56 protein-coding genes and 1 riboswitch (2 of these 57 running past the window's edge) are annotated in these 56004 nt (G+C 68.0%); of the genes, 19 read left to right on the top strand and 37 right to left on the bottom strand.

Annotated features, from left to right (window positions below):
- Positions 1–205, top strand: the end of a protein-coding gene (locus ABH915_RS20385; protein ID WP_231386305.1) for an Lrp/AsnC family transcriptional regulator. 830 nt of this gene lie to the left of the window's left edge; the window shows 205 of its 1035 coding nt (coding positions 831–1035); its start codon lies beyond the left edge, outside the window; its stop codon occupies positions 203–205.
- A gap of 72 nt (positions 206–277) precedes the next feature.
- On the top strand, positions 278–1723 hold the full coding sequence (locus ABH915_RS20380; RefSeq protein ID WP_370124748.1) for an MFS transporter: 1446 nt from the start codon (positions 278–280) through the stop codon (positions 1721–1723).
- Between the two features lie 95 nt (positions 1724–1818).
- On the opposite strand, the gene ABH915_RS20375 is transcribed toward ABH915_RS20380, so the two are convergent.
- From ABH915_RS20375 to ABH915_RS20365, 3 genes are all read right to left on the bottom strand, one after another.
- Positions 1819–3339 carry an amino acid permease gene (locus ABH915_RS20375; RefSeq protein WP_370124746.1) on the bottom strand — a complete coding sequence of 507 codons (1521 nt, stop codon included), beginning with the start codon at positions 3337–3339 and terminating at the stop codon, positions 1819–1821.
- A 470-nt stretch (positions 3340–3809) separates the two neighbouring features.
- Complete coding sequence (locus ABH915_RS20370; RefSeq protein ID WP_370124744.1) at positions 3810–4502, bottom strand: cyclopropane-fatty-acyl-phospholipid synthase family protein; 693 nt, start codon at positions 4500–4502, stop codon at positions 3810–3812.
- Positions 4499–5482, bottom strand: a complete 984-nt coding sequence (locus ABH915_RS20365) for a class I SAM-dependent methyltransferase (protein ID WP_370124742.1) — start codon at positions 5480–5482, stop codon at positions 4499–4501. Before ABH915_RS20365 ends, ABH915_RS20370 begins: the two co-directional genes overlap by 4 nt.
- 257 nt (positions 5483–5739) lie before the next feature.
- On the opposite strand from ABH915_RS20365, the gene ABH915_RS20360 reads away from it, so the two are divergent.
- Together ABH915_RS20360 and ABH915_RS20355 are read left to right on the top strand one after the other, a co-directional pair.
- Positions 5740–6045: a hypothetical protein gene (locus ABH915_RS20360; protein WP_370124740.1), complete on the top strand. Its 306-nt coding sequence runs from the start codon at positions 5740–5742 to the stop codon at positions 6043–6045.
- Positions 6046–6389: 344 nt separating this feature from the next.
- Positions 6390–8294 carry a DEAD/DEAH box helicase gene (locus ABH915_RS20355; RefSeq protein ID WP_370124738.1) on the top strand — a complete coding sequence of 635 codons (1905 nt, stop codon included), beginning with the start codon at positions 6390–6392 and terminating at the stop codon, positions 8292–8294.
- Positions 8295–8416: 122 nt separating this feature from the next.
- On the opposite strand, the gene ABH915_RS20350 is transcribed toward ABH915_RS20355, so the two are convergent.
- The 6 genes from ABH915_RS20350 to ABH915_RS20325 form a co-directional block, all read right to left on the bottom strand.
- Complete coding sequence (locus tag ABH915_RS20350) at positions 8417–9067, bottom strand: MBL fold metallo-hydrolase (protein ID WP_370124736.1); 651 nt, start codon at positions 9065–9067, stop codon at positions 8417–8419.
- 21 nt (positions 9068–9088) lie between these two features.
- Positions 9089–10099 carry an aldo/keto reductase gene (locus tag ABH915_RS20345; RefSeq protein ID WP_370124734.1) on the bottom strand — a complete coding sequence of 337 codons (1011 nt, stop codon included), beginning with the start codon at positions 10097–10099 and terminating at the stop codon, positions 9089–9091.
- Between the two features lie 96 nt (positions 10100–10195).
- Positions 10196–10600, bottom strand: coding sequence for a multidrug efflux SMR transporter (locus ABH915_RS20340; RefSeq protein ID WP_370125051.1), 405 nt, complete (start codon positions 10598–10600; stop codon positions 10196–10198).
- A 2-nt stretch (positions 10601–10602) separates the two neighbouring features.
- Complete coding sequence (locus ABH915_RS20335; RefSeq protein ID WP_370124732.1) at positions 10603–10926, bottom strand: multidrug efflux SMR transporter; 324 nt, start codon at positions 10924–10926, stop codon at positions 10603–10605.
- A gap of 9 nt (positions 10927–10935) precedes the next feature.
- Positions 10936–11002, bottom strand: a riboswitch (guanidine-III (ykkC-III) riboswitch).
- A gap of 23 nt (positions 11003–11025) precedes the next feature.
- Positions 11026–11784: a cache domain-containing protein gene (locus tag ABH915_RS20330; RefSeq protein WP_370124730.1), complete on the bottom strand. Its 759-nt coding sequence runs from the start codon at positions 11782–11784 to the stop codon at positions 11026–11028.
- Positions 11785–11880: 96 nt separating this feature from the next.
- Positions 11881–12621, bottom strand: coding sequence for a FadR/GntR family transcriptional regulator (locus tag ABH915_RS20325; RefSeq protein WP_370124728.1), 741 nt, complete (start codon positions 12619–12621; stop codon positions 11881–11883).
- A 233-nt stretch (positions 12622–12854) separates the two neighbouring features.
- Between ABH915_RS20325 and ABH915_RS20320 the strand changes: the two genes are divergently transcribed.
- From ABH915_RS20320 to ABH915_RS20305, 4 genes are all read left to right on the top strand, one after another.
- On the top strand, positions 12855–13928 hold the full coding sequence (locus ABH915_RS20320; RefSeq protein WP_370124726.1) for an ABC transporter ATP-binding protein: 1074 nt from the start codon (positions 12855–12857) through the stop codon (positions 13926–13928).
- 89 nt (positions 13929–14017) lie between these two features.
- Complete coding sequence (locus ABH915_RS20315) at positions 14018–15202, top strand: ABC transporter substrate-binding protein (RefSeq protein ID WP_370124724.1); 1185 nt, start codon at positions 14018–14020, stop codon at positions 15200–15202.
- A 68-nt stretch (positions 15203–15270) separates the two neighbouring features.
- Entirely contained in the window at positions 15271–16200 is a 930-nt protein-coding gene (locus ABH915_RS20310; RefSeq protein WP_370124722.1) for an ABC transporter permease, read from the top strand.
- A gap of 13 nt (positions 16201–16213) precedes the next feature.
- Positions 16214–17041 (top strand): ABC transporter permease, encoded by an 828-nt coding sequence (locus tag ABH915_RS20305; protein ID WP_026538144.1) that lies wholly within the window; start codon positions 16214–16216, stop codon positions 17039–17041.
- On the opposite strand, the gene ABH915_RS20300 is transcribed toward ABH915_RS20305, so the two are convergent.
- The gene (locus tag ABH915_RS20300) at positions 17038–17703 is read right to left on the bottom strand and encodes a HutD family protein (RefSeq protein WP_370124720.1); all 666 of its coding nucleotides are present in this window, start codon (positions 17701–17703) and stop codon (positions 17038–17040) included. The two genes, ABH915_RS20305 and ABH915_RS20300, sit on opposite strands and share 4 nt — an antisense overlap.
- Before the next feature lie 178 nt (positions 17704–17881).
- Here ABH915_RS20300 and ABH915_RS20295 point away from each other — a divergent pair, with 178 nt between their 5' ends.
- Positions 17882–18484: a phosphoribosylanthranilate isomerase gene (locus ABH915_RS20295; RefSeq protein ID WP_370124718.1), complete on the top strand. Its 603-nt coding sequence runs from the start codon at positions 17882–17884 to the stop codon at positions 18482–18484.
- 31 nt (positions 18485–18515) lie between these two features.
- On the opposite strand, the gene ABH915_RS20290 is transcribed toward ABH915_RS20295, so the two are convergent.
- The 8 genes from ABH915_RS20290 to ABH915_RS20255 form a co-directional block, all read right to left on the bottom strand.
- Complete coding sequence (locus ABH915_RS20290; RefSeq protein WP_231494312.1) at positions 18516–19220, bottom strand: LamG domain-containing protein; 705 nt, start codon at positions 19218–19220, stop codon at positions 18516–18518.
- A 98-nt stretch (positions 19221–19318) separates the two neighbouring features.
- Positions 19319–19498, bottom strand: coding sequence for a hypothetical protein (locus tag ABH915_RS20285; protein WP_026538140.1), 180 nt, complete (start codon positions 19496–19498; stop codon positions 19319–19321).
- Entirely contained in the window at positions 19495–19872 is a 378-nt protein-coding gene (locus ABH915_RS20280; RefSeq protein WP_018774129.1) for a hypothetical protein, read from the bottom strand. The genes ABH915_RS20285 and ABH915_RS20280 overlap by 4 nt, the downstream gene beginning before the upstream one ends.
- On the bottom strand, positions 19862–21745 hold the full coding sequence (locus ABH915_RS20275; RefSeq protein WP_026538139.1) for a hypothetical protein: 1884 nt from the start codon (positions 21743–21745) through the stop codon (positions 19862–19864). Before ABH915_RS20275 ends, ABH915_RS20280 begins: the two co-directional genes overlap by 11 nt.
- Positions 21746–21753: 8 nt before the next feature.
- Positions 21754–23847 (bottom strand): glycosyltransferase, encoded by a 2094-nt coding sequence (locus ABH915_RS20270; RefSeq protein ID WP_370124715.1) that lies wholly within the window; start codon positions 23845–23847, stop codon positions 21754–21756.
- Positions 23848–23858: 11 nt separating this feature from the next.
- Positions 23859–24959: a hypothetical protein gene (locus tag ABH915_RS20265; RefSeq protein WP_370124713.1), complete on the bottom strand. Its 1101-nt coding sequence runs from the start codon at positions 24957–24959 to the stop codon at positions 23859–23861.
- A 93-nt stretch (positions 24960–25052) separates the two neighbouring features.
- Positions 25053–26051: a glycosyltransferase family 2 protein gene (locus tag ABH915_RS20260; protein WP_370124711.1), complete on the bottom strand. Its 999-nt coding sequence runs from the start codon at positions 26049–26051 to the stop codon at positions 25053–25055.
- 1 nt (position 26052) lies between these two features.
- Positions 26053–26904 carry a glycosyltransferase family 2 protein gene (locus ABH915_RS20255; RefSeq protein WP_155846839.1) on the bottom strand — a complete coding sequence of 284 codons (852 nt, stop codon included), beginning with the start codon at positions 26902–26904 and terminating at the stop codon, positions 26053–26055.
- Between the two features lie 632 nt (positions 26905–27536).
- Here ABH915_RS20255 and ABH915_RS20250 point away from each other — a divergent pair.
- Positions 27537–28229: a glycoside hydrolase family 16 protein gene (locus ABH915_RS20250; RefSeq protein WP_370124709.1), complete on the top strand. Its 693-nt coding sequence runs from the start codon at positions 27537–27539 to the stop codon at positions 28227–28229.
- 23 nt (positions 28230–28252) lie between these two features.
- On the opposite strand, the gene ABH915_RS20245 is transcribed toward ABH915_RS20250, so the two are convergent.
- Positions 28253–29161 (bottom strand): metallophosphoesterase, encoded by a 909-nt coding sequence (locus ABH915_RS20245; RefSeq protein ID WP_370124707.1) that lies wholly within the window; start codon positions 29159–29161, stop codon positions 28253–28255.
- On the bottom strand, positions 29139–29324 hold the full coding sequence (locus tag ABH915_RS20240; RefSeq protein ID WP_370124705.1) for a hypothetical protein: 186 nt from the start codon (positions 29322–29324) through the stop codon (positions 29139–29141). Before ABH915_RS20240 ends, ABH915_RS20245 begins: the two co-directional genes overlap by 23 nt.
- A 360-nt stretch (positions 29325–29684) precedes the next feature.
- On the opposite strand from ABH915_RS20240, the gene ABH915_RS20235 reads away from it, so the two are divergent.
- From ABH915_RS20235 to ABH915_RS20225, 3 genes are all read left to right on the top strand, one after another.
- Positions 29685–30236: a YceI family protein gene (locus tag ABH915_RS20235; RefSeq protein ID WP_018774137.1), complete on the top strand. Its 552-nt coding sequence runs from the start codon at positions 29685–29687 to the stop codon at positions 30234–30236.
- Between the two features lie 143 nt (positions 30237–30379).
- Positions 30380–30793 (top strand): YccF domain-containing protein, encoded by a 414-nt coding sequence (locus ABH915_RS20230; protein WP_026538133.1) that lies wholly within the window; start codon positions 30380–30382, stop codon positions 30791–30793.
- Between the two features lie 75 nt (positions 30794–30868).
- The gene (locus ABH915_RS20225; RefSeq protein ID WP_370124702.1) at positions 30869–31342 is read left to right on the top strand and encodes an SRPBCC domain-containing protein; all 474 of its coding nucleotides are present in this window, start codon (positions 30869–30871) and stop codon (positions 31340–31342) included.
- 34 nt (positions 31343–31376) lie between these two features.
- Here the strand turns inward: ABH915_RS20225 and ABH915_RS20220 are convergent, their stop codons facing one another.
- From ABH915_RS20220 to ABH915_RS20185, 8 genes are all read right to left on the bottom strand, one after another.
- Positions 31377–32246, bottom strand: a complete 870-nt coding sequence (locus ABH915_RS20220; RefSeq protein ID WP_370124700.1) for a DUF4031 domain-containing protein — start codon at positions 32244–32246, stop codon at positions 31377–31379.
- 112 nt (positions 32247–32358) lie between these two features.
- The gene (locus ABH915_RS20215; protein ID WP_370124698.1) at positions 32359–33696 is read right to left on the bottom strand and encodes an FAD-binding oxidoreductase; all 1338 of its coding nucleotides are present in this window, start codon (positions 33694–33696) and stop codon (positions 32359–32361) included.
- 189 nt (positions 33697–33885) lie between these two features.
- Positions 33886–34377 carry a carboxymuconolactone decarboxylase family protein gene (locus ABH915_RS20210; RefSeq protein WP_370124696.1) on the bottom strand — a complete coding sequence of 164 codons (492 nt, stop codon included), beginning with the start codon at positions 34375–34377 and terminating at the stop codon, positions 33886–33888.
- Positions 34378–35236: 859 nt separating this feature from the next.
- Positions 35237–36244 carry a glycerate kinase gene (locus ABH915_RS20205; protein ID WP_370124694.1) on the bottom strand — a complete coding sequence of 336 codons (1008 nt, stop codon included), beginning with the start codon at positions 36242–36244 and terminating at the stop codon, positions 35237–35239.
- 4 nt (positions 36245–36248) lie between these two features.
- On the bottom strand, positions 36249–37181 hold the full coding sequence (locus ABH915_RS20200; protein ID WP_018774144.1) for a 3-keto-5-aminohexanoate cleavage protein: 933 nt from the start codon (positions 37179–37181) through the stop codon (positions 36249–36251).
- 86 nt (positions 37182–37267) lie between these two features.
- Positions 37268–38032: an SDR family oxidoreductase gene (locus ABH915_RS20195; RefSeq protein WP_018774145.1), complete on the bottom strand. Its 765-nt coding sequence runs from the start codon at positions 38030–38032 to the stop codon at positions 37268–37270.
- A gap of 86 nt (positions 38033–38118) precedes the next feature.
- Complete coding sequence (locus tag ABH915_RS20190; protein WP_026538127.1) at positions 38119–39438, bottom strand: MFS transporter; 1320 nt, start codon at positions 39436–39438, stop codon at positions 38119–38121.
- A gap of 170 nt (positions 39439–39608) precedes the next feature.
- Positions 39609–40667, bottom strand: coding sequence for a LacI family DNA-binding transcriptional regulator (locus tag ABH915_RS20185; RefSeq protein ID WP_370124691.1), 1059 nt, complete (start codon positions 40665–40667; stop codon positions 39609–39611).
- Between the two features lie 476 nt (positions 40668–41143).
- On the opposite strand from ABH915_RS20185, the gene clpB reads away from it, so the two are divergent.
- Complete coding sequence (gene clpB, locus ABH915_RS20180) at positions 41144–43801, top strand: ATP-dependent chaperone ClpB (protein ID WP_370124689.1); 2658 nt, start codon at positions 41144–41146, stop codon at positions 43799–43801.
- 124 nt (positions 43802–43925) lie between these two features.
- Here clpB and ABH915_RS20175 read toward each other — a convergent pair whose 3' ends face one another.
- Entirely contained in the window at positions 43926–44696 is a 771-nt protein-coding gene (locus ABH915_RS20175; protein WP_370124687.1) for a septum formation family protein, read from the bottom strand.
- A gap of 293 nt (positions 44697–44989) precedes the next feature.
- Between ABH915_RS20175 and ABH915_RS20170 the strand changes: the two genes are divergently transcribed.
- Together ABH915_RS20170 and ABH915_RS20165 are read left to right on the top strand one after the other, a co-directional pair.
- A complete protein-coding gene (locus ABH915_RS20170; RefSeq protein ID WP_018774150.1) occupies positions 44990–45223 on the top strand; it encodes a DUF3073 domain-containing protein in 234 nt (77 codons plus the stop codon).
- Positions 45224–45485: 262 nt separating this feature from the next.
- Positions 45486–46268 (top strand): VOC family protein, encoded by a 783-nt coding sequence (locus ABH915_RS20165; RefSeq protein WP_370124685.1) that lies wholly within the window; start codon positions 45486–45488, stop codon positions 46266–46268.
- A 93-nt stretch (positions 46269–46361) separates the two neighbouring features.
- On the opposite strand, the gene purM is transcribed toward ABH915_RS20165, so the two are convergent.
- From purM to ABH915_RS20150, 3 genes are all read right to left on the bottom strand, one after another.
- Positions 46362–47531 carry a phosphoribosylformylglycinamidine cyclo-ligase gene (gene purM / locus ABH915_RS20160; RefSeq protein WP_026538122.1) on the bottom strand — a complete coding sequence of 390 codons (1170 nt, stop codon included), beginning with the start codon at positions 47529–47531 and terminating at the stop codon, positions 46362–46364.
- Positions 47528–49246, bottom strand: a complete 1719-nt coding sequence (gene purF, locus ABH915_RS20155) for an amidophosphoribosyltransferase (protein WP_370124683.1) — start codon at positions 49244–49246, stop codon at positions 47528–47530. The genes purM and purF overlap by 4 nt, the downstream gene beginning before the upstream one ends.
- A 63-nt stretch (positions 49247–49309) precedes the next feature.
- Positions 49310–49705, bottom strand: coding sequence for a hypothetical protein (locus ABH915_RS20150; RefSeq protein ID WP_370124681.1), 396 nt, complete (start codon positions 49703–49705; stop codon positions 49310–49312).
- Between the two features lie 90 nt (positions 49706–49795).
- Between ABH915_RS20150 and ABH915_RS20145 the strand changes: the two genes are divergently transcribed.
- Both ABH915_RS20145 and ABH915_RS20140 read left to right on the top strand, forming a co-directional pair.
- A complete protein-coding gene (locus ABH915_RS20145) occupies positions 49796–50644 on the top strand; it encodes a class I SAM-dependent methyltransferase (protein ID WP_370124679.1) in 849 nt (282 codons plus the stop codon).
- Positions 50645–50695: 51 nt separating this feature from the next.
- Positions 50696–51301 (top strand): hypothetical protein, encoded by a 606-nt coding sequence (locus ABH915_RS20140; RefSeq protein WP_370124677.1) that lies wholly within the window; start codon positions 50696–50698, stop codon positions 51299–51301.
- 226 nt (positions 51302–51527) lie between these two features.
- Here the strand turns inward: ABH915_RS20140 and bcp are convergent, their stop codons facing one another.
- Positions 51528–52007, bottom strand: a complete 480-nt coding sequence (gene bcp, locus ABH915_RS20135; RefSeq protein WP_026538117.1) for a thioredoxin-dependent thiol peroxidase — start codon at positions 52005–52007, stop codon at positions 51528–51530.
- A gap of 182 nt (positions 52008–52189) precedes the next feature.
- Between bcp and ABH915_RS20130 the strand changes: the two genes are divergently transcribed.
- On the top strand, positions 52190–53209 hold the full coding sequence (locus tag ABH915_RS20130) for a serine hydrolase (protein WP_370124674.1): 1020 nt from the start codon (positions 52190–52192) through the stop codon (positions 53207–53209).
- Positions 53210–53326: 117 nt separating this feature from the next.
- Here the strand turns inward: ABH915_RS20130 and allB are convergent, their stop codons facing one another.
- The 4 genes from allB to ABH915_RS20110 all read right to left on the bottom strand — a co-directional run.
- A complete protein-coding gene (gene allB, locus ABH915_RS20125) occupies positions 53327–54667 on the bottom strand; it encodes an allantoinase AllB (protein ID WP_370124672.1) in 1341 nt (446 codons plus the stop codon).
- Positions 54660–55448, bottom strand: coding sequence for a hydroxypyruvate isomerase family protein (locus ABH915_RS20120; RefSeq protein WP_370124670.1), 789 nt, complete (start codon positions 55446–55448; stop codon positions 54660–54662). Before ABH915_RS20120 ends, allB begins: the two co-directional genes overlap by 8 nt.
- Before the next feature lie 108 nt (positions 55449–55556).
- The gene (locus ABH915_RS20115) at positions 55557–55718 is read right to left on the bottom strand and encodes a glycine zipper domain-containing protein (RefSeq protein ID WP_155846840.1); all 162 of its coding nucleotides are present in this window, start codon (positions 55716–55718) and stop codon (positions 55557–55559) included.
- A gap of 52 nt (positions 55719–55770) precedes the next feature.
- Positions 55771–56004, bottom strand: the 3' portion of a protein-coding gene (locus tag ABH915_RS20110; RefSeq protein ID WP_018774162.1) for a bifunctional allantoicase/(S)-ureidoglycine aminohydrolase. Its footprint extends 579 nt past the window's final position; only the last 234 of its 813 coding nucleotides appear in the window; the start codon falls outside the window, past its right edge; it ends in the stop codon at positions 55771–55773.

Raw genomic sequence — 56004 nt, 5'->3', positions numbered from 1 at the left:
TTTCGTGATCATCATGTGGCTGCAGTCCCTGGCGGACGTCATGAACATCGAGGTGGCGCTGCAGCAAAAGGTGCCCGGGATCGAGCTCGTGGAAAGCGTCGTCATGCTGAGCACGGTCAAGCGTGTGGGCTGGCTGCTGAACCCGGACTCCAGGGCCAGTGGCGCCGTCGTGGTTCCTGCCCAGGGGTTCGACGAGGCGGACTGACTGCGGCCGGCCGGCAGGTGACAAGCCAGCCGGCAGGCGGGGTGCGGCGCGCCCGGTTGTAAGCTGTGGCACGTGCCACAGACCGACCCGCCTCCTCCTCAGGAATCCCGTCCGAAGTCCGTCCCGGAATCGGCCGGCATCTTCCACCGCAGCTACCTGCTGGTGACACTCGGCGCCTGCGCGCTGGTGTTCCTGGCGGCCTTCGAGTCCCTGGCGGTGACCACCATCATGCCGCTCGTCAGCCGGGAACTGGACGGTGCGGGACTCTACGCCTTGGCCTTCGCCGGGCCGCTCGCCACCGGGGTGATCGGCATGGTGGCCGCGGGCAGCTGGTCGGACCGCAAGGGGCCGGTGGCGCCGCTCCTGGCCGCGGTGGGCATGTTCGTGCTCGGCCTGCTCATCGCCGGTACTGCCGGAACCATGCCGGTCCTCGTCTCCGGCCGGCTGGTGCAGGGACTCGGCGGGGGCGGGCTTACCGTGGCTCTGTATGTGGTCATTGCCCGGGTCTATCCGCCGGTCCTGCATCCGAAAATCTTCGCCGCCTTCTCCGCGGCCTGGGTCATCCCCTCCCTCGTGGGGCCGTTCGCGGCCGGCGCCGTGGCCCAACTGGCGGGCTGGCAGTGGGTCTTTCTCGGCGTGGTCGGACTCGTGGTCCCGGCCTTGCTCCTGACGGCCCCGGCCCTGCGCGGCCTGAACGGCAGCCCGGGCGGCGCCGGAGATTCCCCGGAGCCGGCGTCCGGCGGCCGTCCGCCGGGCGGCCTTGCCAAGTTGGCGCTGGCGGCGCTGGCGGCGCTCGCCGTGCTGGGCCTGAACCTGTCCGCAGCGGTACCGGTCGCCGGCGGGGTGCTGGCGGCGGCCGCCGTCGCCGTCGCACTCCTGGCCGTCCGTCCCCTCATGCCGCGCGGAACGCTGACCGCCCGGCTCGGCCTGCCGAGCGTGATCCTCACCCGCGGGCTCGCGTCCGCGGCATTCTTCGGCGCCGAGGTCTACCTGCCGTACCTGCTGGTGGAACGCTACGCCTTCGCCCCGACGTTTGCGGGCCTCACGCTCACCGGCGGTGCCATCGCCTGGGCGGCGGCGTCGGCCATCCAGGGCCGGCTGGGGACACGGCTGGAGCACCGGAAAGCGGTGCGGATCGGCTCGGCCCTGGTCCTTGGCGCGGTCCTCATGGCCCTCGTGACCACGGTGCTGGCCTGGCCGGCCGCCGTCGCGATCGCGGGATGGATCTTCGCCGGGGGCGGCATGGGCCTGATGTATCCGCGGCTAAGCGTCATGACCCTGGCACTCTCCACCAAGGACACCGAGGGCTTCAACAGTTCGGCGATGTCCATTTCGGATTCCCTGGGCGGCGCGCTGGCCCTCGCCGGCACCGGAATCGTGTTCGCCGCATTTGCGACGGCGGCGCCGTCGGCGTCGTTTGCGGGAGTGTTCGCGCTGACGGCGGTGATCGGGACCGCCGCCGTGGCCGTCGCGCCGCGCGTCGCCGTCGTCCCGGCCGCCGTCAGCAAACGCGCGTAACGGCAGAGCACCTGACGGCAGAGCACCTGACGGCAGAGCACAGGAGCCCCGGCGGGATGATCCGGCCGGGGCTCCTGTGCATCACAATTTACGGATCAGACGGCGGCGCGGGCTTCCTCCTGTGAGCGGACGGCCTTCCATTCCACAATCCGGGCCTGCTGCAGCGGGGACTTGCGGTTGAAGTGCCAGGCCGCGCCGAGCAGCAGGAACCACACCGGCGCCACGAAGAGTGCCAGGCGGGTGTCGTCGGCCTGCCCCAGCGCCACCAGCATGAACACGAAGAACGCGAGCACCACGTACGGCATGAAGGCGGAGCCGGGCATCTTGAAGGACGAGGCCGCGTGCAGGGCCGGCCGGCGGCGGCGGAAGACGATGTAGCTGACCAGGATCATGGACCACACAAACATGGTCAGCACGGACGCCACGGACGTGACCACCGTGAACGCGCCGATCACGGAGTCGCCGGAATAGAGCAGGACCAGGCCGGCCAGCAGGAAGATGCAGGAGAACAGCAGCGCGTTCTGCGGTACTTTGCGGATGCTGAGCTTTCCAAACGCCTTGGGGGCGTTCCCGTCCTGGGCGAGGCCGTAGACCATCCGGGAGGTTGAGTAGATTCCGGAGTTGGCGCTGGAGGCGGCGGACGTCAGGACCACAAGGTTGATGACCACAGCGGCGATGCCCAGCCCGGCGAGGGTGAACATGCCGATGAACGGGCTGCTGGCGGGGTCGATGGTCCGCCAAGGATTGACGGCCATGATGACCACCAGGGCGCCCACATAGAAGAGGAGGACACGGACCGGGATGGAGTTGATGGCGCGCGGCAGGTTCTTCTCCGGGTCCTTGGTTTCGGCGGCGGCGGTGCCTACCAGTTCGATCCCGGCGAAGGCGAAGATGGCGATCTGGAAGCCGAGGACGAAGCCGAACATGCCGTGCGGGAACATGCCGCCGTCATTCCACATGTTGGCGAGGTTGGCTTCAGCGCCGTTCGGGGACGTGAAGTGGGTGGCGATCATGACCGCGCCGGTGACGATCAGGGCCACGATGGCCACTACCTTGATGATGGCGAACCAGAACTCCGCTTCACCGAACGCCTTCACGGTGGGCAGGTTCAGGAGGATCAGGACCACCGGCGTGAGCAGCGCCGGAATCCACAGGGGCGTGCCGGGAGCGAGCTTGTCAACGTAACCGGAAATGGCGACGATGTCAGCCACCCCGGTGACCACCCAGAAGAACCAGTAGGACCAGCCGGTGAAGAAGCTGGCCCACGGGCCCAGGAGGTCCCCGGCGAAGTCGCTGAAGGATTTGTAGCTCAGGTTTGAGAGCAGGATCTCGCCCATGGCACGCATCACGAAGAACAGCATGAAGCCGATGATCATGTAGACGAAGATGACGGACGGGCCGGCGAGCGAGATGGTCTTTCCGGACCCCATGAACAGGCCGGTGCCAATGGCGCCGCCGATGGCGAGCAGCTGGATGTGGCGGTTGCCGAGGGCCCGGGCGAGGTGCGGCTCGCGGTTCCCGGCGCCGGAACCACCGTTGGCGGGGGCGGCGGTTCCAGATTGGGCAATGTCAGATTCTGCAGTGGCCGGAGCGGCCGTGGTGGTGCGTTCAGACATGAGGCTTCTTCCTTGTCACGGGCGGCCGCAAAGGGCGGGGGTTCCGCGATGCGGGCCGCACAGTTCCGTCAGGATGTGACGGAGGTAACAGTTTTGGCGGGTAGATCAAGATTAGGGCCGGTATTTCGCGGCCCCTGTTGTCGCGTCGGTCCGCGTGTGTGGACCGTCTGGTCGGTCACGGGCCGTGTTCGCCGGCGGCACCGGTGCCCCCCGCGCGGTGCCGGAGCGGCCCCGGAACCCGCATTCTTCGCGGACTCCGGGGGAGAACGCGACGCCGGCGCGGCTGCCCGGCGCGGCCGCCGTGATGGCCTTTCCGCGGATCTCCCACCCGAGGGCAGGTTCGACAACTGTCGATCATCTTAGCTTCAGTTGTCGTCCGCTGTCTTTTGTCACATTTTTGCCCGGCGGGGTTGCCCGGCGGGGGCGACGCACTCGCCCGAATCGTTCAGGTTGGGCCCAATCCGGGCCGCCTACTGGGCGGCCAGGCGCGTGGCCCGCAGCACGGCATCCGTGAGGGGCGCTGCCTCGCCGTCGGGTCCGACGGCGCTGCGACGCCGGCTGTCCAGGACCTCGGCGCGCCACAGCGGCTCCTTGATCCGGAGTTCCCGGGCAAGGTCCTCGGCCGTGAAGAACTTCTCCGGCGTATGGTGCGCGCCCCACGGAGGCAGCCCGTCGGGGTGATGGCCGACGATCAGCAGCGTCCCGCCGGTCCGGACCGCGGCCGCGGCGAGCTGCAACGCCTGCTGCCACGGCATCTGGGTGGAATGCAGGAACTGGGCCGTGACGAGGTCGAACAGCCGGTCCGGGACCCAGGTGGCAAGATCCTGCTGCACCCACTTGATGGCGGCGTCCTGGCCCCGTTCCCGGGCGTGGGCGGCCGCACGTTCCAATGCGACGGCGGAAACGTCCAGGCCCGTCACGCTCCAACCGCGGGCCGCGAGCCAAATCGCGTCCGCGCCCTCGCCGCACCCCAGGTCCAGGGCCTCGCCGGCAGGAAGGTCCGCCACCTCGGCGACGAGTTGCGGATTCGGCTCCCCGCTCCACATCCTGGACCGGCTGCTGTACTTTTCATCCCACATCCGGGCGGCGGTACCGGGCGCCGCCTCCTCGACGGCCGCATGTTCGGCGGCGTCATGATCGTGGCTGTGGCTGCGTTGTGTCATGGTTTCCCCTCATCACGGCGGTTCGCCGGGTTTCGCTGTCCGTTTTCAGGCACGACGGCGGTGGCGAAACCGCCCGGCGCCGACCGCCGTCGGGTCTCCCTGCCGAAATTCCTGTGCTCCTCAAGGGCCAGCCCGAAGCATCCAACAAAGTCCGCGGCGCTCTTCCTGGCCGGGGGAGTGTTATCGATGCCAAAGGTCAGGGGCTCGCCGACGAATCTCGCTGCAGCCCGGGCATATCGCATGTAGGGCGACCGCGAGGCGATGGTTTCCCTGGAGAAGTAGTCAAAGGCCACGATGCTGCCCGGCGCGGTGCCGGCGATCCTGCGCAGTGTCGCCTCGACCGAGGCGCGGTCCAGGTACATGGTCACCGCTTCCCAGAGGAACAGTGCGGGCCGGCTCGGGTCGAAACCGGCCGCCACCAGCTTCTCCATCCAGTCCTCGGTCTCGAAATCCGCGGGCACGTACGTGGCCAGGCGGGTGGAGAGGCCTGCCTTCTCGAGCATCGCGAGTTTGAAAGCCTGGGTCCGGGGCAGGTCAAGTTCAAAGCAGCGCACGTGGTCCCCGGGCACAAGCCGGAACGCCCGGGTGTCGAATCCCGCCCCGAGGATCACGAGCTGGTCGACGCCCCCGCGATGCCGTTGAACGGCCGCGTCATAGAGGCTGGTCCGTGCTGTCGGCTGGTGGCGCATCGGCGCCCGCCCCGGGTATGGATAGCGGTAGACCCTGGGCACGTACCCCGTGAGCAGGTGGGCAGCGAGCGTGGGGGCGGTCTCCATCTGGATGCCAGTCGCGGACACGTTCGGCAGAACGGCCATGAGCCGGGCCGCGGGGACGTCCGGCCGTGTTCCCAGGCGGTGTTGCATCCACCGCGTGTAGAGGGACGCGAGCAGCGTGGCCGACGTGCCGGTGCGCCGGCTGTAGGCGAGCATTCCGGGGACGGACATGAAGTAGCCGGCCGCGCTCAAGGGAAACAACGCCACTTGGATGACCCGAAACAAGCCAGCGGAGACTATTCCCGGCATTGCGTCCGACTCCCCTCATGGCCCCGCCGTCGTATGGCCCTTCCCGCCCACCATGGTCCTCCCGGACGCAACGAGGGTCAATACACCGCCTGGGCTTCCCCTCAAACGCCGCGCAGGCGGACGGACACGTGGAAATCACGCTCCGGAAACGAATCCGAAATGTGTGTCGTGAATGCTGGGCACAAGACATTGAACGCTGGGGAAGGGCAATGACCATGGACGTTGACGAAGCACGGCAGATCCGCAGCTCGGCCGAGTTGAACGTGGGCGACGAGATCGAGGCGTGGCACAACGGGAAGCTCTTCCACCGGGGCCCGGTGACCCAGACCGTCACAGGCGTGGACCTGTTCTGGATACTGGATGCCCGGACGGGAACCCGCCGCCTCATCGACGCCGAGGCGCTCGTGATCCTGCGGCCGGCCGGCCCGGGGCCGGCCAGCACGCCGTCGCCAGCGCCCGTCCGCGCCGCCTCCCAGCCGTCCCACATGCCCCTGTTCCAAGCCCCCAGTCTGGTGGGCTAGGGGCCGGGCCGGCCGTCACGGATACGGGACCCGGGCCCGCTGGGTGGTAGAGTACTAGAACTTGATGTGCAGTGATGCCCACTTTTGATTCGGTTGACCGGCTTCGGTCCGCCAGCCGGATCCCTGCCGGATTCCTTCGGGAATCCGCACGCAGGCAGTGGGATTTTTTCATGTGAGAGGCACATCCTGCGTCGATGAACGCGTTCCATTTGGTCCCGGCGGCCGCTTGCTGAAGTTTGGCAACAGCCCGGTTGATCACCTGACTTTTCTTCGGCGAACCCTTGAGCCAACCGGCATCGGGGGCCGATATCCGCACGGATACCGCCTGAAAGACTTTGAAACACATGACTACATTTGCTGCCCTCGGCACGCCCAAAGCACTTGCCGACACCCTGACCGCACAGGGGATCGTGGAGCCTTTCCCGATCCAGGTCAAGACCCTCCCCGACACGCTGTCCGGACGCGACGTCCTGGGCCGCGGCCGCACCGGCTCCGGCAAGACCATCGCATTCGCCATCCCGCTGGTGGCACGACTCGCCGAGCGGGAAGCCAAGCACTTCCGCAAGCCCGGCCGCCCGATGGGCCTGGTCCTGGCTCCCACCCGCGAGCTGGCCACGCAGATCAACGCGACCATCGAACCGATGGCCAAGGCCATGGGCCTGACCACCACCGTGATCTACGGCGGCATCTCCCAGGCCCGCCAGGAAAAGGCCCTCCGCGCCGGCGTCGACATCGTCATCGCCTGCCCCGGCCGCCTGGAGGACCTGATCCGCCAGCGCATCCTGACCCTCGAAGCAGTCGAGATCACCGTCCTGGACGAGGCCGACCACATGGCCGACCTTGGCTTCCTCCCGGTGGTCAAGAAGCTCATGGACATGACCCCCACCCAGGGCCAGCGCCTGCTGTTCTCCGCCACCTTGGACAACGGCGTGGACAAGATCGTCCAGCGCTACCTGTCCAACCCGCTGACCCACTCCGTGGACGACCCGCAGGCCGCGGTGACCACCATGGAACACCACGTGCTGGTGGTCAACGACCAGACCGTCAAGAAGCAGCTGATCGTCGAGCTCGCCTCCGGCGCCGGCCGCCGCGTGCTCTTCATGCGCACCAAGCACCACGCCCGCAAGCTGGCCAAGACCCTGACCGACGCCGGCATCCCCGCCGTCGATCTGCACGGCAACCTCTCGCAGAACGCCCGTGACCGCAACCTGGCCGAGTTCTCCTCCGGCGATGTCCGCGTCCTGGTGGCCACCGACGTCGCGGCCCGCGGCGTCCACGTCGACGACGTCGAACTGGTCATCCACGTGGATCCGCCCACGGAGCACAAGGCGTACCTGCACCGCTCAGGCCGTACGGCCCGCGCCGGTTCCGACGGCACCGTGGTCACGCTGACCCTGCCCGAGCAGCAGTCCGACGTCAAGAAGCTGATGAAGGCGGCCGGCGTCGAGGTCAACTTCGAGCGCGTCACCGCCAACTCCCCGCTGGTTGCTGAACTGGTCGGCGAAATGGCCGACAAGATCGATCCGCGTACCCGGGCCGCCCTGCTGGCAGCCAAGGCCGCGCAGCACGGTGGCGGCAACTCCACCGGTGCCAACGCCGAGCGCAAGCGCGCCCGCCGCACCACCCAGGCTGCACCCACCGCGGGTGGCCGTGGTGGCCGTGGCGGACGTGGACGGGTCTCTGCTGAGGCGCCGCGGACCGACCTGCCGCGCGCCGAGCGCCGCGCCGTCGCCTACGAAGGCAAGGCTGCGGCCCGCAACGCCGCCGACCGTGTCGCCGAGCAGAACCAGGACCGCGCCGATGCCGAGCGCGCCGAGCGCCGGAATGCGCGTGGCCGCGGCCGCACCACCGCCTATGCGCACCACAACGATGTTCCGGCCGCCGGCGGCCGTGCCGCGGCCGGCCGCGGATCGGACGGACGCGCCGCAGACGGACGCAGCGATGCCCGGGGCGCTTCGGCTCCCCGCAGCGGAGCACCCCGCACGGGTGGCGCTCCCCGCACCGGCGCTTCGGCCGGCGGCCAGCGCAGCGGACGTCCGGCAACCGGCCAGCGTGCAGCTGCCGGCGCCAAGTCTGCCGGCAGCAAATCCGGAGGCAGCGCTGCTGTCTGGTCCTCCAACACCGGCGGCACTTCGGGTGGATCCTACGCCGGCGGCGGCAACGGCCGTTCCGGTGAAGGACGTCCGGCCCGCGGCGCCGGCCCGCGCCGCGCGTCGGCTCCGGCCTCGAACGAACGCCGCAGCCGCTAGGGTTCCGGTTATCAGCTACGCAAAATAGCTGACGCTACGCAAACGGACGGCCGCTACGGGAATCCCCGTAGCGGCCGTCCGAAAGCGTTGCGGTTGTCCAAAAACGCCGCGAAAAACTGAACCTACCAGCCGCGGGCGCGCCACTCGTCCAGGTGCGGGCGTTCCGCACCGAGGGTCGTGGGCTGGCCGTGGCCCGGGTGCACCACCGTGTCATCCGGATACACGTCGAACAGCCGCTCGCTGACATCGGTGATCAGCTGGGCAAACCGCGCCGGATCCTTCTGCGTGTTGCCTACCCCGCCGGGGAACAGCGAATCGCCGGAAAAGATGTGGGCCGGCCCCTCGGGGTCCTGGTACACAAGGGCGATCGAACCCGGTGTGTGGCCGCGCAGGTGCACAGCCGTCACGTCGAAGCCGTCGAAGTTGCCGACGTCCCCGTGATCCAGCAGTACATCCACCGGCACCGGCAGCTCCGGGGCATCCTCTGTCCCGGCCGCCGTCTTCACACCGGTGGCTTCCACCAGGCCCGGCAGCGCCCGGACATGGTCCCAGTGCTGGTGGGTGGTGGCAACCAGCGCCAGCTTCGGCGTCGCGGAAGTATCCGCGGCAGCGTCCGCGAGCAGCCCCTGGATGGCGGCCAGATCATCGGCCGCATCGATCAGGAGCTGCGCGCCGGAGGCCTTGGCCGTGAGCAGGTAAACATTGTTGTCCATCTCGCCGACCGAAATCCGGCGGATGGTGATGTCACGTAAAGAGTGAATGAGCGAGTCCATGGGCTTCAGTCTACGGAGCCGCTATTCACGGCCCTGGGACACCCAGTTGGGGTCTGCGGAGCGGGAGCCGACGACGGCGTCCGCGGCGGCGTCGAGCTTCTTCAGTTGCGCGGCGGTGAAGTCGAGGGCCAGGGCGCCCAGGTTTTCGTCGATCCGGTCCGCCTTGCGCGTGCCGGGAATGGGGACCACGGGCAGCCCCAGCTTGCGGCCCTGCTCGAGCAGCCAGGCCAGCGCCACCTGGGCGGGAGTTGCAGCCTGCCCGGCGACGCTCAGTTCCGCAGCGACCGCCTGCACGGCCGCCACCACACCCTGGTTGGCGCTGGCAGCGTCCGCGGCAAAACGCGGGATGTTGCGGCGGAAGTCGTTGCTGCCCAGCGTCGAGGCGTCCACGGTGCCGGTGAGGAATCCCCGGCCCAGCGGCGAATACGGCACAAAGCCCACCCCGAGTTCGGCGGCGGCGGGCACCACGTTGCGTTCCACATCGCGGCTCCAGATGGACCATTCGCTCTGGACCGCGGCGATCGGGTGGATGCGGCTGGCTTCGCGCAGCTCCTCGGCCGTCACCTCTGACAGGCCCAGATGCCGCACCTTGCCGGCCTGTACCAGCCCCGCCATGGCCTCCACGGTTTCCACAATCGGAACGCGGAGGTCACGGCGGTGCAGGTAGTACAGGTCAATGGTGTCGGTGCCCAGCCGTTGCAGGCTGCGGTCCACCGCCTGCCGCACGTAGGCTGCGTCGCCGCGGATGTCCGTGTAGCCGGCCGACGGTGTGCCCACGAGGCCGAACTTGGTGGCCAGCTGGACTTCGCCGCGGCGTTCCCTGAGCAGCCGCGCAATCAGCTCCTCGTTGCTGCCCCCGCCGTAGATGTCCGCCGTGTCGATGAAGCTGACGCCGGCGTCCACCGCGTGATGCAGGGTCCGCAGGGCTTCGGCCGGGTCCACCTCGCCGTAGACAGGGGTCAGGGCCATGCCGCCGAACCCCAGGGGGCTGACCGTGAGGCCGTCGCCGAGCTGGACTGTTGCTGCCGTCATCTGGGTCTCCATTCACACACTAAGTGGTTCCGTAGGACTTCCGTCCCTGCCAAGAACCCCGGATGGCGCGCAGCTATTCCGCCCCCCTGTACCGCCCTAAACGTGGGGAGTTTCCGCGGGGGAGGCCGGCTGGACGGCGTGCGTTGCCGGTTGCTCTGAGTCCGCCGTTGGCGGGAGGAGCTTCAGGCCTGCCGCGCAGCCGACGATTCCGGCGATGAACAGCAGCTTGAGCGGACTGGCCGGTTCGACGCCGGTGGCCATCGCCCAGCCGACCGTCAGTGCGGCGCCGATCCCCACCCAGACGGCGTAGGCGGTGCCGAGCGGAATGCGTTTCACGGCCAGGCCGAGCCCCACCATGCTGAGGGTGGCCGTCACAGCGAACACGAGGGTCGGCAGCGGGCGGGAGAACCCGTCGGACAGGCCCAGTGCCGTGGCCCAAACCGCCTCGAGCACAGCGGACGCGAGCAGGATGAGCCATGACATTGCCGCTGATTTCATCATGGTCACGCCACCAGCTTCAGGCCGACGACGCTCGCGGCAATCCCGCCAAGAAGCAGGATCCGTGCCGCGGTCGGGCGCTCAACTTTGGCGGCAATCGCGTAGCCGGACGTCAGGACGACGCCGACCCCCACCCACACGGCGTACGCCGTTCCGGTAGGGATGGACTGCATGGCGACGGCCAGGCCGCCGGTACTGGCGAGAACGGAAACGAGGAAGAGGAGGGCCGGGACCAGCCGGCGGCGGCCCCTGGCCTGGGCGGTCCGGTGCAGGGCCGCGGCCCAGACGGCCTCCAGCGCCCCGGAAAGAACGAGTATTAGCCACGACATGACAGCTCCTGTGGCCAGTCTTGTCGCGTGCCGGGTACTGAACCGTCGTCCGGAGGCCCGGAAGAGGGGGCCCTGGCCTCCAATTCTAGCAAATCCGCGTCAGCGCCCGACGGCGTCGCTCCAGAGAATGAACGTGCGCCCCACGGGGTAATGCGCGCACGGCTCGTTCGGTGCCGTAAGGTCGCCGGCGTCGATATCGGCCGCCGCCGACACCACGGCCCGGCCGTCGGCATTGGCCAGGGTGGCCCGGCCGCCGATCCGCCGCAGGGCCGCCATGGCTCCGCGTTCCAGACGCTGAACTGTGACGTCGATGCCCACGATTCCCGCGACCGGGCCGTCCGGGCGGGTGAACACCGGGTGGGTGAAGGTCAGGACGTACTCGTCGGTGCAGAGGAAATCCACGTAGGGCCCGGTGACGTGGGCCCGGCCCGTTTCCACGGGGATCCGGAACCACTCGGCCTTGACGTAGCGGCTGATGGAGTTGGGACTGAAGTTGGCCAGCGCGTCGACGTGTTCCAGGTCCGGACCCTGCCACCAGGCGATATAGCTGCGCTCGGGGCCGAGCAGCCCGGCGTTGGCGATGAACCCTGCGCCGGCCGCGTAGCCGCCGGGCAGCTGCACCAGTTCCTCGACCACCGGACGGATGAGTTTGTCCACGGCAGTGCCCATGACTTTGCCGGACAGGGCGGCCAGCGCGGCCCCGGCGTCAGCGGCCCACGCCGTCAGGCGGTGCTCGATGGCAGCGATGGTGGCGTCGAGTTCGGCGGCGGCCAGCTCGGCAGCCTTCTCGACTGGGCCGGGTTCGGCCGGCGCTGCCACGGACGCTGCGGGGCCAGTGGTGGAGGCGGTATCGGACATCGTTGCTGCCTTAGCTCGAAGGTGCCGGACATTTGCGGTCCAAGGTGGGCGGTCAGGATCGTGGTTCTGTGATGTGGGGGGCGGTCGCGGGTGCGGTCAATAGCTTTTGGCCTGCTCGGTCAGCAGCCAGTCGGTGGTTGCGGAGATGAGGGCCTTGACCCCCGTTTCGGCGGCCCCTGGATCGTGGGCCTCGATGGCGGCTGCCACGTCCCCGAGGATCACGGCGGTGCGCCCGCGGTAGCCGGGGTCGGCGCAGGGCAGCAGCGTGAGGGTGCCGAGATCTGCCTGCAGCCGGATGAGCTCCCGGGCGAGCCGGGCGGAGCGGGCAATGGCCGCGACTTCCAGCAGGAACTCTGAGAGGGCAAGGCGCCAGCTGAGGGAGTCGTCGTCCGCTGCGGGGATGAACGAACGCAACGTGGCGACGTCTGCGGCGTCGGAACGGCGTGCCGCCACCCCCGCGCAGGCCGCGGCGATCGCCTGGTAATGCAGCGCGAGGTCCCTGATCTGCAGCCGGCTCAGCTCATGCAGTTGCGCCAGGGCCCGTTCCCGGGAGGGCAGCACGTCGTCGGCGATGAAGCTTCCGCCGCTGCGGCCGCGCGCGGTCCGGATAATTCCCGAGGCGCGCAGCTGGGAAAGGGCCTCCCGCGCGGTTACCGCGGACACTCCGAGGGCTGCGGCCAGCTCGGTTTCGTTCGGCAGCCGCTGGCCGCTGGTCAGCAGTCCCGTCTCCACCGCCTGTTCGATCCGGGCGCACACTTCATCCACAAGCCCGCGTGATTTGATCGGCGTGAACACGGCCGCGAGGCTCCGGGAGGCGCCCTTGGGCGTCAACAGCATCAGGGCCTCCCTTCCCTCCGGCGGTACCCGCCCCGGCCGCGCATCCCTGCAGCTTCCGCGGCGCCGCCCCGCGTCGCCCAGGGCTGATGACATCCTAATCCGGGCTTTGCCGGAGGGTCTATACACAAAACCTATGGAGTAATAGCATTTGGGCCAGCAGTCGAGTGTGGACTGGATCACATTCCGCTGCGTGGCTCCTGTGGACGATCCGGCAACGGAGTAAGGCGCACCCCATGACCGAAACACTGGCCGCCGGCACCTCGACCGGAAGCGAAGCGGTTCCGGCGATCCGCCTGCGCAAGCTCACCAAGGTCTTCGGGGACACCGTCGCGGTAAATGGCGTGGACCTGGACATCCGCCACGGGGAATTCTTCTCCATGCTTGGCCCGTCCGGCTCCGGCAAGACCACGGTCCTGCGCCTCATCGCCGGCTTCGAGCTGCCGACGTCCGGAAGTATCGAACTCGAGGGCAAGGACGTCACGGCCATGGCGCCGTTCCAGCGGGACGTCAACACCGTGTTTCAGGACTACGCGCTGTTCCCGCACATGTCCCTCGTGGACAACGTCGCCTACGGGCTGCGGGTGCGCGGCATGCCCGGGAAACAGCGGCGGGAGCGGGCCCGGGAGGCCTTGGACCGGGTCCAGCTCGGGAAGTTCCTCGGCCGCAAACCCGCCCAGCTCTCCGGCGGCCAGCGGCAGCGGGTTGCCCTGGCCCGGGCGCTCGTGGTCGAGCCCAAGGTCCTCCTGCTGGACGAACCGCTCGGCGCCCTCGACCTCAAACTCCGGCAGCAGATGCAGGTCGAGCTCAAGGAGCTGCAGCGCTCGCTGGGTATCACCTTCATCTTCGTCACCCACGACCAGGAGGAGGCACTGACCATGAGCGACAGGATCGGCGTGTTCAACAACGGCGGCATCGAACAGATCGGTACCGCGCACGAAATCTACGAGCGCCCCGGGGGAGTCTTCGTGGCCAACTTCGTCGGCACCTCCAATATTTTCGACGCCGGCCAGGCCCAGGCGATCTATGGCCGGCCGGATCCCCTGTGCATCCGTCCCGAGCGGCTGCGCGTCGCCTGGACCGGCGAGCCGGAGCGCCGTTCCGGCACCACCTCGCGGCCCGGGACGGTGACGTCGTTCGTCTACGTCGGGCACGCCACCCAGGTGCGGGTGCAGCTCGACGGCGGACCCGCCGTCGTCGCGCTCGTTCCGGAAAAGCTGCCCGGCAGCGACGCCGATCTGGTGAACGGGCCCGTCACTGTCAGCTGGGACGACGACGCCGTCGTTTGGCTTCCGGCACCCGGCACCTGACGCCGGGCCAGGCCGGGCGGGGTTCCCCTCCGTGCCTTGGCGCAGCGTCCCCAGTCCAGAGTTTTTCTCCACAGCGAAAGGTACGGATCATGGCACCAAGAACAAAGGCCTCCCTCGTGGTCGGGGTGGTTGCGGCCGCAGCCCTCGCGCTGTCGGCCTGCGGAACCAGCGGCGGATCGGGTTCACAGTCGGCGCAGCCGGTCAAGACCGAGATCGGCACCGGTGAAGGCCAGGTGTCCATCCTCGGATGGCCCGGCTACGTCGAGGACGGCAGCAACGACCCGGCCGTCGACTGGGTGCACCCGTTCGAACAAGAGACCCAGTGCAAGGTCAGCTTCAAGCCGTTCGGCACCTCGGACGAGGCCGTGACACTCATGCGCACCGGACAGTACGACGTCGTCTCGGCCTCCGGGGACGCGTCGCTGCGCCTGATCGCCGGCCAGGACGTGCAACCGGTCAACATGAGCCTGCTGAAGAACTACCCGGACATCTACCCGTTCCTGAAGGACAAAGCCTGGAACACCGTCAACGGCGTCAACTACGGAATGCCCCACGGCTGGGGCGCCAACCTGCTGATGTACTCCACCGACAAGGTCACCCCGGCGCCCGCCTCCTGGAGCGCGGTGTTTGACGACGCCGCCAAGCACACCGGCAAGGTCACGGCCTACGATTCGCCCATCTACATCGCCGATGCCGCCATGTACCTCATGGCCCATAAGCCGGACCTGGGCATCAAGAACCCCTATGCCCTCGACAAGGACCAGCTGGCCGCGGCCGTCGACCTGCTCAAGCAGCAGCGCGCGCACATCGGCGAGTACTGGAGCGACGTCGTCAAGGAAGTCCAGGCCTTTACGTCCGGGAGCACCGTGGTCGGCACCACCTGGCAGGTGGGGGCCAACATCGCGACGACCGATGGCGCCAAGGTCGCGACCCTCGTCCCTGAAGAGGGTGCCACCGGCTGGTCGGACACCTGGATGATCGGCTCCAAGACCAAGAACACGAACTGCGCCTACAAGTGGCTCGATTACATCGCCAGCCCCAAGGCGAACGCCCAGGTGGCGGAGTACTTTGGTGAATCCCCGGCCAACGCGAAGTCCTGCGAGCTGACCAAGGATCCCAAGCACTGCGAGACGTACCACTCAGGCGATGCGGCCTACGCCGACCAGATCTGGTTCTGGACCACGCCGGTGGCCGAGTGCCTCGACGGCCGCAAGGACGTCAAGTGCACCGACTATTCGGAATGGACCAAGGCCTGGACGGAGATCAAGGGCTGATTCCGGCTCCGCCGCACCAAGCCCGCAAGAACAAGCCGGCCCCGGCGGCCGGCAGAGATTAAGGCGAGATGGCACTTCATACGCAACAGCTGCCGCCCGGCCCGCCCCGTGATGCCGGGGCTGTGCCCCGGGCGAAAACCAACGCCTTCTCGGCGTTGCTGCACCGCTCACCCCGGCTGAGGCTGGCAGCGCTGCTCACCGCCCCGGCGGGCTGGCTGGTGCTTGTCTACATCGCCGCCCTGGCGGCACTGCTGATCACCGCATTCTGGACCGTGGATACCTTCACCGGGGAGGTATCCACGGTCTGGACCACGGAAAACATTGTCACGGTCCTGACCGATCCGGTGTATCAGCGGATCACTTTGCGGACATTGTGGATCGCCGTGGCGGTCACCGTAATTGACATGATCCTGGCCCTGCCCATCGCGTTCTTCATCGCCAAGGTCGCTCCCGCCCGCTGGGAGAAGCTGCTCGTGGTGGCCGTGCTGATGCCGCTGTGGGCAAGCTACCTGGTCAAGGCCTACGCCTGGCGGAATGTCCTGTCCGAGGGTGGCCTGCTGGAGTGGCTGGGGGCGCCGATCGGCCTGTCCTCGCCGGGCTACGGCGAGACCGCCGTCATCCTGACCCTGTCCTACATCTGGCTGCCGTACATGATCCTGCCGATCTATGCGGGCTTTGACCGGGTGCCCGACTCCCTGCTGGAGGCCTCCGGGGACCTGGGTGCGAAGCCGCTGACCACCATGCGCCTTGTCATGCTACCGCTGCTGGTCCCCTCCATCATCGCGGGCACGATCTTCACGTTCTCCCTGTCCCTTGGCGACTACATCACTGCGCAGATCGTCGGCGGGACCACCCAGATGCTGGGCACCGTGATTTACGCCAACGTCGGAGCGGCCAACAACCTGCCGTTCGCCGCCGCGGTATCGCTGGTGCCGATCGCCATCATCATGTTCTACCTCTTCGTCGTCCGCCGCACCGGCGCCCTGAACAACCTGTAGTGCGGGGAGCATCATGAGACTTTCCCGCAGCGCCAAGGTGGTCCTGGGCATCATCACGGCGCTGGTGCTGCTCTTCATCTACACGCCACTGCTGCTGGTGGTGGTGAACTCGTTCAACGCGGACCGGACTTTCGGCTGGCCGCCGAAGGGCTTCACGCTGGACTGGTGGGTCAAGGCCTTTGACTCGCCCGGTGTTCGGGAGGCCGTCGTGTCCTCCCTGTGGGTGGCAGTCGTATCGACCATCATCTCGCTGGTGCTGGGGACGCTCCTGGCGATCTCATTGCAGCGCTATGACTTCTTCGGCCGCGACGTGATCAACCTCCTGGTCATCTTGCCCATCGCGTTGCCCGGGGTTGTCACGGGCATCGCGCTGAACAATATGTTCACCACCATCCTGGGCGTCCCGCTGAGCCTGTGGACGGTGGTGATCGCCCACGCGACCTTCTGCATGGTGACAGTGTTCAATAACGCCATTGCACGGCTCCGCCGCACCAGTGCAGGCCTCGAGGAAGCCTCTGCCGACCTCGGCGCCGGTGTCTTCACCACTTTCGGCCTGGTGACGTTCCCGCAGCTGCGCTCGGCCCTGCTGGCCGGCGGCCTGCTGGCCTTCGCGCTGAGCTTCGACGAGATCATCGTCACCACGTTCACGATCGGGGCCGGGGAGACCACGCTGCCGATCTGGATCCTGCAGAACCTCTTCCGTCCGAACCAGGCACCCGTAGTCAATGTCGTTGCGGTCGTGCTGATCGTGGTCTCGATCGTACCTATCTGGCTCGCGCAGCGACTGTCCGGGGACTCGGTGCGTGTCAGCGGCGCCCGCGTGAAGGCGGACGGGCGCTAAACGGTGCCGGGTTCCGCAGGGTCGATCGAGATGACAGCCAGGAATCCGCGGCCCACGATTTCCGGCGTCCCGGTATCAGAGCCGACGACGGCGTCGTAACGGTTCAGCTCGACGCGCTCCGGCTCCGGGGCGACGGCGGCCGGCGGCTCGGTGGGAGGGCCGCCGGCAGTCCCGGGGCTGACGGTCCCCTGCCCCTGCAGGAGGATGCCGAATTGGCCTGCGAACACCGGATGGGCGCGCTTCTTGGACAGCTCGATGATGGAGGTGTAGCCCTTGAAGGCGCCGTTGCGGGTGATGACGTTCAGGTCCCGGATGTCGCCGGTGGGCAGTGCCCCCGCCGAGTCCGCGTCGCCGGAGAACCGGAACGGCCGGTACTTCTCCAGCGGGTGCTCGGCCCCGTCCACGCTCAGGAGCAGCAAGTCGCCGTCAATCACGGTCAGTACGCGGTCCATCCCGGCGTAGGCGGAGAAGGGGCCGGCTTTGGAGACTTCGGCTATGCTGACGCGCCAGTCCCAGGCGTTGTCATGCCCTGTATCTCGCGGGGCGGTCTGCAGGGCGGTTTCCACGGACCGGGTCCGTGGGTGGCGCGCCACTTCGCGGGTCACCCCGCCGCCGTTGCGCCAGGGGTGGGCTTTGAGCTCGGCGTAGCGGATGATCTCCATGGCCTCAGCCTATCGGCCCGTCCCGGAACGCCGGGCTTCCCGGGCCCCTGCGGGGATGCGCACGCTCGTGTCGGCGCCGACGGGGATGCGCACGTTCTTGCCGGCGCCGACGCAAAGTCGGCGGCGGAGGCCCGGCCTTGCTAACGTCGGAGGCAGGAAGCACGCAGAAGGAGCCCGAATGTTTGTCAAAGTGTGCGGCCTGAGCACCCCGGATGCGGTCAGCATCGCGGCCGGCGCCGGCGCGGACGCCGTCGGCTTCGTCCTGACCCGCAGCCCCCGGGAGGTCACGCCGGAACAGGTCAGGAACCTCCTTGGCCACGTCCCGAGCGGGTTGCCCGCGGTGGGGGTGTTCCGGCACGAACCGGCCGCCGACGCCGTCGCCGTCGCCCGTGCGGCGGGCCTGGTCTGGGTCCAGCTGCACGGCGACCGCTCACCCGCCGACGTCCGGACAGTGCACGACGCCGGGATGAAGCTGATCAGGGCCGTCACCATGGCCTCCACCGCGGAAGCCTTCGATGACTGGGGCGAGGAGTTGCTCCTGATTGACGCCGCTGTGCCAGGTTCCGGCGAGGCCTGGGACTACGGTTCGGTACGGGCCAAATCTCTTGCCGGGCGCAAGTGGCTGCTCGCCGGCGGTCTGGACCCGGCCAACGTTGCCCGGGCAGCGGCGGAGGCCGGGGCGTGGGGCGTCGATGTGTCCTCCGGCGTCGAGTCGGCGCGCGGCATCAAGGACTTGGTCAAGATCGGGAATTTCGTGCGGGCGGCCAAGGCGCCTGAATGAGGCTGGGCCGCCCGCGGACCATCAGAGGTCGCTACGAGCGTTTGATGACGACGTCATCGATGTATTCGTCGCCCTTTTGCCGGTTGTGCTCGGCCCCGAGCTGAACTTTGCTCAGGCTGGTCCCGAGCATTTTGACGCTCGTGCTGCTGTATCGCTGCACGCCGTCGAACCATACCTGGATTGTGGACGTGTTGCCGTTGGCGGTCACCCGCATGGACACGTGGTGCCAGTCGCCCAGCGTGATGCTGCCGGAGATCAGCTTCGTATAGACAAAGGTGCCGCTCGGTGACGTGACCCGGAGCCACAGCTGCCCGTTGCTGTTGTAGCGGTAGATGTCCGCGACGCGGGTGGAGCCGGAGAAGAACCGGAAGTACGGCACATCGTTGCCGGACACGCCGGCCACGGTGATCTTGAACCAGCCGTCAGCGTAGGAGGTCTTGGTTCCCGAGGGGAACGCCGGTGAGGACAGGTTGGCGAGCGAACCGGAATCCGTGGTCACATGCAGCTTGGCTGACCGGAGACCGGTGTGTTTCAGCGAGGTGGTAATCGTTGCGGTGCCGGTACCGGACACTTTGGGGATGAGGCCGCAAAAGCCGCCCGCTTCAAAACTGGTGGCGAGCACAACGGTGCCGGGATAGGAGTTGGTCGGTGCGGGGCTGCAGGTTGCGGCGGTTGCGGCCTGGGCCGGACCGAAGACAAGGGAACCGGCTACGAGCATTCCGAGCGTGCCAACCATGCTGAGTGTTCTAAGTTTTCTCATTGAAGATACTTTCCGTGATTGGTTCGACTTATTGATGCCCGCCCGGTGCTGCGGCACCGGGCGGGCGATTTCTGTCATGCCAGCTGCGCCAGATGCACCAATTGCATGACCACCGCGACACCGACTATGGCCAGCAGGGCTGCGGTGGTGATCACCACGGCGCGCGGGAGTGCCTTGTCCGGCTGCAACACGCGGAGCACATCGCAGCTCACGAGGGCCGTCATGGTGGCCAGTCCCGTCAGGAAGATGATCATTTTGCGTGCACCAGGACCCGCTTTGGCCTCTTGAGCTCAAGGCCCAGGAAGACGAGGGTCAGGGCCGACAGCAGGCATACGGCCGCCGGCGGTGACCAGAGACGTGCATAGATCATCGCCGTCGCCACGAGCGTGGACATCGCGAGGCTGAAGGCGATTGCGATGGCGATGCTGAGGGGAAGCGCTCCAGTGGCCTGGGCTGAGCGCGGGGGGTCGAAGCGGAGGAGCAGCACCAGCGCTGTTCCGGGTCCGGCCAGCATCAGCAGCCCTATCACCGCCAGGCGCAGGCCCTCAGGGCCGACAAACGAGAGCGGTATGGCTGCTACGGCGACGGCTGCCGTCGCATAGCTCACGTAGCTGCGTTCAGTTGCCATTACTAACTCCTTCGATGTGAAAAATCACGCCGCCTGCGTTTTCAAAAACCTTCGTCCAGCCAGGACTCGTGGCGCATGTGGCGGTAAAACGTTGAAGGTCGCCGGTGGGAGTCGAACCGCGAAGTTCGGCTGCCTCCTGCTGGCTTTCGGTAACGATGAGGTACGCGCCCGCTTTGTGGGCGATCTGGTTGGCCGCGTCACAGCTGAGCGGCGCGGCGTTGGGAATGGGCTCGGCAGCAACGAGCGCCCGGTAGTCGTAGTCCGCGTAGTGCTGGTATCTCCACGGGGTGTTGCGAACTGCCTCAATGAGGACGGCACCGGTGGGCGCAGTCGCATACAGGCGGTTCACTAAGGCGATTTCGTCGTCGTTGAAGCTTTCCATGCCGTCATTTCCGTAGCGGGAGACGACAGTGGCTGTAGCCAGTACCGCGCCCATCAGCAGCAGCGCAAGGGCTCGGCGCAGGCTCAGTCCGGCGGCACTGTCTGACATCAGTGGCAGCACCGCCAGGCAGACGGCGAACGGAAGGCTGAAGAGATACAGGCGCAGGAGCAGTTCACCGCCATAGGGCTGGAGGGGAACGAGGACCAGCGGCGCCAGCGCCGCAGCAGCGGCCGCGAGCCAGGGTGCCTTCCGCCGGTAGCCGACTATGGCGCCGGCAACGGCGAGCACCCAGACCAGGGCGACCTCGGCCATGCGGGTGTAGACCACGAACATGTGGGCGTCGCTTCCCGAGACCCTGGTGCTCAGTGCGCCGAGGCTGTTCGCGCCGATGTCACCGAGCGAGCCGAGCAGCTGGCCGAAGTGCCCCTCCAGGAAGGTGGAAGCCGCAAAGAGCAGCCAGCCGACGGGCAGGACCACGGCCAGGACCGGCAGGAAGCGCAGCCGGAGACGTCCGGTCAGCAGGAGCGCGGCCAGGATGGGGATCACGGCGAAGGGGCTGAGCTGATGTGAAGTCGTCATGGCAAGCAGGATCAGCGCGCAGACCACCACGAGAATCGCGGTGTCGGCCCGCTGCGGTTCCGCGGCGCCATACCGCGGGACCGAGCTGTCGAGTTTGCTGACGTTGCGGGCAAGCCACCGGGAGAACCTGGTGCGCTCCGTGGGCCAGGCCCAACCGCCGAAGACGCTGAGCAGGCACGCAACCAGTGTGAGCAGGAGGAAGAACGAATACGCCTGCGGTGACAGGTAGTCCTGTCCAATCCAGCTGGCCAGGTAGAAGATCCAGACAGCCGCCCACGCCTGGCGCGGATTTGCCGTCAACCGCCGGGCGAGGGCAAGCAGTGGTGCGAGCAGGAGGATGTTGATCCCCACCGGCGCCCAGGTTGCGATGCCGAAAAGGTCCTTGGCGCCCGTCGCCCCGGAGAGCGTTCCCAGCACGTTGAAGAATCCTGGCCAATTGAAGTAGGCGTCCAGGGTCGGATCCAGCTGGCCCGATTGGCTGATGGTGTCGGCAATGCCCAGATGCCGGAAGCTGGCCTCGAGCCGGGGCAGGCCATGGATGATGGAGTCAGCGCCATGGAGGAGAACCACTGTGACCAGGAGCTGCCAGGTCAGAAGAGCCGGAACCAGGCGGCGGAGGCTGAGCGAGGCGACAAATCCGGCGAGGCTGAGCGCGAGGGCAACGAAATAGGCAGGCGGGAGGGCGTCAATCAGCCCGGTCCCGCCGATCTGAAAGGGATTGACCTGGTTCATGCTCCACACGCCGAGGGCGAGCGCGGCCGCGGCGGCGGCTGCCAGGGCACCGATGTGCCACGCCGGCGTGAGCCCGAGGTTGCGGTGGGTGGGCGGCTTGGCACCGCCTAGGTGCGCATGCGCCTCATGCCGGTGGGCGGTGCGCACCGGGAGGCTCGTTGTCGATTCGTGTGTCATCATTTCTCGATTCAGGTCGGCTGGTGGCGCGCCGCTGAAGGAATCTCGCCTGCGGTGGCGGCGGGCTTCATCCGGGTCAGGGTGATCAGACGCCAGGTGGCAATCAGCGAGGCAGCCGCTTGTGCAACGGCCCAGAGGACTGAGACGCCGGTGAGGCCATATTGCTGGGCCACGGCCGCGGCGGGTGCCACGACCAGGATGGCGGCCAGGGTGGCGACAATCGTGGATTCGAAAAGCCGCCCTTGGGCCCGGCACAGCCCGTAGTAGACCTGGGTCACGCAACTTAGGAGGAGCGCCGGGACGAGTATAGGAATGAGGATCCACGCGGACGCGTACTGCGGCCCGAGGAAGCCCAGAAGCAGGGGGCCGGCCAGCATCAGTATCAGCCCGGCCACGAGAGTCAGCATGAAGCTGGCCCGGAGCGCGGACCCCACCAGGCCCGGCCGCGCCCGCGTTCCCGCGAGGGCTGTCTGCAGGGTAAACCCGGCCGACTGCGGCACGAAGAACACCGCCGAGGCCATCATCCACACCACGTACCACGCGGCAGTCGACGCCGGGCCCAGAGTAGCTGCCACGATGAGCGGGAGCAGGTAGCCGGGTGCGCGGTCGGCGAGCGTGAGGGCATGATTGGGAAGCCCCGGCTTCAGGAGATTCAGGGCCGGACGAGGCCGGAAGCCATGCTTCCAGTCGGGGGACATGTGAGCCCGGGCCAGCTGGCGCAGCCCTACGAGGACGCTGGCCAGCGCGCCGGCGGCAACGGCGCCCACAATCACCGCCAGATCACGGAGTCCGACGGCCAACGCGGCGGCCAGAAAGAGGAGCTGGACGAGGGACTGCGCGAGGCTCCTGACCAGCGTACGGTCGGCCCGTTCCTGGGCTACGCCCACGTGGTCGAGCTGGTAGGCGCTGGCGGCGAGTAATGCCGTGGCCAGGAAAAGAACCGTGACCAGGGGTTCCACCCAGGCCTCGCCCACACCTGTGCCGAGCCAGTACGTGACGGCAACCAATAGGACCGCACCCAGCAGGGAGAACGTTGCGACGGTAAGCAGACCGGTGGCGATGAGGCGCCGGCCGCCGTCCGATTCCGCGGGCAGGAGCGTCAGCGTGGCGGGCCCGACGCCGAACATCCCCAGCTGCACGGTCAGGAGCGCGGCGGCGACCACCGCAGACCCAAGACCTATTTCCTCCGGCGGAAGCACGAGGGCCGCGAGTGCCCAGAACAGGAAGCCCGTCACCATGGGGGCGATCCTCGCGGCGGCCAGCCAGGCCGCGTTCCCGCCGACCGAGATCGGTTTGTGGGCCGGCCGCAGGAGCTCGCCGGCCATGGCGCGGTAGTTGTAGAGCAGGAAACCCATCCAGTACGGCAGGAAGCGGGGTGCACGGACCAGGGACATGCCGACGCCGCGCACGGTGGCCAGCAGCGGCAGCATCACCAGCCAGCCGGCGCGGCGCGTGTGCTTGCGGACGGTCCGGGCCGTCCCGGCCCCATCCTGAAGCCATTGGTCGCGGGCGTAGTCGAACGTGTCGTCGAACCGGTGCCTGACCACCACGGAGTCTGAGACACCGAGCCGGTACCCTGCCTGCTCCAGCCGGATCCTAAGCTCCACGTCTTCCCCGGAGCGGAAGTCGTCGTCGAACCCGACGTCGAGCAGCACGTCGCGGCGCATCAGCGTGGCGCTGACGCCAAACCACTTGCGCACCCGGCTGTGGTTGTGGTGCCAGGCCAGCGCAGCCCCCCAGTAGCCGGGGCCGTCGGCTTCGCTGGCCAGCCCGAATTGCAGGCCGTCGTAACCGCCGGTCTCGAATTCGGCCAGCAGCCGGGGCAGGCTCTTCGGCGGAAGGACGACGTCGGCGTCGATCAGGGCGACAACGTCACCGGTGGCGCTCCGGGCGCCGAGCATCCGTGCGGCAGGCAGGCCGCGCCCTTCATCGGAGATGACAGTCGCGCCGCAGTCGCGGGCGATTTCGGCAGTGTCATCCGTCGAGCAGCCATCGACCACGATCATTTCGTACGGGTGTTGGCTGCGGATCGATTCCAGGCACTCGCCCAGCCACGCTGCGGCATTGCGCGCCGGAACAACAACCGACACCTTCAGATCGCTCACGTGGCCTCGCCTCACTCATCCAGTTTTGAACGAACCAGATTCGCGATGAAGTCAGAGGCCTGGTCCGCTGACCAAGCGGCGGGCAGCCGGAGCAGCCAGCACGGAACGTCCTCCAGGGCCCGGCGCACCACGGCCGCCTTCTGGCCAAAGTGTTCCTCCAGGGGGACGAGGCTGGTGGCGCCGAGGGCCTCGACGAGGCGCCGCGAGACCATGGGCAGTTCCGAATGGAAGTTGCCGACGACCCGGGACGTCATCCATTCGGCGCTGCGTGCTTCCAGCCGCGCGTCCGCGCCGTCGAAGCGCTCGAGGAAGATGGCCAGCTGTGCCGGCGCCGCGGACGAGATCCGCTGCGCCCCGAAAACGTGCTCCGGCTGCACCATGCGGTGTTCGGGGGACCAGCGCCGGGTGAACGCGGCTGTTTTCGGATAGCGGACAATGACCGGATGGACCGCCGTGGCCAGATGGGCGACCGGCGTCGTCAGCCATCCGGGGGCCAGGGGCTTGCGCGTTCCCCGGAACATGTCCGGGTAGATGGCACGGTGGTGGGGCTTGATGAACATCGGTTTGGCGTAGCCCATGAGCATTCCGCCGGCGCCCATAAAGGCCCAGTCGTCGGCCATGAACCGCACATCGGGCATGGCCACCAGCTTCGCCACCGTGCTGGTCTTTCCAACGCCACCCCAGGCCGGCAGGAGAACCCCGGAGCCGCGGAAGTCCACCACGGCGGCATGGATCATGGCCGTCTCCTCCTGGACACACAATCGGTCCAGCAGCGGAATCACGGTGGTCAGGAGCTCGCCGGCGCCTTCGATCCGGTACCCGTCCTTCGTTTCGATGATCTGCACGCGGTCCGCCGGAATATAGAGGGACTCCCCGGTGAACCGGTAGGCATCCTCCGCGTGCGACTGGCTGGAAATCGGCGATATCTTGGCGCCGATGGTGATCTGCCGCGGCGCGGTGGAGGTCCCCAGGAACGGGGCAAGCATGTCCCTCAGTTGCGGTTCCCCGGGCGTTCCCGCCTCAACGTCGATGCCCACGATCCCGTGGACATCGAAGGAGGCTCCGGCAGAGGCGCCAATGGGCTGTTTCACGTCGCGCTCAGGTTGGCTCATGATCCAAGCTTTCTGGGGTCGGGTTTCTGCGGTCGGGTGGTTCCGGGTGCAGGGCCTGCACCGGGCGGTGTACGGGGAAGGGCCTTGCGCGGTTCACTTGACTTCCCGCCATGGCTCTTCCGGCGACACCGCGGCCGCTTTGGCCGGCGACGGCGCCGCAGGCAGGCGGCGGCCGCGCACGTAGCCGGTCGCGGTGGCCGCGAGCACGGCGATGATGGCCGCTGCCCGGCCGAGCCCGGCGCGGTCCCCGCCGCCGAGCCAACCGCGGATTCCGGCAAACACCGCACGTGGCAGGACCTGCCGGACATAGCGCCGTTCGGGGCCAAGCGCCCGTTTGTGGCCGACCACCCTGCTGACCTGCGCCTTGGAAATCCCTTCGCCCCAGGAACGGGCAAGCATGTAGCGCAGGGTGCCGCGCTCGGCCGGGACGTGGTGGTGCACCAGGGCCGCGGGCTCATAGACCACACGGGATCCGGGAGCTCCGATCACCGCGCGGATGCACAGTTCGGTCTCTTCGCAGCCCAGCGGGACGGCGTCCTGGCGGCCCAAGGCTGTGTTGAAACCGCCGACCCGTTCCAGGACATTGGCGCGGAAGGACATGTTCGCGCCAATGACATTGCGGACCTCGGCAGCGACTTTGGGCATTCCCCGGTAGGTGCAGCCGACAATCCAGTCGAGCTCGTTGGCGAAGTGGCCCGGCCGTCCGGCTTCCCAGAGCGGTTCCACCCGGCCGCCGACCGCCAGAACGTCGGGGTCGTCGTACATCGCCGCAAGCCGTTCGAGCCAGTCCGGTTCGGCTTCGGCATCGTCATCGAGGAAGGCCACGATCTCTGCCTTGGCGATGCCCGCTCCGGTGTTGCGGGCGCCGGAGAGACCCTTGGGCCCGGTGTTCTCGACAATTACGGCATCCGGGACAGTAAAGATCAGACGCTTGTACAAGTCCACGTTGTAGTCGACGACGACGATCGTCTGCATGGGTGGGAAGGTCTGGGTGCGGACCGAGTCCAGGGCGCCGATCAGCCGGTCCCACCGGTCCTCCGAGTAGGAGCAAATGACCACGGATACTGCCGGAAGGCTGGAGTTCTCGGACATCCTATTCGCCCGCCCGTACGCCCAGGACGCTGCTGGGATCGGTGGGGACGTGTGGGAAGACCTCGTTGGGGTATTTGTACTTGACCCGACGCAGGGCTTCGGGGCGGGCGCCGGCAGTCGGGGCCTCCCAGCTCACGCGCTCGCGGGCCAAGGTGCGGAGGACCCGCCAGCCGTCCCGGAACGTGTGCAGGTTTGACTGCCCGGAGATGCGGGACAGTTCATGGCTGGGAACCTCGGCAATGCGCAGGCCGGCCCTTGAGGCCCGCACAATCAGTTCAGTTTCGATCTCGAACCCGTCCGACTCCAGCTCCAGAATGTCAACGCATTCGCGGCGCAGGGCGATGTAGCCGTAGCAAAGGTCCGAGTAGTCGCTGTGGAGGACCGCGTTGGCGAGCCGGGTGAGCATCTTGTTTCCGCCGCTGCGCAGCCATGTGAGATCGTCTGAGCCGCCGCCCGTCACATAGCGGGAGCCTTTGACGAAGTCGTATTCGTGCTGGAGCGGAGTCACCAGCCAGCCGATCTCCTGGGGGTCCATACTGCCGTCGCCGTCGAGCATGACGATGATGTCGCCGGAGGCCGCGGCGAATCCGGCGCGCACGGCGTTTCCTTTGCCAGGGCGGGGCTCTGCCACCACAACGACGTCCAGGCGCAAGGCCCGGGCCACCTCTACTGTGCCGTCCAGGGAACGGCCGTCAACAATTACCACCTCATCCACATAAGAGGGCATCCGCCGCAGCACCCACGGCAGGTTCAATGCCTCGTTCAAAGTGGGGATCACCACGCTGACCGAGGGATTTGCCGGCGGCGGCGTCGTTTGGGGGCGCACGTTCGGTTTGAGATTCGGGATGGACACTGGCCTCACCACTCAATGACGTATTTCTGCTCGTCGCAACTGCAGCGCTTCCCGACTCCTCCGACCGGAAAATAGACCCAATGCTCACGCTGTTCTGTCGTCGACAACTTAGTGATATACCCCAGGCCTTAAGTTTGGTTTCATCACCTTGCATTAACCTTGGATTAACTTGAAAATTCAACTAAAAATGATGCAAAACTGTTGATGGACCGTTGCCTCCATGCGACACTGGCCGAATGCGGACACCCGTTAAATGGGGGCGCGTGCCGGCAGGACGCCGGCGTCTCCCGACCTTCCGGTTCCTGGCGGTTCCCGCCATGGTCTTGGGCCCGGTCCTGGCCCTGGCCGCGTGCGGCTCGGATGCCGCTCCACGGGGCGAGCGGCCGCTGTTCACTTCCGTTTCGGCATCGCCGGCGGCTCCGCCGGCCGACGCCGGAACGGGGGCCCCGCCCGGGTTCCAGTCGGTGGCGCCGACTGAGTCGCCTGCGGGTGGCGCCGCCTCTGCCGCCCCTGCCGCCCCTGCGCCGGAGAGCGCGCCGGCGTCCCGGCCCGCCCGGACATCGGCACCGCCTCCGGACCGGACCACCGCCACCGCGATGTCGGGGGATCTGCCCGGATGGAGGAACGTCTTCGTGGAGGATTTCTCCGGCGGCGACGTCCCCCTGGGTTCCTTTCCCGGGCCGCTCTACCGGGACCGGTGGAGTGCCGGATATAAGGACGGAACACCGGATACGGACGGACAGGTCAGCGACGGAAAATCGGGCTACTACCCCTCGAAAGTCCTGAGCGTTAGGAACGGCGTTCTGGACTGGTTCATGCATTCGGAAAACGGTGTCTTCATGGGTGCCGCGCCCACCCCCAAATTCCCGAATGCCAGCAAGAATCCGCCGAGGGCCAACAGCATGCTGTACGGCCGCTACTCAGTCCGGTACAGGGGTGATGCCATGCCTGGCTTCAAGACGGCGTGGCTCCTGTGGCCGGATAGTGGCATCTGGCCGCGGGACGGGGAGATAGATTTCCCCGAAGGCGATCTCGGAGCAATCCTGACGGCAGCTGCCCATTTCATGTCCTTGAATCCAAAGAGCTTTGAACAGTTCTTTTCCAATAAAGTTTCCACAGACTGGCATGTGGCCACGACGGAGTGGACCCCCGGACGCGTTGAGTTCTTCATTGACGGACGATCCATCGGCGCGAGCACAACGGACGTGCCCTCGACGCCCATGCATTTCATCCTGCAGACCGAATCCTGCCTGCCTCTGTGTCCGGCTCCGGAAACCCAGGGCCACGTCTACCTGGACTGGGTCAGTATCTGGGTGCCGGCCTGAGCCCTCGTCGCGCGTCTGGCGGCTTACCGGCGGAGGGTAAAGGAATCCGAGAAGCTGTAGCCGTCGGCGGGAATGAACCGGGCGGCCAGTTCATCCGCCGTCGCCGTGACATCCAGGGTCCCAAAAGCCGGGTCCTGGTTCTTTCCGGATGTACTGGCGAAGTAACGCATCTCCGGATCCTCGGATCTGACATTGTAGAGTCCGACGCCGCCAACGCCGACGGTGGCGAACACCGTCCCCGAGCCCTGGGCCATGGTCCCATCGGTATCGGCCAGGCACCCGGAGGTGAAGGTCGCGGGAACGAGTTCCGCGCAGCCTCCCCCCGTGGCCAGTTGATGCGTCCGCTGATAGACGTGGTCGTGGCCGGACAGGACCAGGTCCACCTGCTTTTCGATCAGCATGTTCGTGAAGTCCTGCCCCGCCTGGCAGTCGTAGTTGCCGACGCTCAGGCACGGGGTATGCATGCCCACCACCGTCCAGGGGATGTTCTGCGATGTGGCCTCGTCAATGGCGTCCGCGGTCCAGCGCCAGCGTTCGCTGCCCCTTGAGTAGTCCAGCGGCTCTCCGCCCCGGAAGTCGATGCCGGGGGAAACCATGATGAAGCGGACCACCGGATTCTGCTCAGGGACATCCAGGCGCCATTGGACGCCGTATTCGCCCTGAAGGCCGGGCATCTTGTTGGGCAGGCACTGGACGTATTTCTCGATGTCGCCATCCCGGCCATCACTCTCGTGGTTCCCGGTCACCAACTGGTACGGGAAGTTCTCGCCGAGACGGGCGGTGACCATGTCGCAGAACTCCTGTTCGAGTCCGGCCTTGTACGCGAAGTCGCCCAGGGCGAGGTTCAGGTGGGGCTTGAGGCCGGCAACGGCGTCGAGCACTTTTTTGGCGCCCGAGCCGAGGCCGATGTCACCCTGGGCGGTGAAGTGCACGGGCTCGCCTGCCGACGGTGCGGCAGACGACGACGGCGGCGCGGTGGACGGCGGTGGGGACGACGGTGCGGGGGACGACGGCGTGCCGGAGCTCGGGCGCGGTGAGGGTTCCGGCGGCCCGGGCTGGCAGGCGGAAAGCAGCAGACCCAGGCTCAGCAAGCAAGCGCCGATACCCGCCTTGCCACGTTTCCCCAGGGACCCGGCCACGATTCCTCACATCATTGGGTTGATCAGGACTGTGCGAATAGTTCCGTGAAATTCGGTGATTGCCCGGCATTTATAGGCCAGAGTAACCCGGCCGTGGAGCGAAGGCCAGAGAACGCGTCGGCCCCGGATGGCTGGATCCGCCGTCGGAATCCCGACGCCGCCAGCCGGCGTGGCCGCTGGCGTGCCGCGTCCCGCGTGTCCCGCGTCAGGGCCGGTGGGACCTAGCCCGGGACGTGCTTCCTCGTTAGCATGCAAAGTGGGGAATACCCCGACCGCCCCGGCGGGACAGGCCCGCCACTGCTCGAAGGAGACCGTTGTGACTCTGCCCGAAGGTTTGACCCCCGGAGTGTGGACACTGGACATGTCCCACAGCGAGATCGGCTTCAGCGTCCGGCACGCGGGCATCAGCAAGGTCCGCGGCCGGTTCAACGAGGCCTCCGCCGAGGCGAGGGTGCGCGAGTCGCTGGCGGACGCAAGCCTGCACGCCACGGTTAAGACCGCCAGCTTCGATTCGGGCGACGCCAACCGCGATGGCCACGTCCGCGGCCCGGACTTCTTCGACGTTGAGCAGTTCCCCGACATGACTTTTCGGGCCACCGGGATCCGGGGCGACGGGGAGGACTATGTGCTCACCGGCGAGCTCACAATCCGTGGCATCACCAAGCCCGTGGAGCTCGAAGTCGAATACACCGGTGTGGCGGTGGACCCCTTCGGCGCCACGCGGGCCGGATTCAGTGCCGAAGCGGACATCAGCCGGAAAGAGTTCGGCCTGACGTGGAACGCCGCCCTCGAAGCGGGCGGCCTGCTGGTCAGCGACAAGGTCAAGATCAACGTTGAGGCCGCCATGGTCAAGCAGGCCGATACCTAAGCGCCGAAACGGGGTGCCCAATCCGGGGCCGGGCACGCCTCACCCGTCTCGGGGGAACCTCTCCGGGGCCGGGCGCGCAAGTCAGGGATTTTTCCGGGTAAGCCACTGATCCGAATGTCACTCCTACGGGCGAGAATGAATCCATGAAGACACTCCTGAACATCATCTGGCTGCTCTTCGGCGGCCTGTGGCTGGCCCTTGGATATTTCCTGGCCGGCGTCGTCTGCTGCCTGCTGGTCGTCACCATCCCGTGGGGCCTGGCCTCGTTCCGCATCGCGTCCTATGCCTTGTGGCCCTTCGGCCGCATGGTGGTGGACAAGCCCGGCGGAAACGGCATATTTACCCTGGTGGGAAACGTCATCTGGCTGCTTGTGGCGGGCCTCTGGATCGCGATCGCGCACGTCGTCACGGCCTTCGCCATGGCCATCACGATTATCGGCATCCCGCTGGCGATCGCCAACCTCAAGCTCATCCCCATTTCGCTGATGCCGCTCGGCAAACAGATCATCCCGAGCAACACCCCGTATGTGACCGCCTACAGCCCCGGCCGGCGCTAGGCGCCGGCAGCGCCAGCGCGGCCAGCAGGCGGGGGCACTTCGCCTGTCAATTCAAGCAATCCGAGGGAGAGGACCATGAGCCAACCGGCATCCGGCGACACGGACCTCATGCTGGTCATTGTCCGCGAGTTCAGGGCCCCCATCCAGGGCGTGTGGTCGGCGTTGACGGACCCGGACCAGGCTCCGCAGTGGTGGGGTCCGCGCGGTTTCCATGTCCCGCGTGAGAGCGTCGACACGGACCTCGAAGTCGGCGGCCTGTACCGCGCCTGCATGATCCAGGACAGTACCGGGCAGCAATTCTGGTGGAGCGGGGTGCATACCGATGTTGAACCGCCGCACCTGTTGATGTTCACCCATGCCTGGGACAGGCCGGACGGCACCCGCGGCTACGAGACCGAGGTGACGATCCGGTTGGAGGAGATCGACGGCGGCACGCAGATGACCTTCACCCAGGGGCCGTTCGACTCCGCGGCCAGCCGCGACCGCCATGGCGAAGGGTGGCGTGAGTCGTTCGACCGGCTGGCGAATCACCTCAGCGTGGCCGCCTGAGCCCCCGGCTGCAGGGAGGCGGCCGGGAAACCGCTCACGCGAGTTCTCCCCGCAGGTTCCGGCGGGCGGCGTCCAGCCACAGTGTCCGGCCGCGGCCCGTGTGGAAGAGCGGATCAAGCTGCAGCAGCTGGCGGACGACGGCGGCGCGGCCGGCGGCGAAGTCGGCGTCGCCGATGTGGGCGAAATCTTCCCTGACGGCGGCGAGGTAGCGGGCGTAGGCCTCGGGTGCCCCGCCGAGGACGGAGAGGTCGGCGTCGCTGAGCAGGGCGCCGTCGTCGTCTCCGGGCTCCGGACAGTGGTCCGCGGTCAGCAGCACCAGGCGCACCACTTCGTCCACCTCGGCGGCTGGGAGGCCGGCATGCCGGAGCCGGTCCTCGGCCAGCCGCGCCGACTCTTCCTCGTCCTGGCCTGCCACGCCGCGGTAGACGGCGTCGTGGAACCAGGCGGCCAGCAGCACGGTGCGGGGCGGATCGGCCGGATCGCACAGCAGGTCCAGGGCCTCCAGCACCGCCAGCAGATGGGTGCGGCCGTGGTATTTCCGGTGTTCTTCGCCCCAGCGGTCCAGCAGGTCCAGGAAGAGGGCGTCGTGGCCCGGCAACGCCTCATTCCAGCGATTCAGGAGCGGGACCCGGAGGGCCTTGCCGCGGCGGCGGGCCGGGATCCGCAACCCGCTGGCGATCAATTTTCGGACGAGGACCCTGCCCTCCACAGGGATGGCGCCGGCCGCCACCAGGGCCTCGTACCGGGCCTCGGCGACGTCGTAGTGGTCGCCGTCGAACGCTCGCCCGGGGATTCCGGCGGCCGCGGCGAAGGCGTGCAGTTCCGCGAGCGACGTGTCCGAGACGAGGTGGGAAAAGCGGGTTCCGTGGGCAGGCCAGAGTGGCGGATCGACGTAGATGGCCATGGTGGCAGTCTAGCCCCGACCGCGGGCGCGCGGCCCAGACTGCCGGCGCTGGCGACGGCGCGGGCGGCGGGCGCCGGGCGCGCGCCGCCGTCGGGAGTCCGCCGCCGCCGGGTCATACCGCGACGGCGGGGCGGATGTTCTGGTTGCCGTGGAAAACGTTGCCGGGATCGAACTCGCGTTTCACTTGTGCCAGCCGGTTGTAGTTTTCGTCGCCGTAGGCCGCGCGGATCCGGGCTTGGCCTTCGTCGCCGATGAAGTTCAGCCAGACGCCTCCGGTCGCGTAGGGGGATATGTCCTGGCGGAAGCGTTTGACCCACGCCTTCGCGTCCTGCCCGCCCTGCGGCGTGTCGCCCAGGCCGAACGGGTGGCTCACCCAGCTGGCGGTCCTGTTCAGCAGCGGGGTCGCAGCGGCGGCCGGCCCGCTCACCGCCCCGCCCCAATGGGCGATCAGTTGCTGGGAGCTTGGTCCCGGAAGATTCCGGGCCGAGTCGATGATGACGTCCAGGGCGTCGTCGGAGAGTTCGTCGTGATAGTCGGCGCTCCAGTAGTTGTACTTACCCGGCGGGTCGTCCAGGGAACATTGGAAGTCTGCGTAGCCGGTATCTTCCACCAGGTCCACAACAGGGCCCAGTTCCCGGTATGCCTTGGCATGTTCTTTGCCTTCCTCGGCATCCCCGGCGAAGACATACACGACGTACACCGCCATCTTGCCCACCATATCCGCGGGCACAAAGGGTTCCGCCGGCGCGATCCCGTAGATGAGGGTGGCGGACTCTTCGTTGGGCGCCGCGACGGCCAGGTCCCGGTATCCGCGGCTGAGTTCCGGGGCTGCGTCCCCCGGCCACATCAGCACCCCGGCATGCACCTTTGGCCCCAGCTGGTGCAGGCCGAACGTAAACGAGGTGGCGACGCCGAAGTTCCCGCCGCCCCCGTGCAGGGCCCAGAAGAGTTCGGGATTCTCCTGGGCGCTGGCCGTCACCTGCTCGCCGGTGGCCGTGACCAGATCCACGGAGACGAGGTCGTCGCAGGCGAAGCCGAAGGCGCGCTCGAGCCAGCCGGACCCGCCCCCGAGCGTGAAACCGGCGAGACCCGTCGTGGAGACCCGCCCGCCCGTGATGGCGAGGCCGTATTCCTGGGTGGCGCGGTCAAACTCGCCGCAGGTGAGGCCAGCGCCCACCGTGGCAGTGCGGGCCTCCGGGTCCACCCGGACGGACTTCATCGGACGAACATCGATCACAAGGCCGCCGTCGTTCATGGACATGCCGGCCACGGAATGGCCCCCGGCCCGGACGGCGACTTCGAGGCCATGTGTCCGTGCGTACGCCAACGCCTCGGCGACCCCTTTCGGATCGGCGCACGGGGCAATGACGGCCGGATGGCGGTCGATCATCGCGTTGAAGAGTCGTCGTGTTTCGTCGTATTCCGGGTGACCCGGCCTGACCCACTTCATGGCAGTGCTCCCTCGGTGACCGCGGCTCCGCCCCACTTTTCGAGCTTACGACTGCGCGCCAGTTGTGGCTACGGTTCGTTGCTTGGCCAGCCACACACTATTGATGCCGTGATTGATGCCCGTGGCGTCGCGGCCAGCCGTCCGCCGACCGGGGGTCCAGGTGCGGGCGGCGGTGCGGACCGGGCCGGGTTAGCCGCGGGCGGCGCGGACCGGGTGCTGGCTGACGATGGAAACCCGGTTGAACGCGTTCATCGTGATCGCCAGCCAGCTGACGGCGGAAAATTCTTCGGCCGTCAGGTGCCGCCTGGCCTGTGCGCCTTCTCGGTCGCGGGTCGGGGCGTCAGAGATAGTGGTGATGGCCTCGGCCAGCATCAGGGCTGCGCATTCCTTTTCGGAGAACAGAGTAGTGTCGCGCCACGCGGGGAGGACGGCAAGGCGCTGTGCCGACTCGCCGTTCTTGACGGCATCGCCCACGTGCATGTCCAGGCAATAGGCGCAGCCGTTGATCTGCGAAATGCGGACGTTGAGCAACTCGATCAGCGTGTCGTCCAGCCCGGCCTCGGCGGCGGCTTCCTTCGCTTTCAGGCCCAGACCGTTGAGTGCGCGCCAGGCAGCGGGGTGCGCTTTGTCAAGGAAGATACTCCGGTGCTCGGGATTCTGCGGTGCCGTCGTCTCGTTCATGGATTCCACAATACCGATGGGCTTCGGCACGGCCCGGAGCGGCGTGTGACAATCTTGTCAAACCTGTGACAAGCTTTGGGGGTGGGAGTGTTTGGTTCGGTGGCCGGCTCCTTGGGGGACCCGGCCACCGAACCACTCCTTCCGAACCAAGCCTTTCGGGCCGCTCCTTACGGGCCGGGTGCATACGCGCCGGGCCTTTCGAGCCGGGCCCCGGTTCACCCCGCCGAGCTCGGCCAAGCCGGGCTTCGCCCCGCCGAGCCCCGCCAAGCCCCGCCGAGCCGGGCTTCACGGAGCTGCCCTGCACCAGTTCATTCCCACCGGTGGACATGTCCAGTTGTTAGCCAACAGTGCGGGCCAGCGGAGGGAATGTCCCGTGGTCGCGTCCGGCAGCGAGGGACATGTCCAGTCTTCACGTCCTTGGATGGGCACAAGGGGAGTATGTCCACTGGTGCGGGCCGGGGGAGGGCATGTCCGGTGGTCAGGCGTGGCAGCGACGGACATGTCCAGTTGTTAGCCAACAGTCCGGGCCAGGGGAGGGCATGTCCCGTGGTCGCGTCCGGCAGTGAGGGACATGTCCAGTCTTCACGTCCGTGGATGGGCACAAGGGGAGTATGTCCACTGGTGCGGGCCGGGGGAGGGCATGTCCGGTGGTCTCACGTGGCAGCGACGGACATGTCCAGTTGTTAGCCAACAGTCCGGGCCAGGGGAGGGCATGTCCCGTGGTCGCGTCCGGCAGTGAGGGACATGTCCAGTCTTCAAGTCCGTGGATAGGTACCAGGTGAGTATGTCCACTGGTGCGGGCCCGGGGGAGGGCATGTCCCGTGGTCAGACGTGGCAGCGAGGGGCATGTCCCGTGGCCTCACGGGTAGGCAGGAGCGGCAGGGCAAGTCGCCGAAGCCGCTCGGGCCAGTTCGGACCCCGCCGCGTGCATGGCTGCCGGATCGCCGGCCACGATGATCCGGGCAAAGCCCTCTGCGAAGTCGCCGAGGTCCGGATCCACCGATCCCACCACGGCGTACACCGGTTTGGTGCCGGCGCGGGCCAGGATGGCACCGATGATCTTCCCTTGGCCGGTCTGGGAATCCAGCCGGCCCTCGCCGACCACCACGGCGCTGCTGGCGTCCAGTTGCGCGTCGAAGCCCAGCAAATCCAGGACGTAGTCCGCCCCTGACACCAGGCGGGCGCCGTAGCGGGCCCACATTCCGCCGGAGAAGCCGCCGGCCGCCCCGGTGCGGTCCACCAGGCGGGGATCCCGGCCGAAGTCCCGGACAAACGATTCCGCGAGCAGCTCGAGTCTGCGCGTCAGCAGCTCGACGGCGGCCGGCCCGGCACCCTTCTGCGGCCCGAACACGCGTGCGGCGTCGGAAAAACGCGTCGTGACATCGCTCAGGATCACCAGCTCGGCGCCGCGGAGCCCGCCGTGTTCCACGAGCGCGGCGATGGCGCCGGCCCCGCCGTCGGTAGTGGCCGAGCCCCCTGCCGCCACCACGATGCGGCGTGCGCCTTGCCGGGCGGCCTCCGCAATCAGGACGCCGGTGCCGTACGTGGTGGCCGCGACGGGGTCCCGGCCGCCGTCGGAGGGCAGGTTCAGGCCGCTGGCGGCGGCCAGTTCGACGACGGCGGTCCCGTCGGCGGTCAGCCCGATCGCCGCGTCGACGGGTTCGCCCCAAGGCCCGATCGTGGTGACCCGGACGGGCCGGGCGTCCAGCCCGCGGGCCAGGGCCTCGAAGGTGCCCTCGCCGCCGTCGGCCACGGGCAGCTCGCTGGCCGACCCGCCGGCGGACCGGATGCCGGCCGCGATGTGCCCGGCCACCTCGGCAGCCGTGAAGGTGCCCTTAAAACTGTCCGGGGCCACCAGAATGCTCATCGGCTCAGAACCCCACGTTTTCCCGGCCCTTGAGCTGCAGCATCTGCCGCGCCTCGTCAGGGGTGGCGACCTCAAAGTTGAGGGCTTCCAGGATGGTGCGGATCCGGGTGACCTGTTCGGCATTGGACGCGGCGAGCTGGCCGGGACCGATCCACAGGGAATCCTCCAGGCCCACCCGGACGTGGGAGCCCATGGCGGCGCCGATAGTGGCGAGCGGCATCTGGTTCTTGCCCGCGCCCAGGATGGACCACTCGTAGTGCTCGCCGAGCAGCCGGTCCGCCGTGCGGCGCATGTGCATGAGGTCCTCGGGGTGTGCGCCGATGCCGCCGAGCAGGCCGAACACCGACTGCACGAACAGCGGGCCCCGGGCCAGGCCCCGGCCATGGAAGTGCGCGAGGTTGTTCAGGTGCGAGATGTCGTAGCACTCGAACTCGAAGCGGGTGCCGTTCTGGTTGCCGATGCCCAGGATGGTCTCGATGTCCTGGAAGGTGTTCTTGAAGACGAGGTCGCGGCTCTTTTCGAGCCCTTCGCGCTCCCAGTCGTGGCCGAACTCGGTGAAGCGGTCCAGCATCGGGTACAGCCCGAAGTTCATCGAGCCCATGTTGAGTGAGGCAAGCTCCGGTTTGAACAGGGCCGCCGGCTGCATCCGCTCCTCGACGCTCATGTGCGGCGAGCCGCCCGTGGTGATGTTGATGACGGCGTCGGTGTTGCGCTTGAGCTTGTCCAGGATCGGGGCGAAGTGCTCCGGGTCCTGGGAGGGGCGGCCGTCCTTGGGGTCGCGGGCGTGCATGTGCACGATCGCGGCGCCTGCCTCGGCGGCGCCGATCGCGGCGTCGGCGATCTCGTCGGGGGAGACGGGCAGGTGCGGGGACATGGACGGGGTGTGGATGGCGCCGGTGACGGCGCTGGTGATGATGACCTTGCGGGCAGCAGCCATGGGAATGTCTCCTTGGTGGGGCAGGGTGAGTGCGGGGCGCGGCGGCCGCTTGGGGCGGACCGGATCCCCGGGCAGTTCAGTTCAGGTCAGTAGAGTTTTTCGGTGTTGCCGTCCACGGCGAGAGCCTGGCCGTTGACGTTGCGGGCCATGTCGCTGGCCACGAAGACGGCCATGTTCGCGATGTCCTCGGCCTCGATCAGGCGGCCCAGCGAGGACTGGTTGTGATACAGCGCGGACACCTCGTCGGCCGGCAGCGCCAGCATCCGGGCCTTGGCGGCGATGACGGAGTCGATGCGGGGGCCGTTGACGGCGCCGGGGCAGATGGCGTTGACGCGGATGCCGTCCGGGCCGAGTTCGATCGCGAGGGTCTTGGTCAGCCCGACGACGGCCCATTTCGACGCCGAATAGGCGCTGCGGCCCGCCATGCCCAGCCGCCCGGCGGCCGAGGACAGGTTCACGATAGAGGCGCCGCTGCCCGCGCGCAGCAGGGGCAGGGCGTGCTTGATGCAGAAGAACTGGCCATGGATGTTGACGTCGAAGGTTGCCTTCCACGCCCCGGCGTCGAGGGATTCCAGGGGCCCGGTGGGCCCGGCGATGCCGGCGTTGTTGACGAGGACGTCGAGGCCGCCCATTTCGTCCCGGACGGTGTCCATGAGTTCGCGGACCTGGCCCTCGTCCGAGACGTCGCTGACCGCGGCGAGGAGCCCGTTGACGCGGGCCTTGTCGACGGCGTCGGGGTCGATGTCGGTGACGAAGACGGTGGCGCCGAGTTCCCGGAACTTGCTGGCGATGGCCAGGCCGATGCCGTTGGCTCCGGCGGTGACGAGAACGCGCTTGGCGGTGAAATCCATGAGTAGTCCTTGCAGTGGGCTGGCGTGCGGACCCGTTCCGAATGCGCGGCGGGGGCGCATTCGGAACGGGCGGTGGGAGCAGTGGGTCAGTGGGCGGCCGGGACAAGCGCGGGCTTCTCCGCGCCGCGCTTGAGCAGCAGGGACAGCAGCGCGCCGATGACGCACATGCCCACGATGAACCACAGGCCGGAGAGCTTGGAGCCGGTGGCGTCCTGCATGAAGCCCATGACGTAGGGGCCCAGGAAGCCGCCGCAGAGTCCGATGGTGTTGACGAAGGCGATGCCGCCGGCGAGGGCGGCGCCGCTGAGGCGGGTGGCCGGGTAGGTGAAGAGGATCGGCTGCAGGGCGAAGAAATTGAAGGCGGCGAGGCAGAAGCCGATCATGCCCAGCAGCGGCCCGCCGACGGCGCCGAGGGCGAAGCCGGCGACGATCCCGGTCATGGTGCCGGTGACCAGCATCCGGGAACGGCGGCCGTCGGTGGCGAAGCGGGGGACCAGCAGGGCGCCGGCGGCGGAGAAGATCCAGGGGATGGCCGTCAGCAGGCCAATCTGGAGCGGGCTGAGCTTGCCGTAGGTGCCGATGATAGAGGGCAGGAAGTAGGACAGGGCGTAGACGGCGATCTGGTGGGTGAAGTAGACGCCGACGACGAGGAGAATCTGCTTGTCCTTCAGGACATCCCGGAGCCGGTGGTTGCCGGAGGCCGCGGCGCCGGCGGTCTCCTCGGCGGCGATGCGGGCCTCGAGATCGGCGGCTTCCTCGGCGGTGAGGAACGTCGCCATGCTGGGGCGGTCCGGGAGCTTCTTCCAGACGACGTAGGCGAGGACGCAGGCCGGAAGCCCTTCGACGAGGAACATCCACTGCCAGCCGTGCAGGCCGCCGAGCCCGTCAAGGGTCAGCAGCAGCCCGCCCAGCGGGGCCCCGACAATGTTGGCGATGGAGACGCCGAGCAGGAACATTCCGTTGGCCTTGGCGCGGTCCTTGACCACGAACCACTGCGTCAGGAAGTACATGACGCCCGGGAAGAGTCCGGCCTCGGCCACGCCGAGCAGCATCCGCATGATGTAGAAGGACCATTCGCCCTGGACGAAGGCCATGCCGGCGGAGATGATGCCCCAGGTGATCATGATCCGCATGATCCAGAACCGGGCGCCGACCTTGTGCATGATCAGGTTGGACGGGATTTCGGACAGGGCGTAGGTCAGGAAGAACAGCCCGGCGCCGATGCCGTACGCGGTGGCCGAGATGCCGAGATCGATCTCCAGCCGGTCCTTGGCCATACCGATGTTGGTGCGGTCCAGGAAGGCCATGATGTAGGCGCCGATCAGCAGCGGCATGACGCGGCGTAAGATCACGCCGTTGATTTCCTGCGGTGTGCGCATCTTCTTTGTTGCGGATACAACTGACATGGGGCGGGGTCCTTGGCTCGTTGGCGGGATAGGTGGTCAGGTCGGGCATGCGGAAAACGGCAAACGGGAGGTAATCGGGCGCGGCGGGGCGCGCGGCGCATGGCTCGTCAGGGTCTCGGGGATGTGTAGGGCCGGCCGCGGACGGGCCGGCGTGCGTGGGGCGCCTGGCCTCAGCTGTCCGGGGGCGTGCAGCCGCACGTCCGCCCGACATGCAGGCGGTGCCGGCACACTTTCGAGGTGTAGGTGGCGGACGGGGAATCGATGCGTTTGAGCAGCATGGCGAACGCCTCGTTGGCCATTTCCTGCTGCGGTTGGACAATGCTGGTCAGGTTGATCAGCCCGGAGCGGCTGTGCGGCAGCCCGTCACAGCCGGCGACGGCGACGTCGTCCGGGATGCGCAGGCCGCGGGACAAGGCGTATTCCATGACGCCGATGGCAAGCTCGTCGCTGCCGCACACCACGGCCTGCGGCGGCGTTCCGGCGGAGAAGAGCCGCTCCGCCGCCAGCCGGCCGCCCTCATTGTTGACCCTGGTGCTGATCTTCCGGTCGCCGCTGATCGTGATGCCCGCCGCGGCGGCGGTGCGGACAAACGCCTGCTCGCGGGCCAGGGAGGCCGTTGAGAACCGGGGGCCGATCACGGTGGCGATTTCCGTGAAGCCGTGGCTGAGCATGTGCTGCATCAGCGTGGTGGCTGCGGCGTCGTCGTCGATCCCGACGAAATCCGAATCGAGGAAGTCTGCCCGGCGGGACAGGCACACGTAGGGGATCCGGGCCGCCCTCAGGGTGCGGAGCGCGGTGGCGTCGTCCCGGAGTGAGGCGGCCAGGATGATGCCATCAACGTTGCGGTGCGCGAGCGTCGAGGTGACCTGGGCGAGCACCTCCGGATCGTCCTGGGTGGTGGCGACGAACACTTCGTAGCCGGACTCCGCCGCGGCCGTAATGACCCCCTGCGCCCAGCGTGGAAACATCGGATTGATGATGTTCGGCAGGATCAGCCCGATGACCCGGGTCCGCTGCGGGTCGGTTGACTGCGACGGCTTACGGGGCCTGAAGCCGAGCTCGTTCGCCACGTGGATGATGTGGCGCCGGGTCTCCGGCGAGACGCCGCCCTTGCCGTTGAGGACGTAGGAGACCGCAGCCGAGGAGACCCCTGCGGCCCGGGCCACGGCGGCGGCCGAAACCGGCGGCACGGGGCCGTCCACGGTGGCGCTTGTGGCGTGTTCGTGCATGACCGGCCCTCCTTCGCGTCGGTTCGTTTTGCTGTGACCCCAGTTACAGTAAGGAGCCCGCCGATCGTTAAGCAACGTTAAGTCATTCACGCGGGCCGCGCGGGCTGATGTCCGCCGGACATGCTCATTGCTGACGCCTCGGGCCGCGGGACATGTCCAGCCTTGGGCCTGGGCATGGGCCAGGGCGCGGGGCATGCTCATTGATGGCCTCGAACCGAAGGGGCATGCTCATTGTTCGAGTCCGGGCCGAGGGGACATGTCCAGTCTTGGTCCCGGGCGCTGGGCATAGTGGCATTATGTCCACTCCTCGGGCGCAGGGGAGGGCATGTCCCGCAGGGGGGTGCCCGAGGGTGCGGGCGGTCGGCCTCTAGACAGGCGTTTCGCTGTCGGCAAACATGGAGCCAGCCTCCCTCATATTAAAGTTGAGCGATGTAGACTCAACTTTGACATCAAGACCATTCCGGAAGGAGCCCTCGTTGGACGCCAAATTCACCACCAAGAGCCAGGAGGCCCTCGCTGCGGCGGCCATGAACGCCTCGACCGCGGGCAATCCGCAGCTCGAGCCCGCTCACCTGCTCAAGGCGCTCATGGACCAGCGCGAGGGTGTCGCCGTCGCGCTCCTCCGCGCCACCGGGACGGACCCTGATTCCGTCAGCGTCCAGGCCAGCAGTGCCATCAAGGCCCTTCCGTCCACTTCCGGCAGCTCCGTGCAGCAGCCGCAGTTGTCCCGCACCGCCCTGCAGGCCATCAAGAACGCACAGAACGAGGCCGAGCGGCTTGGCGATTCCTTCGTCTCCACCGAGCACCTGCTGCTGGGGCTCGCGTCCGGAAGCGACGCCGTCGGCAAGCTGATGCGCGACTCCGGGGCCTCGCACGAGGCGCTGCTCGCCGCCCTGCCGGGTGTCCGCGGCGACCGCAAGGTGGACAATGCCGACCCCGAAAACACGTTCCAGGCGCTGGAGAAGTACGGCACCGACCTCACCGCGGTCGCCCGCTCGGGCAAGCTGGACCCGGTGATTGGCCGCGACGCCGAGATCCGCCGCATCATCCAGGTGCTGAGCCGCCGGACCAAGAACAACCCCGTGATCATCGGCGAACCCGGCGTCGGCAAGACCGCCGTCGTCGAAGGACTTGCCCAGCGGATCGTGGCGGGCGACGTCCCCGAGAGCCTGCGCGGCAAGACCCTGATTGCCCTGGACCTCGCCTCGATGGTGGCCGGGGCAAAGTACCGCGGTGAATTCGAGGAGCGGCTCAAGGCCGTCCTGGAGGAAATCAAGGGCTCCGAGGGGCAGATCGTCACGTTCATCGACGAGCTCCACACCGTGGTCGGGGCGGGCGCCACCGGCGACAGCTCCATGGACGCCGGCAACATGCTCAAGCCCATGCTGGCCCGCGGCGAGCTGCGGCTGATCGGTGCGACCACGCTGGATGAGTACCGCGAGAACATCGAAAAGGACCCGGCCCTGGAGCGTCGGTTCCAGCAGGTCTACGTCGGCGAGCCGAGCGTGGAGGACACCATCGGCATTCTGCGCGGCCTCAAGGAACGCTACGAGGCCCACCACAAGGTCTCCATCTCCGATTCCGCCCTCGTGGCTGCCGCCACCCTCTCCAACCGCTACATCTCGGGCCGGCAGCTGCCGGACAAGGCGATCGACCTTGTGGACGAGGCCGCGTCGAGGTTGCGGATGGAGATCGACTCCGCGCCGGAGGAGATCGACCAGCTGCGCCGCCAGGTGGACCGGCTGACCATGGAGGAACTGGCCTTGGCCGGCGAGGCCGATCCCGCCTCCGTGGAACGGCTTGCGGCCCTGCGCGCGGACATGGCGGACAAGAAGGAAGAGCTCGCGGCCCTGAACGCCCGCTGGGAGGCCGAAAAGGCCGGCCTGAACCGGGCGGGAGACCTGCGCGCCAAGCTCGACGAGCTGCGGTCCACGGAGGAAAAGGCCGAGCGCGAGGGCGACCTCGAGACGGCGTCCAGAATCCTCTATGGCGAGATCCCGGCCCTGGAGCGTGAACTCAAAGCCGCCGCCGAGGCCGAAGCGGCCGTGTCCGACAAATCCGGGCAGATGGTGGCCGACGAGGTCACCGCGGACGACATCGCCGAGGTGATTTCGGCCTGGACCGGCATCCCGGCGGGACGCATGCTGCAGGGCGAAAGCCAGAAGCTGCTGAACATGGAACACGTCCTGGGGGAGCGGCTGATCGGCCAGACCAAGGCCGTTGCCGCGGTCTCCGACGCCGTGCGCCGCGCCCGCGCCGGGATCAGCGACCCCAACCGGCCCACCGGCTCCTTCCTGTTCCTCGGCCCCACCGGCGTCGGCAAGACCGAGCTCGCGAAGTCCCTTGCCGACTTCCTGTTCGACGACGAGCGCGCGATGGTGCGGATCGACATGTCCGAATACTCGGAGAAGCATTCCGTGGCCCGCCTTGTCGGGGCGCCTCCCGGGTACGTCGGCTATGAGGAGGGCGGCCAGCTGACCGAGGCCGTCCGCCGGCGCCCGTACTCGGTGCTGCTGCTCGATGAAGTGGAAAAGGCCCACCCGGAGGTCTTCGACATCCTCCTGCAGGTGCTCGACGACGGCCGCCTCACCGACGGTCAGGGCCGCACCGTGGACTTCCGAAACGTGATCCTGGTGCTCACCTCGAACCTGGGCAGCCAGTTCCTGGTGGACCCCAATCTTGATGCCGCCGCCAAGAAGGATGCCGTCATGGCGACCGTGCATGCCTCCTTCAAGCCGGAGTTCCTGAACCGGCTCGATGAGGTGGTGCTGTTCGACCCGCTGAGCGTGGAGGAGCTGTCCCGGATCGTGGAGCTGCAGGTCAAGGAGCTGGGCGAGCGGCTCAAGGGCCGCCGGCTCAATCTCGAGGTGACCGAGGGCGCCCGCGCCTGGCTTGCCGTCACGGGCTTCGATCCCGCGTACGGCGCGCGTCCGCTGCGCCGGCTGGTGCAAAGCGAGATCGGCGACCGGCTGGCACGGGCCATCCTGGCCGGCGAGATCTCCGACGGTGACACGGTTGTGGTGGACACCGCGCCGAACCTGATGGAACTCACCATGGGCGGCCCCGAGGCCACGGACCGGCGCGACGGCGCCGCGTCCACCGGCAGCGGGCTCTCAGTCAGGCGCAAGGAGTAGCCGCCGGACCGGGTGCGCTCAGTGCCACCGGCAGCCCGGGTCCCGTCCCGGCTGCCGGTGGCACTGAGCACCCTGCCGGTGGGCCAAAGCCGCACACCTTGCCAGTGCACTTAGCCGGGCAAGACTAGGGCAGCAGGGACTCTTTGATGACGTTTCCGGTGTTCGTCACGGCGTAGCAGTCGACCCGTCGGTCGCCCATGTCCCAGCTGCGCGGGCTCGGATAGGCCAGCTTGTAGCTCAGGTCGTAGTCGCCGGCCTTAGGCGTGAGCGGAGCCGTCTTGCAGGCATCGCGTGCTTTCTGCTTGAGCTGGTCCCGGCCGGGGTACGAGTCATTTGACCCGTATTTTTCCACGGCAACCAGCTGCGCCGAGTGGCCGGTGGCGCAATCCACGACCGTGGACTGTTGCGCATCCGGGTCGAAGTCCTGGAAGCAGTCCCGCAACTGGAAGTCCAGGGGGCTGACGCCTTCCAGCGGCAACGCTCCGCGGCTGGCCGGGGCGGACGCCGCCGAAGCTGCGGGGGCCGGGCTGTCGTTTTCCGCGGAGGCCTGGCCGCTGCCGGCAAATGCGGTCACAGCCCACCAGACCAGCAGCGCCAGCACCACCAGGACGGCCGCGGCCGCGGCGAGCCGCTTCGGCCCCTGCCGGCGGATCCGGCGGACCAAGGGGCGTGCCCGCCGTGAGAGAGCTTTCCTCGTGCGTGAGAGCGCTTTCTGGGTGCCGGCGAACGTGGTCCCGGCAAGCGCCGGGCGCGCGCGTTTAGCCGCTGCGGGTCCCGCCGGGGGATTCGTGCGCCGCGCAGGATCGGCTGTAATGACGGGCAGGGCGGACGTCGGCGGCCTCGAGGGCGGCGGCGGGATGGACCCGGCGTCGTTCCTTGGATTCTCTTCAGTCACTGAGAAATTCACCACTTCCGTGCGTCTTTGCCGGGGCTGGAGGCCCGGCGCAGCGGCCCTTTTCTGGGCGCACATCACGAAACTCTATCGAAGATGCGCGGCACCGCGCATGCGCCGGTGGCTTCGGCCACCGTTGCGGGACGCGCCACACTGTCCACAGGGGGCGGGCCGGCGAGCAGTTGGCGCCGAAAGCATGTAATCTAGGTGTACGACAAATTGACCAAACATTCCGGGGCCTCACCGATCGCCAAAAGGTGACCACCTCCGGTCCAAGTACAAAAGGGGGTCACGCCATGGGGCGCGGCCGTCAAAAGGCAAAAGCTACCAAGCAGGCTCGGGACATCAAGTACTACTCCCCGAACACTGACTATTCGGCCCTTCAGCGCGAGCTCACGGGCCCGGGAAGTCGTGCCACGAGCCACTTCGCGGATGACCCGGTCGAACCGGATTATTCAGCGTATGTGGATAAGTACGCGGACGATGTGGAAGACGACGACGACGAGGTTGATTCCCGTCGCATAGGTTAGTCGACGCTTCCTTCCGGTAGTTCTCTCCGGGGGATCCTTCCGGCACCGCGGTGCCAGCCAAAGATTTTCGGGCCGCCGGCCACACCTGTAACAAGTGTGACCGGCGGCCTTTCTTGTGCCCGCAGCGTTCCCTTTCCGCAGCCGGCCGCCTGGCCCTGCTTCGCCGCGGAGATGCCGGCGCAGTTGTCACCGGCGGGGCGGCGGGCTACGTTGTTCGTGCCGGATTTTCCCGGAGGTGCCACCGATGCCCGGAAGGACTGCCATGACCATGCGCAAAGGATTTGCCGAGGGCGAGCTCTGCTGGACGGACCTCCAGACCCGTGACGTGGAGGCGGCGAAGGCCTTTTACGCGGGGGTTTTCGGCTGGCGGTATGAAGACCTGCCCACCCCGGACGGACGCAGCTACGCGAAAGCCTTCCTGGGCGACGACCTGGTTACCGTGCTCGCGCCGCAGAACCCCCAGCAGGAAGCCGCGGCCGAACCGGGCCGGTGGAACGTGTACTTCGCGGTCGACGACGCCCGGAACCTGGCCGCCGAACTGGCCCATTCCCCCGGGCGCCTTGAATTCGGCCCCGAGGAGATCGGTGACACCGGCGTGATGGTCTTCTTCGCCCCGCCCGGCGGCGGAACCACCGGTGCCTGGCAGGCCGGCAGCCACGTCGGAGCCGGCCGGAGCCAGGAGGTGGGCACCCTGGCATGGGCTGAGCTGCTCACCCCCGAGCCGCAGGCCGCCGTCGGCTTCTTCCAACAGCTTTTCGGGCACGACGTGACCGAATACCCCCAGGACGACGGCGGCACCTACACCACGCTCATGGTGGGCGGCACCGAGGTGGCCGGCATCGCCCGGGTCCCCGGCGACGCGCAGGACACCCTCGAGCCGGGATGGCAGGTCTACTTCGGTGTCTCCGACGTCGCGGCGGCGGTGCAAGCTGCGGTGGCCGCGGGCGGCGTCGTGCTGATCGAACCGGACGAGGTCGAGGAAGCAGGCACCATCGCCACCCTCAAGGACCCGCAGGGCGGCGTCTTCAGCCTGCTGGAGGTCTAGGGCCGCGGCTTAAACCCATCGAGTGCTCCCCAACTGCCGTTTTAAGCGTTCAAAACGGCGGTTACGGAGCACTCGACGGCGGGTCGGGCCCGTTTAGGCGTAGGCGTTGACCAGCCGGACAGCGCCGCCGTCGACGCCCTTGGCGCCCTGGACGTAGTCCGGGCCGGTCTTGAGGACCGCATCCGAGTTCTGCTCGACGGTGCCCATGATCCAGGACGGCAGGCCGCGGTCGTTGAGCCGGTTCACGGCGGCGTCGGCAGCCTCCGGCGAAACAATGGCGACCATGCCCACGCCCAGGTTCAGGGTGCGCTCGAGGTCGGCCAGCGGGACGTTGCCGAGTTCGGAAACCAGCTTGAAGATGGCCGGGAGTTCCCAGGTGGAGCGGTCCACGGTGGCCAGCAGGCCCTGCGGGAGGACGCGGGCGAGGTTGGCGGCGAGGCCGCCGCCGGTCACGTGGCTGAAGCCGTGGACGGCCTTGCCGCCCGCGGAGCCGTTCACGGGGAAGGTGCGGGCGAGGTCCAGGCAGTCCGCGGCGTAGACGCGGGTGGGCTCGAGGAGCTCCTCGCCCAGGGTGCGGCCGAGCTCGGAGACCTGGCGGTCCAGGGCCCAGCCGGCGTGGTTGATGACGCGGCGGACCAGGGAGTAGCCGTTGGAATGCAGGCCGGAGGAGGCCATGCCGATCACCACGTCGCCGGCGCGGACCCGGTCCGGGCCGAGCAGCGCCTCGGCCTCTACCACGCCGGTGGCGGCGCCGGCGACGTCGTACTCGTGTTCACCGAGCAGGCCGGGGTGTTCGGCGGTTTCGCCGCCCACCAGGGCGGTGCCGGCGACCGAGCAGGCGGCCGCGATGCCGCGGACGATGTCGGCGATGCGCTCCGGGACAACCTTGCCGCAGGCGATGTAGTCGGTCATGTACAGGGGCTCGGCGCCCACGACGACGATGTCGTCCACCACCATGCCGACGAGGTCGTAGCCGATGGTGTCGTGGATGTCCATGGCCTGGGCGATTGCCACCTTGGTGCCGACGCCGTCGGTGGAGGTGGCCAGCAGCGGGCGCTTGTAGGTCAGCAGCCGGGAGACGTCGTAGAGGCCCGCGAACCCGCCGACGCCGCCGATCACCGAGGCGTTGTGGGTTGCCTTGACGGCGTCCTTCATGAGTTCGACGGCGCGGTCTCCCGCTTCGACGTCGACGCCGGCGGAGGCGTAGGTGATGCCGGCGTTCTGGGCGGCGTTCATGTCAGCGGCCGGGGAGGCGGAAGTCATACTGGCTCTTTCTTGTCGGCTGTGTTGACGCGGTCGGCATCGGTGAGCAGTTCTTCGAATTCGGAGTCCGGCCCCGGATCGCAGCCGGTGGCGCCGGCCTTCTCGGCCGGATCGTCGGCGATGGAGGTGCCGGGTTCGGCGTCGGACGCCGCCGCGGAACCAGACGCGCCGGAGGGCGCTGCTGCGGAATCAGATGCGCCGGAGGGCGCCGCGGACGCGGCCGCGCCGGCGGCGGGCGCGAGGCCGCCGAGGTCGGTGCGCTCAAGCAGGTTCTTGCCGAGCTTGTCCGCGCCGGGCAGCTCGATCGGGTACTTGCCGGTGAAGCATGCCGTGCAGAGACGCTCGCGCGGCTGCCGGGTGGCGTCGATCATGCCGTCTTCGGAAATGTAGGCGAGCGAGTCGGCGCCGATGGCCTGGGTAATTTCATCGATGGTGGCGCCGTTGGCGATCAGTTCCGCCCGGGAGGCGAAGTCGATGCCGTAGAAGCAGGGCCACTTGACCGGCGGGGAGGAAATCTTGATGTGGACGCTCGCGGCGCCCGCTTCCCGGAGCATCCGCACGATGGCGCGCTGGGTGTTGCCGCGGACGATCGAGTCATCCACCACCACAACACGCTTGCCGCGGATCACGGATTCGAGGGCGTTCAGCTTGAGCCGGATGCCGAGCTGGCGCAGTGTCTGCGAGGGCTGGATGAACGTGCGGCCCACGTACGAGTTCTTGACGAAGCCGTGCGCGAACGGGATACCGGATTCTTCGGCGTAGCCCACCGCCGCGGGAGTGCCGGATTCCGGCACCGGGATGACGATGTCCGCTTCCTGGGTGTTTTCGCGGGCCAGCTGGCGGCCCATTTCCACGCGGGATTCGTACACCGAGCGGCCCGCAATGGAGGCGTCCGGGCGGGCGAGGTAGACGTATTCGAACACACAGCCGGCCGGCGTCGCCTCGGCGAAGCGCTGCGAACGGACGCCGTCCTCGTCGATCGCGATGAACTCGCCGGGTTCGATTTCGCGGATGAAACTGGCGCCGACGGTGGCGAGGGCGGACTGCTCGGAGGCAACCACCCAGCCGCGTTCGAGCCGGCCCAGGCACAGCGGGCGGATCCCGTAGGTGTCCCGGGCCGCGTAGAGGGTGCCCTCATCCATGAAGACGAAGCAGAAGCCGCCCTTGATCTTGGGCAGCAGCTCCATGGCCGTCTGCTCCAGGGACTTGCCCTCTTCGCCCTCCAGGAGCGCGGTCACCAGGGCGGTGTCCGAGGTGTTGCCCTGCTTCATCTCGCCGCTGAGGTTTCCGCCGTTGCGGTCCTCGATCATCGCCTTGAGCTCGGCCGTGTTGGTCAGGTTGCCGTTGTGGGCCAGGGCCACGGTCCCCGTGGCGGTCGCGCCCAGGGTGGGCTGGGCGTTGGCCCAGTGGCTGGCGCCAGTAGTGGAATAGCGGCAGTGGCCGACGGCCAGGTGCCCGGTCAGGGTGTTCAGCGTGGTCTCGTCGAAGACCTGGGAAACGAGCCCCATGTCCTTGTAGACGTTGATCCGCTTGCCGTCGCTGGTTGCTATGCCAGCCGACTCCTGACCGCGGTGCTGCAATGCATACAGCCCGTAGTAGGTGAGTTTTGCTACTTCTTCACCGGGTGCCCAGACCCCGAAGACGCCGCATGCGTCCTGAGGGCCTTTTTCGCCTGGGAGAAGATCATGAGAAAGTTTTCCATCGCCGCGTGCCACTGGTCGATTATCTCACGATGTGCGCTAAGACTTTTCCGGTGGCCGGTTTATGACCTGACGCCCTCAGGCGCGGTTCCCGTCATCGTCCGCGTCGTCGTCCGCGTCCGGTGCGGATTCGACGACGGCGTGCTCGGCGCGGCGGACGCTCCGCCGGTCCAGAACCAGGGCGGTCGCGGCACCCAGGATGACGCCGCCGGCCGCGCAGAGAATCATGAAGAAGCCGAAGACCGAGGAGCGGTCGAAGCTCGCGTCACCGGGAAGGGCGTAGGCGATTATGGCCGCGACGGCCACGCCCAGGAGCCCGCCCAGGATCAGGAAGGGCACATATTTCGGCGCCCGCCGGACGGTGACCTCGCGGCGCTCCGGAACGCTGCCCTGGGCACTGCCCTGAACACTGCCCGGGGCCGGTTCCCGCTGGGGGTCGTTGCCTGCTGTGCCGGGGGTTTCGTGGGGAGACATGCCGTTAAGCCTACTGCCCTTCGACTCATTGCCGGGGACCGCTTCCCGGAGCAGACTAGGGCTAGGTACAGACCAGCTAAGGAACCGCCAATGTTAGCCTCAGCCGACCGTATTCGTGAGGAGCAGCGCTTGCTCTGGGATGAGTTCTCGTCGGGCTGGAAGAAATGGGACGCTGAACTGCTCGGCTGGCAGGCCCCGTTCGGCGACGCCCTCCTCAAGGAGCTCCGTCTCCGCCCCGACTCAGAGGTGCTGGACGTCGCGGCAGGCACGGGGGAGCCTGGCCTCAACGTGGCCGCGCAGGTGCCGGATGGCCGCGTGGTCCTGACTGACATTTCGGCCGGGATGCTCCGCGTGGCCGAAGAGAAGGCAGCGGCCCGGCGCCTGAACAACCTGGACTTTCAAGTGTGCGATTCGGCCGCCCTGCCGTTCCGCGACAAAACGTTCGACGCCGTCTATAGCCACTTCGGGTTGATGTTCTTCCCGGTGATGTCCGCGGCCATGGCAGAGATGGCGCGCACCGCCAGGCCGGGCGCCCGGGTGGGCGCCGTCGTCTGGGGACGCGCGGCGGCAAACCCCTGGGCCAGCCTGATCCTGGGCACGATTGCCCGGCACCGGGAACTGCCCATTCCGCCCGCGGAGACTCCCGGGCTGTTCCGCTGCGCACCAACCGGGTTCATGACCCGCATGTTCAAGGAGGCCGGCCTGGCGGAGGTGGCCGAGCACCAGGTCAGCACCGACCTGGTGCACGAATCCCCGGAGAGCTATTGGGAGTTCATGACGGACATCGCGACCACCGTGGCGATGGGGCTGGCCAAGGCGGACGCGGACTCGCGGGCCCTGATCCGCTCGGATGTGTTCGCGCTGCTGGGCCGCTACGAGCACGACGGCGCGATCCGGCTCCGGTCCACCGCTACCGTGGTGGCGGGGACCAAGGTGTAGCCAGGCGGGCGGGCCCGGACTGTTTTCGCGGCGTTTTCGGACCGCGGCGCCGTGTTCGGACTCTCCGGCGGAGCCGGACGCAGGATCAGCAAACTGCAGGGCGGTCCGGATCCGCCGGGCCGCGGCTGCCGTGTAGTTGCCGCCGATGCCGGCTTCGAGTTCCCCGCGGCTGAGCGGTGCCAGGTTGTCCGACCGCGGCCCCAGGACATGGTCGAATACTGTGACCCCCTGCTCAAACGATTCGAAGGCGGCCAGGTCCAGTGCTGTCCGGACCCGGCCCGTGACCAGGAGCCCGTGACGTTCCTCGATCCGCGCCGAGCCCAAATCGACGAGATGCCGGCGGACCCCGGCGCGCGAGCGCCCGCCGCCGCCGTCGGACGTGCAGGCGTGCACCAGATGGCGGTGTCCGAGCACCGGCATGTCCCACAGCACAGCGGAGGACTGGCGGCAGAAGACGGTCCGGCTCCGCAGCGTGGAAGCCGCCGCCCGGATGAGGACCGGATACCTGTCCCACGGCGGCAGCGCTTCCCACTCCTGCGCCCGGACGTAGACGCCCTGCCTGATGCGCCGGAGCTGTCCGGACTTCGCCTGCCGTGCAAGGCCCCGCGCGTCCTGGCCGAGGCGCGCGAGGTCGCTGCTGAGAATCAGTGGGGGTAGGTCCATGCCCCATGGTGGCCCGCGTTGCCGGGGCCGGACAACCATGGGCGGGGCGGATGTGGAGAACTATTCCGCGGCGGTTTCGGACCGGCGCGCAGCTATGGGACCCGCGCGCCGCGGATCCGCGCTGCATCTGTCCGATTCCGCCGCGGCGGTCCGAAACCGGTCCGAAACCGCCGCGACCGCCGCGAAAACGCCGCGGCGACGCTGCGGAGGGAGTACGCCGTTAGACGCCCAGTGCTTCCTTCAGCGACGCCACGTGGCCCTGGGCCTTGACCTGGTACTGTGCCAGCTTCACCTTGCCCTCAGGGTCCAGCACCACGGTGGAGCGGACGATGCCCTCCGTGACCTCGCCATGGATCAGCTTCTCGCCCCACGCGCCGTAGGCGAGGGCCACCGCGTGGTCCTCGTCGGCCAGGAGCGGGAAGGTCAGGGCGAAGTCGCCGGTGAAATGGGCCAGGGCCTCGGGGGCGTCGGGGGAGATGCCCAGGACCTCGTAGCCGGAGCCCTGCAGGGACGCGAGATTGTCGCGGAAGTCGCAGGCCTCCGTGGTGCAGCCGGGGGTTGCCGCCTGCGGGTAGAAGTACACAATGACGTTCTTGCCGCGGTAGTCGGCCAAGGCAACCTTGTTGCCTTCGGCGTCCGGCAGGGTGAAATCCGGGGCTGGGGTGCCGGGCTGAAGCTTGACGGTCATGTTTGCGCTCATGATGTTCCTTCGGGGAGTGGACAACTGTCTGTGATGCACAACATCGTGTGCCGAGGCTGTATTCCGCCGCATTCCGCCGCCTGGGCCCGGGCAGCACCCGTCCGCGGCGGCCTGGGGGACCCGCCGGCCTGACAGCTTTTTCATAGCTCGGGCATAGCTGCCGTGGCTAGCTTGGAGCCATTATGGAACAGCAAACTCCACGGCAGCGGCGACTCGGATCCCGGCGCACGGCCACCACCGGACGGCAGCCAACGCCGGGCCGGGTCCGGGCCATGACCCTGGCGGCCGGTGCCGCAGTACTGGCGGTCGTGCTGGCCGCCGGCATCTATTCCTCAGCGGAAGCCCGCTCGACGGCGGCGAATCTCCAGCCGGCGAATCTCACGGCGGAGAATCTCACGGCGGCGTCGGCCGCCCCGTCGGCCGCGACGACGGCGGAGGCCAGCGCGTCGCCGTCGGCCAGTCTCGATGCGGCGGCCCCGGCATCCGCCCCGGCGCCCGGAACGGTGGACGAGGCACTGGATGCGCGCATCAAGGCCATTCTCGATGCCAACAGCCAGTACCAGATCGGCGTGGCGCTGGTCGACGTCTCCCGGGACTCCGGCTCCGCGGACGTCCACGAATACGGGGTCCGGGAGGAGTTCGTGGCGGCGAGCACCGCCAAAGTGCTGGCCGCGGCGGCCTACTACCATCTGGTCGAAACCGGGGCGGCCAGCCTCGATGACCCGTTGGGGAACTACACCGCCGGCTTCCAGCTCCGGGAGATGATCCAGCAGAGCGACAACGACTCGTGGTCCCTGATCATGGATGCCGTGGGCCACGAGCAGCTGACGGAGTACGCGGCATCGCTGGGCGTGAGCTATGACCCGGAAATCAATACGCTGACCCCGGCGGAAATGGCGACGATCCTGGCGGGGGTCTACTCCGGGACGCTCCTGACGGCCGGGGACACCGCCCAGTTGTTGTCATACATGCAGGACACCAACTACGAAACGCTCATTCCCGCCGCCGTTCCGGAAGGGATCACGGTCTTTCACAAGTACGGGCTCCTGGACGACGAACTGCACGACGCTGCCGTCCTCGCGCAGGGCAACACCGCGTACGCGCTGGTCATCTACACCAAGGGCCAGGACTTGGGTGACGTCCCGGAACGCACCGAGGTGATCCATCAGCTGACGCAGGCCGTGGCGGTCGCCCTCTTCTAGCGCGGCGTTATCCGAAGACTGCGGCGGAACCGGACCGCCGCACCGCGGATCCGCGGCGCCTTCGTCCCGAAGCGGCGCAGAAAACCGAAGGCCGCGCGGAGCAGGCGCGGACTTGGCTCATACGCCGCGGCGGATCAGCTGGCCGGTCGGAGTCCGGCCGTCGATCAGGGTGCCGCGGAGGTAGGTCTGCCGGACGACGCCGGAAAGCGCCTTCCCGTCGTACGGGGTGATGGGGTTCTTGTGCCGGAGTTTGGAGGCGTCCACGACGTACCCCTCGTCCGGGGCAAACACGGAGAGGTCGGCGTCGTACCCCAGCGCCAGCTGGCCCTTGTTGCGCAGGCCGGCGAGCTGGGCCGGCTTGGCCGCCATCCACGAGAGAACCTGCCCCAGCGCGATGCCGCGGTGCCGGGCCTCGGTCCAGATCAGCGACAGGCCCAGCTGCAAGGAGGAGACGCCGCCCCAGGCCACGGCGAAGTCCCCGTTTTCCAGGTCCTTCAAATCCAGGGTGGACGGGGAGTGGTCCGAGACGATGCAGTCGATGGTGCCGTCCAGGAGCCCGGCCCACAGCAGTTCGCGGTTGGCGGCTTCGCGGATCGGCGGGCAACACTTGTAGGCCGTGGCGCCGTCCGGGATTTCCTCGGCCGTCAGCGTCAGGTAGTGCGGGCACGTCTCCACGGTGAGGCGGACGCCGTCGCGCTTGGCGGCGGCGATCATGGGCAGCGCGTCGGAAGATGACAGGTGCACGATGTGGGCGCGGGCGCCGGTCCGGCGGGCCCGTTCGATGACCTCGGCGATGGCCTTGTTCTCGGCCCCGCGCGGGCGGGACGCCAGAAACGTGGCGTAGCGGTCGCCCCCCGGTCGGGGCGCGTGATCGATCGTGTGGGAGTCCTCGGCGTGGACGATCATGAGCGAGTCGAAGGACTTGAGCTCGGCCATGTCCTCTTCCATCTCCTCCGCTGCCAGGTCCGGGAACTCGTCCACACCGGAGTGCAGCAGGAAGCACTTGAAGCCGAAGACGCCCTCGTCGTGCAGCGGACGCAGCTCATGCTTGTTGCCCGGAACGGCTCCGCCCCAGAAACCGACGTCCACGAACACCTGGCCCCCGGCCACCTCGCGCTTGAGTTTCAGGGCGGCCACCGTGGTGGTGGGCGGGATGCTGTTCAGCGGCATGTCGATGATCGTGGTGACGCCGCCGGCCGCTGCTGCCCGGGTGGCGGACGCGAAGCCCTCCCACTCGGTGCGGCCGGGCTCGTTGACGTGCACGTGGGTGTCCACCAGGCCCGGCAGGAGGGTTTCGTCGCCGCCGAGGGCGATGACTTCACGGCCGGACAGGCCGGTGCCCAGCGGCTCGATCGCGGCAATCACGCCGCCCTGGATGCCGATCTCCCGCGCGGCGACGCCGGCGGTGGTCAGCACCTGCCGGCCGCGGAAGACGACGTCGTAGGTGTCTTCAGGCACGGCCGGCCCAGCTGAACGCCATCTCCGCCGGTTCTTTGTATTCCAGGCCGATGTAGCCCTGGTAGCCGAGGGCGCGGCTGCGGGCGACCCATTCGCCGAGCGGAAGCTGCCCGGTTCCCGGGGCCCCGCGGCCGGGGTTGTCGGCGATCTGGATGTGGCCGAAGTCCCCGGCGTGCTTTTCGATGACGGCGGCGACGTCCTCGCCGTTCACGGCCAGGTGGTAGAAGTCGGCGAGGAACTTGATGTTCTCCGCGCCGGACTCCCGCCTGACCCGGGCGATGACGTCGAAGGCGTCCTGGGCCTTGAGCAGCGGGTAGCGTGGTGCGCCGCTGACCGATTCCAGGAGCACCGTGCCGCCGATACTGGCGACGCCGGCAGCCGCCGTCGCGAGGTTCTCGGCGCCAATGGCGTCCTGCCTCTGCGCGGATTCTCCGTCTATGCGGTTGCCGTAGAGGGCGTTGAAGGCCTTGCAGCCGAGGCGTTCACCGATCCCGGCGACGACGTCGATGTTGTCCCGGAATTCGGCGGAGCGTGCCGGCCAGGAGACCAGGCCGCGGTCGCCGCCGGGCATGTCGCCCGCGTTGAAGTTCAGGCCCGTGAGGTGCACGCCGGCGTCGGCGATGGCGTTCTCAAACCGGGAAACCTCGGCGTCGGTGGGGACGGAGGCCTCGAAGGGCCACCAGAATTCGACGGCGTCAAAACCGGCGGCCTTCGCCGCGGCCGGGCGTTCCAGGAGGGGGAGCTCCGTCAGGAGGATGGAGCAGTTCACGGTGTACGTCATTGCGGGTTTCTTCCGGTGAGGGCGGGAGCTGGATCCCGGTGGTTGGCGAGCCAAGGGGTGGTGCGCCGGGGCGGGGCTGGGCTGCTGGGCTCCCGGCGGAGGGCATCCCTACCGTTTCCTGGGGTCCTTCCGGGCCGCCAGGCCCACGAGCGCGCCGAGCGCCACGCCGATCAGCAAGCCAGTGAACGGCTTGTCGACGGTGGTGACCCCGATGGCGTAGCCGAGGGCCGCGCCAAGGAGCATTCCGATCCACAGGGATTCGTACCTCACAGCATCAGGCTAGCAAGGATCGCCCGTGCCACAAGTGCTCCCGGCTTCGGTCTCAGGTCAGGCGGATCTGGCGGTTGACGTCCTTGTACAGCAGGTACCGGAAATTGCCCGGACCGCCGGCGTAGCAGGCCTGTGGGCAGAAGGCGCGCAGCCACATGAAGTCGCCGGCCTCCACCTCCACCCAGTCGTCATTGAGCCGGTAGACGGCCTTGCCTTCCAGGACGAAGAGCCCGTGTTCCATGACATGGGTTTCCGCGAAGGGGATGGAGGCGCCGGGCCGGAAGGT

The sequence above is a fragment of the Arthrobacter sp. MW3 TE3886 genome (assembly GCF_041262145.1).
Classification (GTDB): Bacteria; Actinomycetota; Actinomycetes; order Actinomycetales; family Micrococcaceae; genus Arthrobacter.
Note: the sequence above shows the minus strand (reverse complement) of the source record. Positions and strands in the feature narration are given on the sequence as shown.

What these genes read in the sequence shown, in the direction of transcription:
- ABH915_RS20375 (WP_370124746.1), bottom strand. Translation starts at nt 3,339, where the DNA reads ATGTCTGAACGCACCACCACGGCCGCTCCGGCCACTGCAGAATCTGAC.
- ABH915_RS20370 (WP_370124744.1), bottom strand. Translation starts at nt 4,502, where the DNA reads ATGACACAACGCAGCCACAGCCACGATCATGACGCCGCCGAACATGCG.
- ABH915_RS20360 (WP_370124740.1), top strand. Translation starts at nt 5,740, where the DNA reads ATGGACGTTGACGAAGCACGGCAGATCCGCAGCTCGGCCGAGTTGAAC.
- ABH915_RS20355 (WP_370124738.1), top strand. Translation starts at nt 6,390, where the DNA reads ATGACTACATTTGCTGCCCTCGGCACGCCCAAAGCACTTGCCGACACC.
- ABH915_RS20350 (WP_370124736.1), bottom strand. Translation starts at nt 9,067, where the DNA reads ATGGACTCGCTCATTCACTCTTTACGTGACATCACCATCCGCCGGATT.
- ABH915_RS20345 (WP_370124734.1), bottom strand. Translation starts at nt 10,099, where the DNA reads ATGACGGCAGCAACAGTCCAGCTCGGCGACGGCCTCACGGTCAGCCCC.
- ABH915_RS20340 (WP_370125051.1), bottom strand. Translation starts at nt 10,600, where the DNA reads ATGATGAAATCAGCGGCAATGTCATGGCTCATCCTGCTCGCGTCCGCT.
- ABH915_RS20335 (WP_370124732.1), bottom strand. Translation starts at nt 10,926, where the DNA reads ATGTCGTGGCTAATACTCGTTCTTTCCGGGGCGCTGGAGGCCGTCTGG.
- ABH915_RS20330 (WP_370124730.1), bottom strand. Translation starts at nt 11,784, where the DNA reads ATGTCCGATACCGCCTCCACCACTGGCCCCGCAGCGTCCGTGGCAGCG.
- ABH915_RS20325 (WP_370124728.1), bottom strand. Translation starts at nt 12,621, where the DNA reads ATGCTGTTGACGCCCAAGGGCGCCTCCCGGAGCCTCGCGGCCGTGTTC.
- ABH915_RS20320 (WP_370124726.1), top strand. Translation starts at nt 12,855, where the DNA reads ATGACCGAAACACTGGCCGCCGGCACCTCGACCGGAAGCGAAGCGGTT.
- ABH915_RS20315 (WP_370124724.1), top strand. Translation starts at nt 14,018, where the DNA reads ATGGCACCAAGAACAAAGGCCTCCCTCGTGGTCGGGGTGGTTGCGGCC.
- ABH915_RS20310 (WP_370124722.1), top strand. Translation starts at nt 15,271, where the DNA reads ATGGCACTTCATACGCAACAGCTGCCGCCCGGCCCGCCCCGTGATGCC.
- ABH915_RS20305 (WP_026538144.1), top strand. Translation starts at nt 16,214, where the DNA reads ATGAGACTTTCCCGCAGCGCCAAGGTGGTCCTGGGCATCATCACGGCG.
- ABH915_RS20300 (WP_370124720.1), bottom strand. Translation starts at nt 17,703, where the DNA reads ATGGAGATCATCCGCTACGCCGAGCTCAAAGCCCACCCCTGGCGCAAC.
- ABH915_RS20295 (WP_370124718.1), top strand. Translation starts at nt 17,882, where the DNA reads ATGTTTGTCAAAGTGTGCGGCCTGAGCACCCCGGATGCGGTCAGCATC.
- ABH915_RS20290 (WP_231494312.1), bottom strand. Translation starts at nt 19,220, where the DNA reads ATGGTTGGCACGCTCGGAATGCTCGTAGCCGGTTCCCTTGTCTTCGGT.
- ABH915_RS20285 (WP_026538140.1), bottom strand. Translation starts at nt 19,498, where the DNA reads ATGATCATCTTCCTGACGGGACTGGCCACCATGACGGCCCTCGTGAGC.
- ABH915_RS20280 (WP_018774129.1), bottom strand. Translation starts at nt 19,872, where the DNA reads ATGGCAACTGAACGCAGCTACGTGAGCTATGCGACGGCAGCCGTCGCC.
- ABH915_RS20275 (WP_026538139.1), bottom strand. Translation starts at nt 21,745, where the DNA reads ATGATGACACACGAATCGACAACGAGCCTCCCGGTGCGCACCGCCCAC.
- ABH915_RS20265 (WP_370124713.1), bottom strand. Translation starts at nt 24,959, where the DNA reads ATGAGCCAACCTGAGCGCGACGTGAAACAGCCCATTGGCGCCTCTGCC.
- ABH915_RS20260 (WP_370124711.1), bottom strand. Translation starts at nt 26,051, where the DNA reads ATGTCCGAGAACTCCAGCCTTCCGGCAGTATCCGTGGTCATTTGCTCC.
- ABH915_RS20230 (WP_026538133.1), top strand. Translation starts at nt 30,380, where the DNA reads ATGAAGACACTCCTGAACATCATCTGGCTGCTCTTCGGCGGCCTGTGG.
- ABH915_RS20225 (WP_370124702.1), top strand. Translation starts at nt 30,869, where the DNA reads ATGAGCCAACCGGCATCCGGCGACACGGACCTCATGCTGGTCATTGTC.
- ABH915_RS20220 (WP_370124700.1), bottom strand. Translation starts at nt 32,246, where the DNA reads ATGGCCATCTACGTCGATCCGCCACTCTGGCCTGCCCACGGAACCCGC.
- ABH915_RS20215 (WP_370124698.1), bottom strand. Translation starts at nt 33,696, where the DNA reads ATGAAGTGGGTCAGGCCGGGTCACCCGGAATACGACGAAACACGACGA.
- ABH915_RS20210 (WP_370124696.1), bottom strand. Translation starts at nt 34,377, where the DNA reads ATGAACGAGACGACGGCACCGCAGAATCCCGAGCACCGGAGTATCTTC.
- ABH915_RS20205 (WP_370124694.1), bottom strand. Translation starts at nt 36,244, where the DNA reads ATGAGCATTCTGGTGGCCCCGGACAGTTTTAAGGGCACCTTCACGGCT.
- ABH915_RS20200 (WP_018774144.1), bottom strand. Translation starts at nt 37,181, where the DNA reads ATGGCTGCTGCCCGCAAGGTCATCATCACCAGCGCCGTCACCGGCGCC.
- ABH915_RS20195 (WP_018774145.1), bottom strand. Translation starts at nt 38,032, where the DNA reads ATGGATTTCACCGCCAAGCGCGTTCTCGTCACCGCCGGAGCCAACGGC.
- ABH915_RS20190 (WP_026538127.1), bottom strand. Translation starts at nt 39,438, where the DNA reads ATGTCAGTTGTATCCGCAACAAAGAAGATGCGCACACCGCAGGAAATC.
- ABH915_RS20185 (WP_370124691.1), bottom strand. Translation starts at nt 40,667, where the DNA reads ATGCACGAACACGCCACAAGCGCCACCGTGGACGGCCCCGTGCCGCCG.
- ABH915_RS20170 (WP_018774150.1), top strand. Translation starts at nt 44,990, where the DNA reads ATGGGGCGCGGCCGTCAAAAGGCAAAAGCTACCAAGCAGGCTCGGGAC.
- ABH915_RS20165 (WP_370124685.1), top strand. Translation starts at nt 45,486, where the DNA reads ATGACCATGCGCAAAGGATTTGCCGAGGGCGAGCTCTGCTGGACGGAC.
- purM (WP_026538122.1), bottom strand. Translation starts at nt 47,531, where the DNA reads ATGACTTCCGCCTCCCCGGCCGCTGACATGAACGCCGCCCAGAACGCC.
- ABH915_RS20150 (WP_370124681.1), bottom strand. Translation starts at nt 49,705, where the DNA reads ATGTCTCCCCACGAAACCCCCGGCACAGCAGGCAACGACCCCCAGCGG.
- ABH915_RS20145 (WP_370124679.1), top strand. Translation starts at nt 49,796, where the DNA reads ATGTTAGCCTCAGCCGACCGTATTCGTGAGGAGCAGCGCTTGCTCTGG.
- bcp (WP_026538117.1), bottom strand. Translation starts at nt 52,007, where the DNA reads ATGAGCGCAAACATGACCGTCAAGCTTCAGCCCGGCACCCCAGCCCCG.
- ABH915_RS20130 (WP_370124674.1), top strand. Translation starts at nt 52,190, where the DNA reads ATGGAACAGCAAACTCCACGGCAGCGGCGACTCGGATCCCGGCGCACG.
- ABH915_RS20120 (WP_370124670.1), bottom strand. Translation starts at nt 55,448, where the DNA reads ATGACGTACACCGTGAACTGCTCCATCCTCCTGACGGAGCTCCCCCTC.